The organism is Dehalococcoidia bacterium, from assembly GCA_003597995.1.
Taxonomy (GTDB): Bacteria; Chloroflexota; Dehalococcoidia; order Dehalococcoidales; family UBA1222; genus SURF-27.
Genome location: QZJY01000016.1, coordinates 1 through 54,754, shown reverse-complemented (window position 1 = coordinate 54,754; position 54,754 = coordinate 1). Strand labels below are relative to the sequence as shown.

The following is a 54,754-nucleotide window of genomic DNA, read 5'->3' as shown; positions in this document are numbered from 1 at the left end:
CGCGCTACAGCCCCCGTCCCATGGACATAGACATCCTCTTTTACGGGAAACAGGTCATCAACACCCCCACCCTCACCATTCCCCACACCCGCATCCCCGAGCGAGCCTTTGTGCTGGTGCCGCTTAATGAGATAGCGCCGGAACTGGTTCACCCGGTAAGCGGCAAGCCGGTAAAGCAGATGCTGGCGGAGCTCAAGCGCGGCGTGCAGGGGGTTTTCAAATTCGTGCAGCCGGGCGAAAGCGGAACGGCGGAAGCCGTCAAAGAAGAGGTGAAAGACAATGTACCAGATAACGGTTGAGCAGCACTTCGACGCGGCGCACGCGCTAAGAGGGTATCAGGGCAAGTGCGAGAACCTGCACGGCCACCGTTTCCGCGTGGTGGCTCGGCTGCGCACCTCCAAACTGAATGAGATAGGCCTGGCGTTCGACTTCCGCGAACTGAAGGCGAAATTGAACGAGGTGCTGGAGCGCTTCGACCATACCCACCTGAACGAGGTGGCGCCCTTCAACACCATCAACCCGTCATCGGAGAATATCGCGGCGACAATCTACGCCGAGCTTCAGAAAAAGCTGCCGGGCGTCAAGCTTTACTCCATCGCGGTTTGGGAATCGCCGGATGCCTCGGCGGAGTACAGGCCGTCCATACAGTTGCTGCGGAGCGAAGGCGGCGACCCCGGCCTGTCAGCTTGAGAATCTCGACACGCTTAAAGAATCAAGACAAAAATGGATAAGTTCATCATCAGGGCAATGGCCTTGCCCATGGTAATTTTCCTCTCCGCTGCCGTTTCCGGTATCCAGATCCACCGCCACGATAGAACAGCCTACATGCCTGTCGAAATACGTTATGAGATTGTTCTCTCGGATAATGTCTGGCCGGATCGGTACTACGCGGTAACTTATGATTGCCGGAGCCGCGTAGCCTGTATTTTAACGGCTACTGGACATTCGAGCCCGGCAAGCACCCATTAGCGGGGCCGGTATGGGCATACCACACCAATGAACTCGTTCTGAAAGAAGTGAGTTATACAGTGAACCAGATAACGAGGTGATTCTCGCACCAATTACAATCCTATCGACGGATGAAATATCCGAGATTGCCCACTTTCGCGGAGTTTACACTGAGCGGACAAAGTGCTCAGTGCAGGCTCAAGAGTATCGGGGCTCGCAAAGACACGCCCCACACTCCCACCCCATTTGACCCTCCCCCGCACCTTTGCTATAATTAACCTTTGTCAAGCGGAGGTGTTACTATTTACGCCATAATTGAAACCGGGGGTAAACAATATAAGGTCAGCCCGGGCGAGAGCCTGAAGGTTGAGTCTCTGGAAGTCGCCGAGGGCGGCACCATCGAGCTCGACCGCGTGCTGGCTATCAGCGACGGCGACAAGCTCGTTTGGGGCAAACCCCTCATCGAGGGCGCCAAAGTTTCGTGCACATCCAAAGGCGACGGACGCGGCGTCAAGGTCTTCGGCATGAAGTACAAGGCCAAGACGCGCTACAGCCGAAAAATCGGCCACAGACAATCCTTTACCGAGCTCACTATCGATAGCATCAGCGGGCCAGGCATAATGGCCGAAAAACCCAGGAAGGCTGCCAAAGCCGAAAAGACAGAGGAGACCGCGGTAGCCGCAGGGACTGAGAAGCCAGCGGCAAAGCCCCGCCGGCGCGCGGTGAAAGCCGAGGAGCCCGCCGTAGCTGCCGAGAAACCGGCCGCCAAGCCCCGCCGCACCACCAAGAAAGAGGAAAAGTAAATGGCTCATAAGAAAGGCGCGGGCTCATCCCGCAACGGCCGCGACAGCAAGCCCAAGATGCTGGGCATCAAGCGCTTCGGCGGCGAGAACGTCACTTCCGGCACCATACTGGTGCGCCAGATGGGCACGCACGTCAAGGCCGGCAATAACGTCGGCATCGGGCGCGACCACACCATCTTCGCCACCATCGACGGCGCGGTCAAGTTCGAGCCCGCCGGCAAGAACCGCAGAAAGGTCAGCGTTTACGCTGAGAGCTAGCATATGAAAGAAAAGATTCATCCCAAATATTTCGCTGACGCGCAGGTCACCTGCTCCTGTGGGGCCACCTTCACCACCGGTTCAACGCGCAAGACGCTCAAGGTCGAGCTTTGCAGCGCCTGCCACCCCTTCTACACCGGCAGCAAGCGCATGGTTGACACCGCCGGCCGCGTAGAGCGCTTCAAGCAACGCTACGCCAAAGAAGCCAAGTAGGGCGGGTTCTGGATTAGACGGTAAAAGGAGCGGGCTTGTGTCCGCTCCTTTTTGTTTGGAGAGAAACGCTATGGCGGAGAAATTCAGATACGGCGGCCAGGCGGTGATGGAAGGGGTCATGATGCGCGGGGCCAAGACCATCGCCACGGTGGTCAGACGTCCCAACGGCACGCTGGCTAAAGACGTCCACCCTTTACACTCCATCTACACCGGGCGCTGGCGCCGGGTACCCTTTACGCGCGGCGTCATCGCCTTGCTGGAGGCGATGATACTGGGCACGCAGTCGCTCATCTTCTCCACCAATGTCGCGCTCGAAGATACAGACGAACCCAAACCCGGCGAGGTTAAAAAGGAAAGCACCAAGCTCGGCGGGGCCACCCTCTGGCTGGTGATGCTGGCTTCGCTGGCATTCTCCATCGGGCTGTTTTCCATCCTGCCGCTGTTCCTGTCCAAGTGGCTCATGCCGGGCATGCAGGGCAGCCTTCCCTTCAACCTGTTGGAGGGGGTCATCCGCCTGGCCATTTTCCTGGCTTACCTGTGGGGCGTGGGTTTTATGCCGGACATCCGGCGCGTTTTCTCATATCACGGCGCGGAGCACAAGACCATCCACGCTTACGAGGCGGGCGTCGAACTGACACCCGAAAACGTGCAGAAATATACCACCGCCCATGCCCGCTGCGGCACGGCCTTCCTGCTGGCGGTGATGCTCATCGCCATTCTGGTATTCAGCCTGGTGGGCAAGCAGACATGGTGGTGGCTGATAGCCTCGCGCATCCTGCTTTTACCCGTCATCGCCGCCATCGCCTACGAGGTAACGCAGTACGGCGCGCGTCACATGGATAACATCTTTATAAAATGGCTGGTGGCGCCCGGCTTGTGGCTGCAGAGCCTCACCACGAAACAACCGGACGACAAAATGGTGGAGGTAGCCATCGCCGCCCTCAAAGAAGTGCTGATAGCTGACGGGGTTATCCCCGCCGAGCCTGTGCCGTCGCCTGCTCCGGAAGACCCTCTGACCTAGTCAGTCTGTCATTCTGAGAGAGCATAGCGAGCGAAGAATCTCAGGGAGGGGAAGCCCCCCCGCCTCGTGGTTCTCACGTCGTCCGCCTCGGCGGACTCCTCAGAACGACAGGATTACTCTACTCCGCCAGATCCTCTATCATAAGGCGGCGATAAAAGCAGCTACGCTCGCCGGTGTGGCAGGTGGGGCCTCTGGGTTTGGCCTTTACGAGTATGGCGTCGATATCGCAGTCGTACCGCACCTCGACCACCTCAAGGTAGTTGCCGCTCGTTGCGCCCTTGTGCCATAGCTCCTGGCGGCTGCGGCTCCAGAACCAGGCATGCCCACTCTCCAGCGTCAGCTTAAGTGCCTCGGCGTTCATGTATCCCAGCATCAGGACGTCATTGAATTCGGCGTCCTGTATAATAGCGGGCACCAGCCCCTTTTCATCCCATTTTATGTTAAGCATCCAGACCCTCCTCTCTCCCCTTGGGGGAGAGATAAGAGTGAGGGGTAGAGTTTTAGCCTGAATCTCACCCTCACACATTCGCTTCGCTCAGTGCAGGCTTTTAATCCTCTCCCCTCAAGGGAGAGGAAACAAATTACATCTTTACTCCTCTGCGAGAGGTGGAGCCATCTCCCTTCGGAAAAGGGAGATGAGAGAGGGATTCTTCACTTCCTAACAGACTCTGTCTGACAATGCCATGAGATTGCTTCGCCCGCCTGCGGCGGACTCGCAACGACGCTCAGGATTCTACCGCGGCCAGCGCCTGCGTCAGGTTGATGGCCCCGGTGTAGAGCGCCCGCCCGATGATGGCCCCCTCCGCCCCCAGCTTCTTGAGCAGCTTGAGGTGCAGAATGGAAGAGATGCCCCCGGAGGCAATGACCGGGAACTTGGTGGTGTCTATCAGCTCGAACAGGCCGGAGAAGTTGGGCTCGGTGAGCGTGCCGTCGCGCCCGATGTCGGTATAGACAAAACGCCTTACGCCCAGGTCCACCATGGAGCGGGCGAAGCTCGCCACGGATAGTTCCGTCGCCTGCTGCCAGCCGTGGGTAGCCACGAAACCGCCCCTCGCGTCTATGGAGACGACGATGGCCTGGCAGAATTTGCGGCAGGCCTCCTGTATCATCTCGGGGTGCTTCACCGCCGAGGTACCCAGCACCATGCGGTCGGCGCCTATCTTGAGCAGCTTTTCCATGGTGGCGACGGTGCGGATGCCTCCGCCCACCTCTATGGGGACGAAGACGGTCGAGGCGATGCGGGAGATAATGTCCAGATTGCCCGGCTCGCCGGTGGCGGCCCCGTCCAGGTCAACGATGTGCAGGCGCGTGGCGCCCAGCGACTGCCACTGAAGCGCCATGTCCAGCGGGTCGTCGGAGAAGACCGTCTCCATGTTGAAATCGCCCTGGTAAAGGCGCACGCACTTGCCGCCGCGCAGGTCTATGGCCGGAATGACTTCTATCGGAATTCACCTCAAACGAGAATGGAGAACATTATAACATCACAAGGGCGGGGGTGTCATGGAGGCCGGGTTGTCATGCTGGAAGCCATAAAGGATGGCTGAAGCATCTGGAGGGGTGAGGGGACAACCTTTCTTCTCTCTTCTGTCGTGGTGGCAACCGGCCGGTTGCCGCTACAATACCCACCGATTCGTTTTCGTTTTTTGGGGGTCTTCTTCAAGGGGACGAACAAGGTTGTTCAGGCGCGGCGCAGGCACGGAGTCGTTTTGCCAAAAGGGCTTCGTTTGGTCCGTTATGGACATATTCGAATTGGGCGCCTGTGCCTGAATCGTATTCGTCGGGAGGGCGGGTTGTTAAAGGCGGCGCAAAAGATACCAGAAGATAGAGAAACAGGATAGCACATGGGGAGAGGGGGAGGTCAAGGGGTGTTTGTCATGTTTGCCGAGGTAGGGGCACAGCATGCTGTGCCCAGTACAAGATGGTTGGCGTAGGGGCGACCGGCCGGTCGCCCTTTTTAAATCACCTCGCCCCTTGCAGGAGAGATAACAGTGAGGTAAGAGTTCGTGAATACCCCCTCACCTTCAATCCTCTCCCACGGAGGGGAGAGGAAACACCGCGCTAGTCCGGAGGACAAACAAATTTACTTTTTGAACTGTATACAACTCATGGCGACTTATTCTGACGATTGCTCCATCTTCGCAAAAAGCGCCAGAACCCTGGCATTCTGACTCTCTCCCAGGTGCATGTCCGCCAGTTGCGGGAACATCCTGTCTTCCTTGAAAATATGCCCCCTTAAAAACTCGATGAAATGCATGCCGCTTTCCTCGATGGTCCTTCTGGTCGGCGCGTTATCCCCGTCCCCGAGGTAGCGGGCCACCGCCTCCTGTAAAACCTCGTTGGTATCCCTGAGAACACCATGCTCTTCAATCATCACCGCCAGCGGCCCGGCGCCGTGCGGCATAAAACTATCGAACTCCGGGAAAAGCGCCTGCTCTTCTTTATCGAAGTGCACCCAGAAAGCCTTCTCGAAAAAGGCCATGAGCTCTTTTAATCCGGCGGCATTTTCCTCTTTGCGCTCGAGGTTCTTAAAAATAGCTTCCAGGGCGTCGAGTTTCACCAGCACCTGCCGGTGTTCGTCTATTAACGGCTGGACTGCGCTCACCTTACTATTCATCGGACACCTTCCCGCCTATACCCGCTTGATGGTAACGACCCAATCCTTAGGGCCGCTCTGCTCGTACTTCCACTCGAACTGCCCCTTATACTCGGCGTCGAACTGGTAATGCAGAGGTTTGGGGTCATGGTCGTTGGTAATTTGCAGAATTTCGCCCGCTTTCAGGTTATCCCATGTTTTCATTATCAACCCGTGCCTCTCAAACGGCGTTACCTGTCTTATGTCCAGTTCAACCATTTTCTCACTCCTTTTTATCTTTCTATGAAGTCAGGATAACAATTCGGAATGAGGGGTAAAGCGACTTTTATCACAAAGCTTCGCAGCTGGCCAGAGCAGCACAGGTTGAGTGAAACGGAGAACAGCACACCCGACAAGGAGAAAGTCGAGGGGTGTTTGTCACGGTTTGGTGAAGAACGAGAAGTAGGGTTCAAGCTGCGCCATGGAATCCGCATCGACGGTGTTCTTGGCGCAACCGAGGGAGAGAATATGAAATGTTTTATCGTTCATAACGGCTATATATTCTACCCTATATAACGAGGTAGGGGCTTGCCTCATTAACCAAATTAATATACGATGTCTTATATACTTTCAATGTGGCGGTGGTTATTTGACTGTCATCGTTGATGAAACTTTTCCTTTTTTGGATTTTTTTGCTGGCAGCGGCCTTGTTACTGAAGGCGTCAAACCATACTTTTACACGGTTTGGGCGAATGATATATCCGAGCAGAAAGGCAATATCTACAATAGCAATCAGAATAAGTCAGTCTTTCATTTAGGCCCGCTTCAAACTCATTTAGACTCGCAGGTTCCATTCGCAATTGTTTCATGGGCAAGTTTTCCTTGTCAAGACCTGTCAGTGGCTGGCAAGCAGGAGGGAATAAATGCCAGCCGGAGCGGGCTATTCTGGGTTTGGCTCGACGCAATGGACCGCATGCCTGTTCGACCGCCGATTGTAGTTGCTGAAAATGTGTCTGGTTTAACATCAGCTGAAAAGGGTAAAAATTACGTTGCCCTGCATCAGGCTCTAGTCTCAAGAGGCTATCGCGTTGGCCCAATTTTACTAGACGCGTTGAACTGGCTACCGCAATCGAGGAAGCGGATTTTTGTTATTGGCGTCCAAAAGGATATCGAAATAGATTGCTTAACAGATGTTTCACCCAATTGGCTTCACCCGAACACTGTCACTCGGGCACTTGATGGGCTCAAAGACGTTATTTGGTGGAAAATGCCAAAGCCACCTCGTCGAACATCTAGGTTATCTGATTTTATCGATTATGACATTCCTATATATTCCAGCGAAAAAGCGGATGATATTATCTCCTTAATTCCCGGAACCCATAAAGACAAAATACGCACGGGGATTTTGTCCGGAGTGGATATTTTCCCCGGATATAGACGTATCCGCAATAATAAACAGGTTTTAGAGATTAGAGCGGATGACATTTCGGGTTGCTTGAGGACAGCCAATGGTGGAAGCAGTCGCCAATTCATCATCATTGCAAGGAATAACAGACTTGACGTTAGGCTGCTTTCAGTGAGAGAAGCGGCTAGATTAATGGGGGTCCCTGATTCATATAAAATCCCTGGTACTTTTAATGATGGCTATAATGCTATGGGCGATGCCGTAGCGTTGCCGGTCACACGCTTTATTGCCAAAGAGTTACTTCTTCCATTAGCGAGGAGAGCATATGCCTACTATTCAGGAATCACTTCAAAAGTTTAAACAAAATACAACAATAACGAGCAAAGGGTCTCTTTCAGTAGTTTTGGTGATAACTCGTGTTGCAATGGGGAAAACTTTCCCTTTGACAGCTAGCGAGTTTAAAACCGCAAAACATGGGCAGGTGAAAGGTTTAAGCGGCCCAGCTATTCAGAATATTCTAAATGATTACGGCATAACCCAATCATTTTCATCCGAAGGTGGAAGAACCAACAGGGGCAGTTTGGGTTTAATGGAGACCTATGTTAAGTGGCTCAACCAACTAAATAAAAATAAACCGATGAGCGCCAAAGACCTTAAGGATATTGAGAAATGGTGGGTTACACAAGTAAAGGCCTATCTTGCTGCAAAACCTTTTAAATTACACCTCGACTCATCTAAGTCAATAGCAAATATAGTAAATGATGTCTTGGAACAAGCTGAAAAGAGGCAACGAGAATCGGCTGGGTTCATGATTCAAGGTGCTATGATGCAACACTTGGTGGGGGCGAAATTAACATTAGCTTTGCCCAAATTACCGCCAGAAACATTTGGATTTTCTGTCGCTGATGAGGCTTCAAAAAGGCCAGGTGACTTTCTTATCGGTAATGTAGCGATTCATGTTACGATGACCCCAACAGAGAAACTGATTGCAAAATGTAAAACCAATCTTAATTCTAATCTCAAACCACTAGTAGTCACAACATCAGCTGGCGTTAGTATAGGTCAATACCTAAGCAAATCGGCGGGAATAGAGAACAGGGTTGAATTTTTTGAAATTCAACAATTTATAGCAATGAACATTTATGAATTAAGCCAATTTATCCCCAATATGCGTGAGGTTAAGTTAATGGAGCTATTTGATACATATAACCAGATAGTGAAAAAATGCGAAAAAGACTACACAAAACTGCAAATAAAACTGAAATAACAAAAGATGCCAGCAAAGAACAACGAAGCTGGATAATGTCTCGTATCAAGTCAATTGACACAGCTCCTGAATTACTGCTGCGTAGGGCGTTATGGGCTGAGGGATTGCGTTATAGAAAATACGTTTTTAATTTACCTGGAAAGCCGGATATTGTTTTCAAGAAATCGAAAGTGGCAGTGTTCGTTGACGGGCGTTTCTGGCATGGTCAAAAGCTATCAGAAGAGCGACTTCAACAAATGTCCCAGTACTGGCAAGAAAAAATAAATAGAAACGTTGCTAGAGACTTAAACAATACCCAATCATTGATTTCACTAGGCTATTCGGTTCTGCGGTTTACAGACATATTTGTGTTGAAGCAAACCTCTGAGGCGGTTAGCTTGATCAAACAAGCACTCAGTAAGGCTACAGCCACTAAATAACCAAATAAACGTATCTTTAATAATTTTCCGCAACCTTTCACGCTCAACCGAGGTTGCTGACAAAAGACCCTCATTTTGCGTTCGCTGTTTCGTTTCTCGTTTTCGTTTTTTCGTTTCGTTTGGACAAATCGCCCTCTTACGCTCAAAAACCCCCAGGTCGAATACGTATCCTTGCCCCATCATCGCTCTTCGGGCTATAATTCACCCATTGAGAGGGTAATATGAAGCTAAGCCGTGAAGAGGTACTGCACATCGCCGCGCTGGCCAAGCTGGGCATGACCGAAGAGGACATCACCCACTTCGGCGGGCAGCTTTCCAACATCCTGGAGAACTTCGAGGTGCTGAAACAGGTGGACACGGCCAACATCCCCCCCACCGCGCAGCCCAACGCCCTCTGCAACGTGATGAAGGCCGACGAGGTGGCGACTTCCATGTCCCCCTCCGACGTGCTGGCCAATGCCCCGCGCAAAGAGGGCGAATTTTTCCGCATCCGCCCGGTGCTGGAGTAGGGAGAAGCAACATGAGCCGAAATCCTCATGATGGCGCGCGGCGCCAGGTTATAGGTTCACCCTCACTTAATCTCTCCCCTCAAGGGAGAGAGGTTTAACGCATGACTATCCCCGCATACCTGACCATCCACGAAGCGCATAAGCTGTTAAAGACGAAGCAGATTTCATCCGTCGAGCTGACCAAAGCCACGCTCGAACGCATAGAGAAACTCGACCCTAAAGTTAAGGCTTTCATGACCGTCACCGGCGACCTCGCGCTCAGGCAGGCGGGGGAAGCGGATAAAAGGATAGCCGGCGGAGACTGCAACCCCCTTACCGGCGTGCCCGCTGTGATGAAAGACGTGCTGTGCACCAAAGGCGTGCGCACCACCTGCTCGTCCAAAATGCTGGAAAACTTCGTGCCCCCTTATAACGCCACCGTCATCGAGAAGCTCTACGCGCAGGGCATGGTGCTGCTGGGCAAGGCCAACATGGACGAGTTCGCCATGGGCTCGTCAACCGAGAACTCGGCCTATTTCACCACGCGCAACCCCTGGGATTTGGAGCGGGTGCCGGGCGGGTCTTCCGGCGGTTCGGCAGCGGCGGTGGCGGCGGGAGAGGGTTTATACGCCCTCGGCTCGGACACCGGCGGCAGCATCCGGCAGCCGGCGGGCTTTTGCAGCATCACCGGCCTCAAGCCCACCTACGGGCGGGTCAGCCGCTACGGACTGATAGCCTTCGCCTCGTCCCTCGACCAGATAGGCCCCATGACGCAGGACGTTGAAGATGCGGCAATCGTGATGAACGCTATCTCCGGCCACGACGAGCATGACTCGACCTCCGTCCCCTGCGAGGTGCCGGACTATACCAAGAGCCTGAACAGAGATATAAAAGGCATGAAACTGGGCATCCCCAGAGAGTATTTCGTAGAGGGCATACAGCCGGAAGTGGCCCAGGCCATAGAAGCGGCCATCGCCAAGCTGGAGGAGCTGGGGGCGAAAATAGACCGTAACGTCAGCCTGCCGAGCACGCCCTACGCGCTGGCGGTATATTACATTATCGCGCCGAGCGAGGCTTCGGCCAACCTGTCGCGCTACGACGGCGTGAAGTACGGCTTTTCCTACCAGGGCACCGACAGCATGTGGGAGGCCATGGAAAAGACGCGCCAGTTCGGTTTCGGGCAGGAGGTCAAGCGGCGCATCATGCTGGGGACATACGCGCTGAGTGCCGGCTACTACGACGCCTATTACCTCAAGGCGCAGAAGGTGCGCACGCTCATCCGCATGGAGTTCGACCGGGCTTTCGAGAAGTACGACGCGCTGATAACGCCCACCTCGCCCACCGTGCCCTTCAAGGCGGGCGAAAAGGCGGACGACCCGCTGGCGATGTACCTCTCCGACGTGTGCACGCTGCCCATCAACATCGCGGGGGTGCCGGCCATTTCAATCCCGGGCGGGTTCGCCAATGGATTGCCCATCGGGTTGCAAATCATCGCCAAGCCCTTCGCCGAGGAGACCATCTTCCGCATCGCCCACGCCTACGAGCAGGCGACTGGGTGGCAGAAGATGAAGCCGAAGTTGTAGAGGTACTCAATCTTGGGAAAAATCCCCCTTAGTCCCCCTTTTTTAAAGGGGGAAGGTTCTTAATCTCTCCCCTTAGAAAGGGGAGATGAAAGAGGGGTTTGATGATTGGAGAGCTAGGGAAATCCCTCTCTTCACCCCTTTTTTAAAGGGGGAGGGTTCTTAATCTCTCTCCCCTTAGAAAGAGCTTGCCCTGAGTCCGCCTCAGGCGGACGAATGGGGGAGATGAAAGAGGGGTTTGATTCGCCAATGACTCGCGACATACCCTATAATAAAAACTTAGTTCCTTACTCCAGAAACCTTCGGTTGAACACGACCGATGCTGAGAGACATCTTTGGGCAAAGTTGCGCCTTAGGCAGATCAAGGGGTATCGATTCAATAGGCAAAAAATAATAGGAAACTACATTGTGGACTTCTTTTGCCCGAAAGCCAAACTCGTCATAGAAGTAGATGGGAGTCAGCACTCAGTTGGTAAGGCAGCACAAGTTGACAAGGTCAGAGATGAATTCTTAAATAAGCTTGGTTTAAGAGTTCTACGCATCACAGACACGGACGTGTTAAAGAACATCGAAGGTGTGACTGAGAAAATATCTGAAAGCATAATGGACAGGAGTAAAAATCCCCCTTAATCCCCCTTTTTTAAAGGGGGAGAGTGCTGTCTCCTTCTTCCCTTAGAAAAGGAGACAAAAGAGGGACCAAATGAGGTGTATCAAACTTTTGCTGAATTGTAAATCTCTACCCTTGGGAAAGAGCTTGCCCTGAGAGAAGCCGAAGGGGGAGATAAGAGAGGGATTCTCCCTGCTCCACCAGATGCTTCGGCCAGCCTCTCTGGCCTCCAGCATGGAAAGGTGAGTAATATGCCAGAACCGACAGAATGGTACCGCACAATCGAGGCCGGCGTGGAGTCCCTCAAGGCGCGCATCGGAGCACCCGAGGCCAGGGATTATCACCTCGACCGCTTTCTCAAGATGGCCCGCCGCGTGGACGAGTTCGCGCCCACCTGTCCCCAATGCCGCCTGTTTCAGCCTGAGATAGACAAGATGCTGCGCGACCTGGCCGCGGGCGCCCCACAGATACTCAAGGAGCAAAAGAGGGCATTCCTCGGCGGCATGGAAGCCATTCTGAGCCACTTGCAAAAGACGCACGGCCTCATCAGCGAGGGGCAGAACGTCGGCCTGTGGCTGGCTATCGGCACGGCGATTGGAGTTGCTCTTGGGGCAGGCCTGAGTAATCCCGCTATCGGTATACCTATTGGAGTGGCGGTGGGAGGGGGCATCGGCGCCGGTCTGGATGCCAAAGCCAAAAGAGAAGGCAAGGTCATCTAGGACTGTAACCTGCTGCATCTATCTATTAAGTTGTGATAGTCTAGACTTAATCTGACATTTCCGGCTAGTGTATTATTCCAGCCATTTTGCCAGAAGGTGCCAGCTACGATATTTTAAGCATTTCCTGGAGGAGTAGCCGGCTCCACCAGCTTTTCTCCGGCGCTAAAAGCCTCTCTGATGGCTTCCGGATTGTCTGAAATCTGGGCCCGGCCTTCGATGCCGGAAAAAGCCACCATGCCGGCATATTTGATGTCCAGGCTGACAAAAAAGGCTTTTACTGTAGCCAGAGCCGGCTCGAAAAGATGCTCGCCGGTGCGCCCCCCTACGGATACGAAAAGCCCCCTGCGCTCCCTCGTATCCCCCAGAGGCGGGATTTTCAGAATATATTTTCTGACCCACTGCGCCTGCGCCCGGTCTATCAGCGCCTTTAATTGTGAGGGCAGTCCCATGAATTGCAGCGGCGCCGCCAGCACCACGCGGTCGGCCTGCTCTATTTCTTTATAGACCTTTTGCGTATCGTCCTGAAAGGGGCATTCCCCCGTGTGCATGCAGGAGTCACAGTGGTTACACGCCATGATGCTGAGGTTGGCAACGTGTATCAGTTTTGTCTCCGCGCCCTTGCTTTCGGCCCCTTTGAGCACCTCGCCAAGCAAGATGTCTGTGTTGCTGCCGAAACGCGGGCTGCCAGCTATTCCTAAGACTTTCAATAGAGACCCTCCGCTACGAGTTTCAATATGGCCCTTTCCCTGGCCTGCATTTTCTTCTGACGTTCAGGTTCATCATGGTCATAACCCAGCAGGTGCAGCGCGCCATGGATGAGCAGGATGGCAACCTCTTTTCTGGCTGAATGCCCGTGCTCGGCGGCCTGCAACTCGGCTTGTGGATAGGAGATGATGACCTCACCCAGATGGGCGGCGTCCCCTGCGGGGAAAACGAAATCGGGGGAATCAACCTCGCTTTTTTCCCTCATGGCGAAGGACAGCACATCGGTGGGTTCGTCCTCGCCAATGTACTCCTTGTGAAGCTGGCGAATTTGTTCCTGGCCGGTGACGAGTATGCCCATCTCGGCATCGGATTGATGTTCGGCGGTCAGCGCTTTCGTGGCGACCTGGCGCAGAAAGCCCTCGTCGATGGCGCCCTCGAATCCTTCGTCGAAAAGCACGTTTACTTCCATCGTTCTATGATAACACAGGCGGCGGTCGGCAGTCAGCAGTCAGCTTTCAGCCATCAGCTACTCACTGATTGCTATGCGAAGAATTCGCGCCGGATTGTGAAATTTCTCTCCGTGGAAAGAGCTTTCCCTGGTTAGCCTTTAGCCCTGAGTGCAACGAAGGGAAAGCCGAATGGGAGAGAATAAGAGAGATTCTTATCGGGTTTAACTAGTGTTTAGACCATTTTCCCTGACTAGAGGTGATAGCTTACGGCCCTTATGCTGACTGCTGAAAGCTTATAGCTCGATAGCTGACAGCCGAAAGCCGTTATGATATAGTAATGGATGCTAAATGGAGGGATCGCATAGTGGCCTAGTGCGGGCGCCTGCTAAGCGCTTGCCCTGAGTAATCAGGGTCGAGAGTTCGAATCTCTCTCCCTCCGCCATCGGCACCTTTTCCCCCGCCTGATTCAATCGAAATGCCCGCATATTATATCTGGACCATAGGCTGTCAGATGAACCGCGCCGAATCGGAGCGGCTGGAATCGCGGTTTGCCTCGCATGGATACTCACCCGCTGCAACAGCCGAAGAAGCCGATGTTATCGTGGTCAACTCCTGCGTGGTGCGCCAGCACGCTGAGAATAAGGTACTCAACAAACTCTACAGGCTCAGACACCTTAAAAAATCGCATCCCGGCCTTCAGGTCGCACTCACCGGCTGCTTCGTGGGCGATGATGCTGACGAGCTCAAAAAGCGCTTCCCTTACGTGGATTATTTCTTCAAACCCGGCGAAATCCCGGACTGGCTGCAAAAAAAGGATTGTTCGACTGCCCTGTCCCGGAGCACTGCCGTGACCGCCTTCGTGCCTATCATTCAGGGCTGCAACAATTTCTGCACCTACTGCATCGTGCCCTACCGCCGGGGGCGCGAGGTGAGCCGCCCTGTTTCCGAAATCGCCTGCGAGGTGAGCGAGTTAGTACGGCGCGGCACTAAAGAGGTGACGCTGGTGGGGCAAAACGTGGATTCCTACGGCCACGACCTGGCGGGCAAGCCTGACCTCGCTGTGTTGCTGGAAGAGTTAAACCGCGTAGACGGCCTGCTGCGTATGCGTTTTCTCACCAACCACCCCAAGGACATGAGCCCGCGCCTTATAGACACCATGGCGCGGTTGGATAAGATATGCCATAAGGTAAATCTGCCTGTCCAAGCCGGAGACGACGCCGTACTGGAGGCCATGCATAGGGGTTACACCGCCGGAGAGTACCGGGAGCTTGTCGGGAGGCTGCGGAAGGCTATGCCGGACATCGCCATCACCACCGACGTCATCGTAGGCTTCCCCGGCGAGAGCGAGGCGCAGTTCCAGAACACGTTCAACCTACTGGCAGAACTAAAACTCGACGCCGTCCACGTGGCCGCCTATTCCCCGAGGCCCGGCACGCTGGCCGCCCGACAGTACGTTGACGACGTGCCAGCGGAGATAAAAAAAGTGAGGCTGGATGCTATCGAACAGCTCCAGGAAAAAATCGCGGCGGAGATAAACGCCCGCATACTCGGACAGACGGTAGAGGTTCTTGTGGAAGCCATGGACAAAGCCCGCTGGCGTGGTCGCACCTGTAGCGACAAGATAGTTTTCTTCACCGGAGGTGATGACCTTATCGGCAAGCAAGTTATGATAACCGTGGAGAAAACCAGCCCGTGGTCGTTGCAGGGTACACTCAAGTAGATATACTCTGGCAGCGATGCTTGTGAAGTGCTAAACTGTTATTCCTCAGGCCGAGATAAACGTCGCTCAATTTTGATTGAAATATCTCAGATAAACTGAGCTTTCAGGAGGCGCAATGGGTACTACTGACAGCACCTGGATTACGTTCGGATTCCTGGCTCTCATGTTCGTGGGTTTCTATTTCCTGCTTATCCGCCCGCAGCGCAAACGCCAGCAGGAACAGGCCCAGCTGGCGGCTAAAACACAGCCAGGCGACCGCGTCATCACCTGGTCCGGCATATACGGAGAGGTCGTCAGCGCCGATGCGGACACCATCGTCATCAAAGTGGAATCAGGCGCTACCATACGCATGGCCCGGGCGGCGGTAGCTCAAAAACAACCCGAACCACCCAAATAACCCCAAGCACTTGAGAGGAACTTCACGTTAAGATAAATTCTAAATCCTAAATAAATTCAATTTTAACAATATCAAAACCATTTTGAAATTTGGATTTGGTGCTTAAGGCTTATTTAGAATTTGGAATTTGGTGCTTGGTATTGGACAGGAGACCCCCTATTAAAAACTACGATTATGTCATAGTCGGCAGCGGCATTGCCGGCCTCTACTGCGCCCTCCTCGCCAGGGAGCACGGCAGCGTCCTGTTGGTCACCAAGGGCAGCATCGACGACTGCAACACGCGCCACGCCCAGGGGGGTATCGCCGCCGCCATCGGCGTGCTGGATTCCCCGGAGCTGCACTTCAAGGACACCATATCAGCCGGCGCCGGCCTGTGCAATGAGGAGGCGGTGCGCATCCTTACCGGGGAAGCCCCCGACCGCATCGCCGACCTGGTCAAATTCGGCGTGCCCTTCGATACTTTCAACGGGGAAATAGCTCTTACCCGTGAAGCGGCCCACAGCAGGCCGCGCATCCTGCATGCCGGAGGCGACGCCACCGGCGCCCAGATAGAGACCACCCTCAGCCGCCAGATAAGACTGGCGCAGATCCCCGTGCTGGAGCACTGCCTGGCCACGCATATCCTCAAGGAAAACGGAATTGTCTGCGGCCTCGAGACCTTCGACACCCGCACCTGCGGGTCCCAGCAGTTCGGCTGCCGCCACCTTATACTGGCCACCGGAGGGGCGGGGCAGCTCTTCAAGTTCACCACCAACCCGGAAGTGGCCACCGGCGACGGCATCGCGCTGGCTTACAGGGCCGGGGCGGACATCGTGGACATGGAGTTTTTCCAGTTTCACCCCACCGCCTTGCACCTGCCGGGCGTGGAACCTTTCCTCATCTCCGAAGCCGTGCGCGGCGAGGGAGGCATATTGCGCAACGCCGCAGGAGAGGCTTTCATGAAAACCTACACGCCGCAGGCCGAGCTCGCACCGCGCGACGTGGTGGCGCGCAGCATCGTGAGCGAAATGGGCAAGACAGGGGCCGACCACGTCTATATCGACGTCACTCACCAGCCGGCCAGCATCACCGCGGCGCGCTTTCCGCAGATATATCACTACTGCCTGGAACACGGGTTGGATATGGCGCGCGACATGATACCGGTGGCGCCTGCTGCCCATTATATGATCGGCGGCATCCGCGTCAACACTTGGGGCGAGTCCAGCCTGCCCGGCCTTTTCGCCGCGGGAGAGGTGGCCTGCACCGGCGTCCACGGGGCCAACCGCCTGGCTTCCAACTCGCTGCTGGAGGTGCTGGTGTTCGGCAAGCGTATCATCGAGCGCAGCCTCGAGGGAGGCTCGCAAGAGAGAGCGGATGACTGGAACGGAGACATGCGCGCTGTCATGAAGCAAGAAGCCACCGCATCCGGCGTTCCTTCACCCGGACGCGCCGCCCTGCAACAGCTGTTATGGGAAAACGCCGGCATCGTGCGGAACGGCAAGGGACTCGTCAGAGCGGCAGGTGTTCTGGCACACTGGCAGAGATGTCTGCCACAGCCGGGCGACCGGCCTTCATGGGAACTTCTCAACCTTATTATTACCGGACGTCTGATGACAGAAGCCGCCCTCATGCGCCTGGAAAGCCGTGGCGCGCACTTCAGGTTGGACTATCCCAAGCCGGATGCCGCCTGGCACAAGCATATTGTTATTTCGAGCGAGTGATATGGACGATACAACAAAATCCCTGATGGCTCAAAAGGAAGTCAGGCAGATAATCGCCCTGGCGCTGGCAGAAGACCGTGTCGCGGACGACGTTACCAGCAAGCTGGTCATTCCCGAAGACCTCGATGCCACAGCTACGCTGCTAGCCAAAGCCGAGGGAATTCTGGCCGGTGTCGAGGTATTCAAGGCAGTCTTTGAGCGCGTGGATAAAAAACTCAGAGTCGAGATTCTCAAGCACGACAGCAGCAGACTTGTCCACGGCGACATAGCGGCTGTAGTGCGCGGGCGCGCCCGCAGTATTCTCGCCGCCGAACGCACCGCCATGAATTTCGTGTGCCACCTCAGCGGCATAGCCACCACCGCGTCGCGCTACGTCGAGAGGGTCGCTGGATTGCCGGTAAGCATAGTGGACACGCGCAAGACCTCCGCCGGCCAGCGCCTGCTGGAAAAGCACGCCGTATCGTGTGGGGGCGGCCGGAACCACCGCCTGAACCTGGCCGACGGCATACTCATCAAGGACAACCACATCGCCGCGCTCCGCCGCTCGGGGTTGAGCCTGGGTCAGATAGTCAACCGGGCTAAAGAGCGCAACAGGTCCGGCCTGAAAATCGAGGTCGAGGTCAACAATATGGCCGAGGCCATCGAGGCTGCCGCAGCGGGTGCCGACATGCTTCTGCTGGACAACATGAGCGTGGCCGACATGAAAAACACTGTGGAGCGGCTTAAAGGCAGAGTGCGTTTCGAGGCATCCGGCGGTATCACGCTGGAGAACGTGCGCGAGGTGGCCGAAACCGGCGTGGATATCATCTCCATCGGGGCGCTGACGCACTCGGTGAAGGCACTCGACTTCAGCTTGGAGATGGAATAGCTCTCTCAGCTTGAGTTAACTCAAAGCACATCCCCATCTCCTTCCCTGTATGTTGTATAATATGGCGTTCGTTCGAGGAGATTGAGCATGGAGCAAACAACGGGCGCGCACGCGCTGGAATACGCCGGTTTCTGGCGCCGCTTCGCCGCCTTTTTCATAGACGCACTCATTCTCAGCCTTGTGGTGCGCGTCCTTTTCCCATTCCAGAGTTTCTGGAATCTCCAGAATGCCTGGTTCTTTATATTCCTCGCGGCAATTTCGAACCTGGCCTCCACGGCTATCACGGTGGCTTACACCGTCGGTTTTTGGGTATGGCGCGGCCAGACTCTGGGCAAGATGGTAATGAACATAAAGGTTTTGCGCGGCGACGGCAGCAATATTACCATAGGGTACGCGCTACTACGCTACCTGGGATACATCGTCTGCGGCCTGATGCTGGGGATCGGCTTCCTGTGGATTGCATTAGATGCGCGCAAGCAGGGCATCCACGACAAGATTGCCGACACGGTGGTGGTCAAGCTGCCGGAACCCACCCGCACCCAGACGGCCCTGGCCAGCCCCAGACCGAGCGCAAGCTAAAACAGCACTTCAAGGAGCGATACAAATGACCGCACCTGTCCGCGTCCGCTACGCCCCCAGCCCCACCGGTCTGCCCCATGTGGGCAATATACGCACCGCCTTTTTCAACTGGCTCTTCGCGCGCCATATGGGCGGTTCGTTCATTGTGCGCATCGAAGATACGGATGTGGCACGCACCGTGCCGGGAGCGCTGGAGGGCATCCTGGAGGGGCTCAGGTGGTTAGGCATAGACTGGGACGAGGGTCCGGAAGTCAGCGGCAAGTTCGGCCCGTATTTCCAATCGCAGCGGCTGGAGACTTACCAGAGACTGGCCGAGGGGCTGGTGGAGCACGGCTACGCTTACTACTGCCATTGTTCTTCCGAACGGCTGGAGAAGATGCGCGCCGAGCAGACGGCCAGAAAGCAGCCGCCCGGCTATGACCGCTGCTGTCGCGACATGGGGCTGGAGGCCGCCCAGGGCGCCGTCATACGTTTCAAAACGCCGCTTGAGGCCAGAACTACTTTCCACGACCTCATCCGCAGCGAAGTCACTTTCGAAAACGCCACGCTGGATGACTTCGTGCTGCTCAAGAGCGACGGCTATCCGACCTACCACCTGGCCAACGTCATCGACGACCACATGATGGAAATAAGCCATGTCCTGCGCGCCGAGGAATGGCTCTCCAGCACGCCGCGCCATCTCATGCTGTACAACGCCTTCGGCTTCACCCCTCCCCTCTTCGCCCATTTACCCATCATCCTGGGAAGCGATAGAAGCAAGCTCTCCAAAAGGCACGGCGCAGTTTCCATCCTGGAATACAAGGAGCAGGGCTATCTGCCGGAGGCTATGGCCAATTTCCTGGCGTTGCTGGGCTGGGCGCTGGACGACAAGACGGAGCTTTTCTCAAAAGACGAGCTGATTAAGAATTTCTCCATCGAGCGCATCAGCCAGACGTCCGCCATCTTCAACAAGGAGAAGCTGGACTGGATGGACGGCGTTTATATGCGCAAACTGAGCGCGGAAGAGTTCGCCTGCCGCGCGCTGCCCTTCCTGGAGAGAGAACTACCGCCGGAGGTAAAGAGACCGCTGGACTTTGATTATGTCAAACGGGTGCTGCCACTCGTGCAGGAGCGCGCCAAAACCCTCGGTGAAGTGGCCGCAAAAGAGCTTACCTGGTTCTTTTTCGTGGATGAAATAGATTATCCGGCGGAGCTGCTCATAGATAAAAAGCTGGATAAGAAAGCGACGCTGGGGATGCTCGAAGTGGCGCGGGTCAAGCTCGATGAGCTGGCAGCTTTCGACGCCGGCACGCTCGAAAGCATACTGCGCCCCCTGGCCGACGAGATAGGTGTGAAAGCCGGGCAGCTTTTCGGGGCGCTGCGCACCGCCGTCACCGGACTCACCGCCACGCCCCCCCTCTTTCAGACGATGGAGGTGCTGGGGCAGAAAGTATGCCTCAAACGGATTGAGAAGGCTATAGACAAACTAAAAATTCTAAATTCTAATATCTAAATACTAAATAAATTCAAAATAACAATATCAAAATCACGATTTGAATTTAGGGTTTTGTCCTTTGTATTTGTTTAGGATTTGGTGCTTAGTGCTTAGTGCTTAGTGCTTAGAATTTGGTGCTATGGATAACGAATGAAAGCTCAATCTAACAACCATCCTTTGAAAAAATACCCGGCAATCGGCGCTTGCGGGCTGGACTGCGGGCTGTGTCCCAGCCACCACCGGGATACCAAATCCGGCTGCCCCGGCTGCTGCGGCGAGGGTTTCTGGGATGCCCACCCTGGCTGCCCCTTCATCACCTGCTGCGTCAAGCAGAGGGGACTGGACACCTGCGGCCAGTGCAACGAGTTCGAGTTCTGCCCCCGCGTGATGAAACACCTGGAGCAGGCCAAGCACGCCGATTCTACGATTTCTTACATCCCGATAGCCGCCAATTTCGAGTTTGTGCGCAAGAACAGCATCGAGAAGTGGTCTGCGCGCGAAAATGAAAAAATCGCCTTCCTCAAAACACTCCTTGCGGATTATAACGACGGACGCAGCAAGACCTTCTACTGCCTGAGCGTGCAGCTTCTGCCGCTGGATAAGCTCAAACCCGCGTTGACGCAGGCGGAGAAAAAGATAACGGCGGGGATGACACCCAAAGACAAGGCCAAAGTGGTCAGGGAGGCGTTCAACGGAGTGGCGGCGAAATCGGGCGTCGAGTTGAAGCTGAGGAGTGGGAAGAGATGAATATGAATGCAGAACATGAAGAAATTCGACAGGGATTTAAGCATTTCGCCGAAGCACGCAAAGTGTTTTCTAAATATAAGGGTAAATGGTTTATAGGAAACGATAATCATGTGGGGGATATCGGTGAATATTGGACTATGCGCTACTTCTTGAGTGCCAAGCCAGAATTGGCGCCAAGCAGAGTGTCACCATACGATATTGTGCTTGGCGATGGACAAAAATTATCAGTCAAGACTATGTCCAGATGGAATGAAAGTGGAAGAGGTAGCCCGGTAAAAGGTATCATTAATAAAGACTGGGATTGCCTTGTAGCTATAAAATTAGATGAACAATTTGAGGTTGATCAATTTTGTTTAGTACCTCTTGATAAAATTAGCAAACGAATTAAGGATGGCTCACCGTTCATGTGGTGGGGCTGGTTAGATGAATTCCGAAAAGATTTTAATTCACGCTGATAAGCTCAACAATATTATTCCTTCCTACATTTCTCTTTTTAGCGCCGGCGAACTCTCCAAACGCGCCGCCCGCCTGACCGCCCGCCTGGCTTCCTGCGACATCTGCCCGCGCAAATGCGGCGTCAACAGGCTCGAGGGAGAGCGGGATTTCTGCCATTCGGGAGCTCTCCCCATCGTAGCCTCTTACTGCGCCCACCGGGGAGAAGAACCGGCCATATCGGGCACGCGCGGCTCGGGAACCATCTTTTTCGGCAACTGCAACCTGCGCTGCGTTTTCTGCCAGAACCATCAGATAAGCCAGGACTGGCAAAAGCAAAAAGCTAACGAGGTGAGCATCGAGACGCTGGCGGGCTACATGCTGGAGCTTCAGGCGCAGGGCTGCCATAATATCAACCTGGTGTCGCCCTCGCACTTCGTGCCGCAGATAGTGTCAGCGCTGGCTATCGCTGTTCCAAAGGGGCTGAAGATACCTCTGGTATATAACACCAACGCCTACGACAGCCTCGAAACGCTGAAGGAACTGGACGGCATCGTGGACATTTACCTGCCGGACATCAAGTACTCGGACGATAAAAAAGCCGTCAGGTACTCCAGCGCGCCGGACTATACCGCTATCTCGCGCCAGGCTATCAAAGAAATGTTCAGGCAGACAGGGGAGCTGATGCTGGACGGGAAGGAGATAGCCCAGCGCGGAGTAATAGTGCGGCACCTTATACTGCCGGAAAATATCGCGGGCAGCAGAGAATCGCTAAAGTGGCTGGCGCAGGAAGTGTCGCCGGAGGTCACCATCAGCATGATGAGCCAGTATCATCCCACCCATCACGCCTCACGCTTCCCAGAGATAAATCGCCACATCTCGCAGGCGGAATATGACGAAGTGATGCGGGCGCTGGAGGAGGCGGGGCTGGAAAACGGCTGGGTGCAGGGCATGGACGCCCCGCAGAATTATTTGCCGAATTTCGAGAAGGAAGGGCACCCGTTCGAAAAATAATTTACCCTCCCCCTCGATGGAGAGGGAAGGTAAAAGATATTCTCACTGCTTCGTCCGGTCTCGGACCGGCAATATCCGGCTTTTAGTGAGCCTTGCGCTTGCGGCGGGTGAAGCCGAAATTGATGCGCCTGCCGTTGACGGCGGTGCCTTTTTTACCGGCATTCTCCACAAAAGAGGCGGCATCGGTATTGGGCTTTTCGATTTTCTTGGCTGCGGCTTTAGGCACGTTTACTCTCCATCTAGTTCAACTGAAAGCTAATTATAGCATGGACGGCGTTTCAAAGCCAGTTTAACTGAATAGTCCCCAGATTCCGGCCGGTTAAGTATATCCGTCGACCTGGCCACTTGACATCAACCTGGTTTTATTTTAATGACAATCAAGTCCCTCTACGGTTATCTTATCATGCCAGATTTGTTTTAACTTTTTAACATTTTCCAGCCCTGTTTTATGATTTTGTAATGGTTTTATCAGTATACTTCTTTGAGTCCTTATTTTCCCGATGCGCAAATTGAGGAGGGACACATAAGATGGAAAACAAAAATCTTACAACAAATCAAGGCGTACCGGTTACCGACAATCAAAACTCTTTAACCGCCGGACAACGCGGGCCGGTGCTGCTGCAGGATGTCCAGTTCATCGAGAAGATGGCTCACTTCGACCGTGAACGTATCCCCGAGAGGGTTGTCCATGCCAAAGGGGCAGGGGCACACGGCTACTTCCAGGTATACAAGGGCATGGGTCCTTACACTAAGGCGAAATTTCTTCAGGATCCCGTGAAAAAGACACCGGTGTTCGTGCGCTTCTCCACCGTCACCGGAGGCCGGGGCTCGGCGGATACCGTCCGGGACCCCCGCGGCTTTGCCGTGAAATTCTATACCGAGGACGGCAACTACGATCTGGTCGGGAATAACCTCCCGGTATTTTTCATTCGGGACGCCATCAAGTTTCCGGATATGGTTCACGCCTTCAAGGGGGAACCGGATACCAACATGCCGTCCGCTTCTTCCGCCCATAACAGTTTCTGGGACTTCATATCTCTGACCCCGGAATCAACCCATATGATAACCTGGCTTTTTTCCGACCGCGGTACGCCGAAAAGTTACCGCATGCAAGAAGGCTTTGGCGTCAATACCTATGTATGGGTGAATGCCGCCGGGAAAGCAGTGTACGTGAAATACCACTGGAAACCCAGTCTGGGCGTGCAAAACCTGGACCGCCACGAAGCCACCCGCATGGCTGGTACCGACCCCGATTACCTTGTGCGCGACCTTCACGACGCCATCGCCAGGGGGGAAGAGGTCGAGTACGAGCTTAATGTACAGCTGATGGATATAGCCGACGAGTTAAAACAGGATTTTGACCCTCTGGACCCTACCAAGACCTGGCCTGAAAACAAATTCCCGCTGATGCCGGTCGGCAAAATGGTGTTAAACCGTAATCCGGATAATTTTTTCGTCGAAGTGGAACAGGCGGCTTTCTGCCCCGCCAGCATCGTTCCCGGAATTGACTTTTCCGCGGACAAACTTTTGCAAGGCCGGACATTCTCGTATGCCGATACTCAGCGCCATCGGCTCGGAGCGAACTACCTCCAGCTTGGCGTGAACCGCCCTGTAGTGCCGGTTAACAATAATCAGAGGGACGGCGCGATGCAGACCGGCCAGTTCAGCGGCCCCGTCGCCTACGAACCCAATAGCCTGGCCGGCGGCATGCCCCGGGAGTCCCGTGAAGAGGGTACACCGCGCGTATATCAAGTCGAAGGAGCAGCAGTTCGCCAGAAGATAAGTTTAACCAATGATTTCGCACAGGCGGGAGAAAGATACCGCTCTCTGAACAAAATGGACCAGGAGCACATGGTAGACAATCTCATCGCTGACTTGATGAACATTAATAAACCAATACAGAAACGCATGATTGACAACCTGACCAAGGCCGACAAGGCGTTAGGCCAGGCTGTAGCAAAGGGACTTAAACTATAACGGACAACTGCACCCTATATTAAGACCATAAATCTGTTTTGCAAAAAAGAATAAGATGGTGGGCGCTGGTGCGCCCACCATCTTATATAATCCTTTCCCGGAAAGAAATCCGCAGCACCTGAACTGTCTATACTCAAGTACTGCTTTTCCCCCGTCTAGCGGCCATTGACATCAAAAACAGCGGGGAGTAATTTATGCTAGAGTAAAAGTTTAAACAGGAGGTTCGAATGGCAGACGTAAAACCCTATCCGATAACCGTCACAGGTGAACTCTCGGATCCTCCAGGACAATGGCAATGGCTCTTCAAATGGCTGCTGGCCATCCCGCATTATATTATCCTGGCCTTCCTGAGCATCGCCGCTTTCTTCGCCACCGTTTACGCCTTTTTCGCCATCCTTTTTACGGGTAAATATCCGCGCGGCGTATTCGATTTCAACGTGGGTGTCATGCGCTGGAGCTGGCGTGTGGGTTTTTACAGCTATCAGGCCCTCGGAACCGATAAATATCCGCCTTTCAGCCTGGATAAGGGGGGCTATCCGGCCGACCTGGACGTGGAATATCCTGAAAAATTATCGCAAGGGCTGGTGCTGGTCAAGTGGTGGCTGCTGGCCATCCCGCATTATATTATCGTTGCCATCTTCCAGGGCGGGAGGAACACGGTGGGGTTGACCTTCATCCTGTCAATTGTCTGCGGATTCATCGTGCTGTTCACCGGTAAATATCCCGAAGACCTGTTCAAGTTCATCGTCGGCATGAACCGCTGGGTCTATCGCGTTTATGCCTATGCCGCGCTGATGCGTGACGAATACCCGCCGTTCCGCTTCGAGCCCTAGGTCTGGCAACCGGGACAGAAATAGGTGCCGCGCTGGCGCACCACAATACGCTCAACCGGCCCGCCGCAGACGGGACATTCCTCTCCCCTGCGGTGGGCCACTTTAAATCCTTCATGGGCCGTGCCTTGTTCGCCGTCCGGGCGGAAGTAGTTGGCGATGCTGGCCCCTTTGTTGTCAATGGCCTTCTTTAATACGTGCCTGATGGCACGATGCAGGCGCTTTATGTCTTCACCCGATAAACTGTCCGCCGTCCGCAAAGGGTGAATGCGCGCTTCATAAAGAGCTTCGTCAGCGTACATGTTGCCGATGCCAGCGACGACCTCCTGGTCCACCAGCACCGCCTTGACTGGAATCTTGTGTCCCGCCAGCCGTGCCGCGAGAGATTCAGAAGTAAATGCGGTGGACAGCGGCTCAGGCCCCAGTTTATTCAGGACTTCCACGTTCTCGTCCTTGACCAGTTGGAACTTGCCGAACTTGCGCGGGTCTATAAAAAACATGTTCGAGCCGTCGTCGAGGTGGATTACGGCGCGGGTGTGGCTATCGGGCGGCGTTCTCTCGCGGCTCACCAGGAAAGAACCTGTCATGCGCAGGTGCACCAGAATCGAGTCGCCGCTGTCCAGCCGCATGATGAGGTATTTGCCGCGCCTGTCGAGAGAGGCGATAGTCCTGCCCTTGACCCTCGGCTCGAACTCGGCCATAGAGGGGGAGAGCAGCGTTTTGGCCCACAGGAACTCCACCGATTTAATGCGGCGGCCGGTGACGAGGGGGGCGAGCTCGTTCTTGATGGTCTCGACTTCGGGCAGTTCGGGCATGAAAAGCGCTACTCCATCTGGCCCCAGGTACAGCCGATTTTGACGTCCACCTTCACCGGCACGGCGAGTTGTATGGCGCAGCCCATCAGGCGCGGCACAATTTCCTGCATTACGGCGACCTCGCCCTCGGGCACCTCGAATATCAGCTCGTCGTGCACCTGCAGAATGAGCTTGCTGGCGAGCTTTCTAAAATCCATTTCCTCTTCCAGATTGAGCATGGCCACTTTGATGATGTCCGCCGAGGTGCCCTGCACCGGCATGTTGATAGCCATGCGCTCCGCCGCTTCGCGTATCATGCGGTTGGCGGAGTTTATCTCCGGTATGTAGCGCCGCCGCCCCAGCACGGTCTCCACGTAACCCTGGCGGCGGGCGTCCATCTTGGTGTCGTCGAGATAGCGGCGCACGCCGGGATATTTATCAAAGTAGGCGGCTATGAAGCGCTCGGCCTCCTCACGGGAAAACTCGGTTGCCTGCTCCAGCCCGTAGCCGCTCATGCCGTATATAACGCCGAAATTGACCGTCTTGGCCAGGCGGCGCATGTCGGCGGTAACCGCTTTCGAATCCACGCCGAAGAGCTGGGCTGCGGTGGCAGTGTGAATGTCTTCGCCGCGCTCAAATGTGGAGAGTAGCAGGGCGTCCTGTGAGAGGTGCGCCAGGGCGCGCAGGTCTATCTGAGAATAGTCGCCGGAGAGGAGGACGTGGCCGGGCGGGGCAATGAAGGCCCGCCGTATCTCGCGCCCCAGCTCGCCGCGTACAGGTATGTTCTGCAAATTGGGGTCGCTAGACGAGAGGCGGCCGGTGGCCGTGCGCATCTGGTTGAAGCTGGTATGCACGCGTCCGCTACGTGGATTGACCAGCCCCGGTAAAGCGTCTATGTAGGTCGATTTGAGCTTGTTAAGCTGGCGGTACTCGAGTATGAAATCTACCACCGGGTGCGCCCCGCGCAGGGCTTCCAGCACAGCGGCTTCGGTGGACCAGGAGCCTTTCTTTTTCTGCTCGGTGGGCAAATGCAATTCCTCGAAGAGTACCGGCCCGAGCTGCTTGGGCGAGTTGATGTTGAACTGGTGCCCGACGCATTTGTATATCTCGCTCTCCAGCGCGGTAAGCCTGTCCCCCAGGCGAGACGACATATCCTCGAGGAGCTTGCTGTCCAGCATGACGCCGTTTCTCTGCATGCGCACCAGGACGGGCACGAGCGGCATCTCCAGGTCCTCGAAAAGCGAGAAAAGACCCTGTTTCTCAAGTTCTGCTGTGAGCGTTACAGAGAGGCGACTTATGGCATCGGCGCAGGCGCAGGCGTAATCAGATACAGCCTGAACGGAGAGGTGAGATACAGGAATTTGTTTTGCTCCCGAACCTGTGGGTAGAACCGGTAACTCGACACCCAGCCTTCCCAGAGCCAGGCTCTTGAGTTCGAGGGACTGTTCGCCCAGGAGATGTGCCGCTAACATGGTGTCGAATGAGACTCTGCGCGAGTCTATCCCGTACTCATAAAGCAGGCTGGTGGCAAAATTGGCGTTGTGCGCCGATTTTTCGATTTTGAGGTTCTCGAAAACTGGTGAAAGCGCGCGCTTGACCTCGTCCGGCGCAAGCTGAGGCCCTGCCTCCAGTCCGGCGTGCGTCAGTGGAATATAATAAGCCTCGCCGAATGAGGGAGAAATAGCGATACCCACGAGTTGCGCATTCATCGGGTTGCCCGCTCTCGCCACCACATCAAAGGCGAAGTTTTTCGTTTCGTTCAATCGACCCGCCAGCGCTTCGAGTTCCCCGCGAGTGATGACAGTCCGGTACTCCTTCTTCTCTTCGGCGCGGGGCGTCGGGGCGGCCGGCGCTTCCCCCATCAGCGTTCCCTGCACTCCAGAGGTAGCGGACTGAGCTAAAGGCAGGCGGTCTATCAGCTTGAAGAATTCCAGGTCGCGGAAAAGTGCCACTACTTTCTCGCGGTCGAAGTTTTTGACGCGACAGCCCTCCAGGTCAAGCGTCACGGGCGCTTTTACGTCTATAGTCGCCAGCGCCTTGCTCTGGCGCGCGACAGCCTCATTCTGCCTCAGCAGGTCCTGTATGCGCGGCGGCGTCACCTCGTCGATGTGATTGTAAATATCTTCCACACCGCCGAACTGCTGAATGAGCTTGGCGGCCGTCTTTTCGCCGATGCCCTTGACACCGGGGATGTTGTCAGATGGGTCGCCCTTCAGGGCCTTGAGGTCGGCTATCATCTCCGGCGGCACGAGGTACTTTTCCTTGACCTTCTCCGCATCCATTAAGACCGCCTCGCCCATCGTCTTCGGATAGAGCACCCTGACATGCGGCCCCACGAGCTGCATGGCATCGGCGTCTCCGGTGAGGATGACGGTCTCTATTCCCTGCTGCGCCGCCTGGTGCGAGAGGGCCCCCAGCATGTCGTCGGCCTCGAATCCGTCCATTTCATAGACGGGAATGTTGAAATCCTTTACCAGTTCGCGCGTGCGGCTAAGCTGTCCCACCAACTCGTCAGGGGTGGAGGGGCGGTTGGCCTTGTAGTCCTCGAACATGTCGTGGCGGAAGGTCGGCCCTTTTTTATCGAAGGCGACGGCGTAGTGCGTCGGCTTCTGGTCGGCCAGCACCTTGAGCAGCATGGAGGAAAAGCCGTAAACGGCGTTCACCAGCTCGCCGGTGCGGCGGACGGTGAGGGGCGGAAGCGCGTGGAAGGCGCGGTGCACCAGGTTGTTGCCGTCGATGAGCAAGAGGCGGGGTTTTTGAGATTCAGGCATGAGATAATTATAGCAGAGAGAGGATTGCGTAGGTGCCACGGAATGCCCGCGAGAGAACGGGCTCATGATTCATTAACCCTCTTCATAGAAAGTAACGAGTTTATTCGTGTAAACAACCGCCTGCGAAGTTGGTATCAGGCGGTAAACAGGCGGAGGCCGATTGCCCCCTCTTCAAATTGCAATAATAGTTATTTATTTCAATGAAACGCATGCCAAGTTTCAGCCAATCGACGTTACCCGTTATTTTCTTTACTGTATCCTATAGGAATCTCCGCCAAGCACGATAATCCCATAATTACCTTTATTCTTAAAAGGGACCATATAATAACTCCCACTGACTACATCCTTTAAGGAGATTTCAAAGCAGTTATCCAGCGATGGTTGGGTGTTCCACTGTCCGCAAAGAACATACTCATAGGTATGGGTGCCCAAAAGGGGAAAGTCTTCTATATTTCCAGTTTTAGCTTGACAATACATGGTGAGTACTTTGCCCTTGATTGTTAGAGTTCTAGTTCCCAGATAGGCGTCAGACACATAAGAGCCTGGGGGTATCTGGGCAGAGCTTATTCCTGCTACTTTGCTTAGTTCTTGTAGGTATGGGTCGTTTTGTTGTGTGGGAATGGGTGTTGACGACATGGTCGTCGGTGTAACGGTAGCGGTGACTGTGAGGGTATATGGTGTTTGTCCAGATTGATTTTCAGTTTTAGAGCATGCGGTAAGGACAGTAACTTGGAGTGTCACAAGGACTACATTGAGAAGTAACTTGATTAGAATTTTCACATCTGGCTCCTAATTTATTGACACTTGTGTACTCAACAAATCCTAATGCTCTCTGACCGTTCCGAACTCATGAGTTCTTTGTGGCAATATATACAGATGTACACGATTTTCTTTGCAAGAGTATTCGACCTCTGGTAACCTTGCGATACAAGCACAAGCAATCCTATACGCAGGGGTAATGCTGGGTTCAAATTCGCCACATTTTACCAGGTTCTCCCAAATTATTTTAAATGTTCTTCGGGGAACTGCCGTGGCAGCCCCTCTTCCCCGGGGCGGATCTGCATACCGAATCATTTCTTTATCATTGAACTTGAAAATATGGTTTTTAGAATTTTGACAAAGGGTTTCGACATCCGTGCCTTCCAATTGTTTTAATTCTGTCCAGACTCCATCAATAGTTTTCTCTGAATGCATAATTGTTATACCTCCATTGCTTATTATAGTCCCTGAGTCAAGTAAACCAACGGCTTTCGCAACTCTCCTAGAAGCGTAAGGCGGGGTTGTGATTTAACGTATTATACAAAGTTCTTGAGGCATTATTATGGAATATTTACCCCAACAGGATATTTACAAGCTGGTGCAGAAGCGCAAGGCGTAGCTCTCATAGGCTTATCGCCCATCCCCCACCCCCTTTTGTATGCTATACTTAGGCACTTACACTGACGGGGTGACTTATGCAGACGAAGGATTTTCTTTCCATATCCGACCTCTCCAGCACCGACCTGAAGCTGCTTCTGGCCGATGCCGTTGAGCTGAAATCCATGGGCTGGACGACCGCGCTCAGCAATAAGACGCTGGCGCTGCTCTTTGAAAAGCCATCGCTGCGCACCCGTGTCAGCTTCGAAATGGCCATGCGCCAGCTCGGCGGCCAGGTGATATACCTTTCGCCTGCCGAAGTGGGTCTGGGCAAGCGCGAATCGGTGCCGGACGTGGCGCGCGTGCTGGCAACATACGTGGACGTCTTGGCCGCCCGCGTTTTCAGCCATGAAACGCTTGAGGTTCTCGGCAGATACGCCGACATCCCCATCATCAACGCCCTTTCCGACCGGGAGCACCCCTGCCAGGCGCTGGCCGACCTGCTCACCATTTTTGAAAACAAGGGAGACCTCAAGGGGCTGACTCTGACTTTCATCGGCGACGGCAACAACGTGGCCGCCAGTTTAGCCCTGGCCTGCGCTCTGGCGGGCATGAACTTTAACATCGCCACGCCCGAAGGTTACGAGCTCAACAGCAACATCATGGAGCGGGCTCAAATATCGGCGGAAAACAGCGGCTCCGAAATCGAAACCGGGCATGACCCGCGCCTCGCGGTGAGGGGTGCCGACGTGGTCTATACCGACACATGGACCAGCATGGGGCAGGAAGCGGAAAACACTGCGCGCATCAAGGCCTTTACGGGCTTCCAGGTGGACAGCGCGCTGATGTCGCTGGCCGACCCTGAAGCCATCTTCATGCACTGCCTGCCGGCGCATCGAGGGCAGGAAGTCTCGGACGAGGTTATCGAGAGCCGCGCCTCGGTGGTATTCGACCAGGCCGTGAACCGCCTGCACGCGCAAAAAGCAGTGCTGGCGCAGCTTCTTGGCGGAACTGGCATCCTGCAGAGCTGCCGCTAGATTGTGTCGCTCTCAAGCTTAAACTGTCATTCACACAGCAACAAGATAATATTGTCATTCCCGCGAAAGCGGGAATCCAGATAAACACTGAGACTGCTGGATTGTCGGGTCAAGCCCGACAATGACAAGGAAATTTTGGGGACTTGTTATTAAAATCAAAATGAGAATTAAAAATCATGGATGCAAATAATCAAAACGCTCCCAAGAGTGAAACTCGTCTTCCCCACACGCGGCCGCTGGTGGCCATCGTCGGGCGGCAGAACGTGGGCAAGTCCACGCTGCTCAACCGCCTGGCCGGCCGGCGCATCGCTATCGTGGAGGACCTGCCCGGGACCACGCGCGACCGCCTCACAGCCGACGTGAGCTGGCTGGATAAAGAGTTCACCGTCATCGACACGGGCGGAGTGGAGGCCAAGGGGAGTTCCTCTTTCACCTCGGAAATCAACCGCCAGGTGGACATCGCCATCGTAGAAGCCGACCAGATACTCTTCCTAGTGGACGCCAAGGACGGCCTGATGCCCAGCGACCAGGACCTGGCAACCCTGCTGCGCCCGGTCAAGGAGCGCGTGATGCTGGTGGTTAATAAGGCCGATAACGATAAGCTGGACATGGCCGCGCCCGAGTTTTCGCGCCTGGGTCTGGGCGAGCCTATAGCCATCAGCGCCTATCACGGCAGGGGCATCAACGACCTGCTGGACGCCCTGCTGGCGCGCCTGCCGGCCTCTCCCGCCGCTACCGCCGTCAAACCCGCTGAGGGACTCAAAATTGCCATCGTGGGGCGGCCCAACGTGGGCAAGTCCATGATACTCAACCGCCTGCTGGGTGAGGAGCGCGTCATCGTGAGCGCCATCCCGGGAACAACGCGCGACGCCATCGATACCGCTATTGACTTTGGCGGTCAAAGCGTTATACTTATAGATACGGCTGGCATCAAAAGGCGGGGTCGTCAGGGCGGCGGGGTGGACAAATACAGCGTCATCCGCTCGCTTGAAGCCATTGACCGCGCAGATATAGCTCTCCTGGTACTCGATGCCGGCGAACTGGTTACGGCACAGGACTTACACGTCGCCGGATATATTCAGCAGGCCTTTAAGGGCGTTATTATTGTAGTGAACAAATGGGACCTGGCTAAGACTTTGGACAAGAATGAAGTCACCCGCTGCCTGCGGGCCAATCTGAAGTTCATGCGGTATGCCTCCATCCTCTACACATCAGCCATGGACGGTACAGGTATATCCGACATTATGCCTCAGGCAATAGAGGTCTACAACCAAAGGCTCAAGCGCATCGGCACAGCCGAACTCAACAGCACGGTACAGCAGGTGCTGGCAGCGCATACCCCCCCTCATAAAGGCATGCATCTTCTAAAATTTTTCTACGCCACTCAGGCGGAAGTCAACCCCCCGACCTTCGTTTTCTTCGTTAATGACGCCGCGCTGATGCACTTCTCGTATCAGCGCTATCTGGAAAACCAACTCCGTCGTAATTTCGGTTTCGAAGGTACACCGCTGCGCCTCATTTTTAAGACCAGAGGTGAGAAGAAATGATAGTCGCCAGGTTCATTCTGGTAGCCCTCATCGGCTATCTTCTGGGTTCGATTCCCTTCGGGCTTATCGTAAGCAAGATGCAGGCCAAGGTCGATATCCGCAACTACGGCAGCGGCCGCACCGGCGGCACTAACGTGCTGCGCACGCTGGGGCGCAAGGCCTTCGTCATGGTGGCCGCAGGCGACGTGCTCAAGGCTGCCGTGGCCGTGCTGCTCGCCGGTGCTATCGTAGGCGACGGCAATCTGAGTATGGGTAATCTCAACCTGGGAAGACTGGCTGCCCAGTCATTGGCCGGTTTATGCGCTATCATGGGTCACATCTTCCCGGTGTTCGCCAAATTCAAGGGCGGGCGCGGCGTGGCCACTTTCATCGGCGGTCTGGCCGTCATCAGCCCGGTAGCCGCCCTCTTCGGCGGAGAAATACTCATCATAAGCGCCGGACTCTCCGGGTTCGCCTCACTCGGCAGCATCACCGGCGTGGTCAGCGCCTACGCTATCATGATACCTCTCACCGTGATTTACGGAGTACCCATCGAATACCTCTATTACGTCCTCATCGGCGCGCTCATTATATTGATCGCCCACCGCGACAACATCAAGCGCCTGCTCTCCGGCAAGGAACGCAAGCTGAACCAGAAGGCCGCCTCGCGTTCCGGCATGGCGGCCTGAGGCGTTCCGGCTCTTTTATTGAGAGATTAACAAGAGCATGGCCAAAATCTGCGTTATCGGCACTACCAGCTGGGGCATGACTCTGGCCATACTGCTAGCCCGCCGGGGAACCGACGTCAAGCTGTGGGCGCGCACCGAGGAAGAGGCCGAAAAGCTGCGCAGCAAGGGCCCCGACCGTCATGTAATGGGCAACACCGCGTTCCCCCCCTCTCTCAGCGTCACCTCTTCGGTTAAAGAGGCGATGTCCCTCGCAAGCGTTGTCATCATGGCTGTGCCGTCCCAGACCATGCGCCAGAACATGCGCATCATCAAACCATATCTGAAGACCTATAAGCTCATCGTCAGCGCCGCCAAAGGCCTCGAAATCGGTTCCAACAAGCGCATGTCCCAAGTCATCGCCGACGAAATAGACCCCGTTTATCACAAGAATATCTGCGTTATATCGGGGCCTAACCTGTTCCGCGAGGTCCTGGATGACCTGCCCGCCGCTGCCGTGGTGGCCGCCAAAAACGAGGCCGTCGCCCAGAAGGCGCAGAAACTCTTCAGCGGGCCGAACTTCTCGGTCTATACCAACCACGACATGATAGGCGTGGAGCTGGGCGGGGCGCTCAAGAACGTCATCGCCCTGGGGGCGGGCATGGTGGACGGGCTGGGCTACGGCGACAACGCCAAAGCCGCTTTCATCACGCGAGGACTGACTGAGATGGCCGCCTTCAGCGTGGCACTGGGAGCCAGCCCCATGACGCTTTCCGGGCTGGCCGGGCTGGGGGACCTTATCGCCACCTGCGCTTCGAACCTCAGCCGTAACCACCAGGTAGGCATGGAACTTACCAGGGGAAGACCGCTGGACGAAATACAGGCATCGATGACGGGCGTGGCCGAGGGTGTCGCTACCACCGCCGCCGTATGGGACCAGGCCAAATTGCTCAATCTGGAAATGCCTATCACTGAGAAAATCTACCGCATTCTTTACCAGGGCGCTGCTGTATGCGATGTCATACCGGAGATACTGGGCACCAGTTGCCGCCACGAACTGGCGGGACGGCGCTGGAAACTCTTCTCCGGCAGGGGCAGGCACAGGCACTAGGCATATATACCTGCCATTGCGAGGGGACCCGATTCAATCGGACGACACGGCAATCTCCGCCAAGTAGTCACCCTTCTTCATGATTCTATTGGCGAGAATGCCATGCCCCTCCAGATGCTTCAGCCGCCCATCGCGGCTTCCAGCATAGAATATCGCACGGTCTGTCCATTCTGGAGGCCATATTGGATGGCCGAAGAATCTGGCGGGGCGGGGAAATGTGCACAGCCAGATTTTACATGGGATAAAAAACACGGTATTAATCGGCGTCCGACTCTACTAATCGGCTTGCCGATGTCCGATATTCTCACGTCGGCCTGTACTTTCGATGAGTTCAAAAGCAACTCCTTGTCACCCATAAAAAGAGGCCGCGCTTTTCCAGCACGGCCTCTTTGATTCTATCGATAGGTGAGAGTCTATTCCGATTCTTTCTTCTTCTTTTTGCCCTCGAAGCTATCGGCCAACTCCTCGAAGAGGCGCTTCTGTTCTTTGGTCAGCTTTTCGGGCGTCGCCACGACGAGCCGCACCAGCTGATCGCCCTTGCCTGAGCGGCGGAAATGCGGGATGCCCTTGCCCTTGAGTATGAACACCTCTCCCGCCTGGCTGCCCGCCGGAACTTTGAGAGGCATGTCGCCGTAGAGCGTGGGAATGGTGACGTCCGCGCCCAGAGCCGCCTGCGCGAAGTTTACTTTGAGGTCGTAAACGATATTGCTGTCCTCGCGGCGGAAAAACTCGTGCGGTTTCACCTGTAAGCCCACGATGAGGTTGCCTGCCATGCCGCCGCGCTCGCCGGCGTTGCCCTGGCCGCTCATCTGAAGGTTCATGCCGTTATCCACACCAGCCGGAATGGTGAGATTGATGCTGCGCTCGAAGCGCTCGTGCCCGCTGCCGTGGCAATGGGTGCAGGCTTCAGTGACTATCTTGCCGCTGCCGCCGCACCTGGGACAGGCGGCGATATTGGTAAAGCGTCCGAAAAGGCTCTGCTGCACGCGCTGCACCCTGCCGCTCCCCTTGCACTCGGGGCACTGTACAGGCTGCGTGCCGGGTTTGGCGCCGCTGCCATGGCACACCGAGCAGTTTTCGGTGCGGGTGATGCGCAGTTCTTTATCCACGCCGAGGGCGGCTTCTTCGAAGGTGAGTTCCAGCAGGTACTGTATGTCGCCGCCGCGCACCGGGGCGGTGCGGCTGGTGGTGGCCGCATCGCTGAAAAAATTGTAAAAATCCTCGAAAATGCTGCCCACGCCGCCGCCCATGCCGCCGAAACCGAAGTCCTCGAAGCCGCGTGAAGCCCCGTCCACTCCGGCGTGCCCGAAGCGGTCGTAGGCGCGGCGCTTTTCGGGGTCGCACAGCACCTGGTAGGCCTCGCTGGCTTCCTTGAACTTGTCTGATGCGCCGTCCCTAGCATTTTTATCCGGATGATACTGGAAGGCCAGTTTGCGGAAAGCCTTCTTGATATCATCTTCGCTGGCGTCCCTGCTCACGCCCAGCACTTCATAATAATCGCGTTTTATAGCCATGTCAGCCCCTATTTCGCCCTTCTGGATTCCTTGGAAAAATAGTCGAAAAATACGTATGCGAAGGCCGCCGTCCTGGCCCATCCGGGCACCGCCTGGTGGCGCATTATGTTAACCATGTACTGCCTGGTGGACTTCGGCCTGCGGTGCATCTCCATGCGAACAGAGGTTTCCTCAGCCTGAGCGAGCCGGCGGTCGTAGAGCTTGCGCCGGGCGGGGTCGCTCAGTACCTCATAAGCCTCGATGATGCCCTTCAGCTTCTTGTTGGCCCAGGCCTCTTTTCCCGGATTGTGGTCGGGATGATAGCGCATGGCCTTTTTGCGGAAGGCCGCTTTTATCTGCGGGGTGCTCGCATCACGGCGCACCGTAAGAACCCTGTAATGGTCGCGAGTTGTTGCCAAACCGATACTCTTTCCTCAGGTAGGCATTGTTATTAATGCCGAAGGCTCGACCTCATCCCTTATGTCCATAGGAAAAGTTACTGTCTTGCCAGATCCTTCGCCCGCCTGTGGCGGACTCAGGATGAGAATAATTCGGACTTAGGAGCGAAGGGCTGGAAAAATGTCTCCAGCCCTTCGTTTTTTCACCAGCTATATTATAGCCTCACCGTGGTCTAAACGCTAGACCTCACGGAATTCGCCTTCAACGGTGCCCTCGTCGGGTTTGCCACCGGGAGGCGGTTCGGTGTCACCCTGCTCTCCGCCCTGAGGAGGAGGCTGTTGGCCCTGGCCACCTTGCTGTCCATAGACGTGACTTCCGGCCTTCTGCATAGCCTTCGAGAGTTCCTCTGTGGCGCTCTTCATGCGCGAGGTATCGTTTGCCGTGATGGCCTGCTTGAGCTCACTCACCTTATCTGTTATCTCGGTAGCGATATCGGCAGGTATCTTGTCTTTGTTATCCGCCAGCATCTTCTCGGCCTGATAAGCCATGCTGTCGGCCATATTGCGCGCCTCGGCTTCTTCCTTGCGCTTGGTGTCTTCGGCGGCATGAGCCTCGGCCTCTTTCTGCATCTTGTCGATATCTTCCTTGGAAAGGCCTGTAGAGACGGTGATGGTTATCTTCTGTTCCTTGCCGGTGCCCTTGTCGCGCGCCTTGACGTTGAGGATGCCGTTGGCATCGACGTCGAAGGTCACCTCTATCTGGGGGATGCCGCGCGGGGCGGGCAGGATGCCGTCCAGCACGAACTTGCCCAGCTGGCGGTTGTCGGCGGACATGGGGCGTTCGCCCTGCAGCACGTTGATCTCCACGCTGGGCTGATTGTCGGAGGCCGTGCTGAACACCTGTGTCTTGGAGGTGGGGATGGTGGTGTTGCGCGTGATGAGCGGCGTGGCCACCCCGCCCATGGTCTCGATGCCCAGAGTGAGCGGCGTCACGTCGAGGAGAAGAACATCCTTGACCTCGCCCTTGAGAACGCCGGCCTGGATGGCGGCGCCCACGGCCACCACCTCGTCCGGGTTGACGCCCTTGTTGGGCTCCTTGCCGAAGAGTTCTTTGACCTTCTGCTGCACCAGCGGCATGCGCGTCTGGCCGCCGACGAGGATGACCTCGTCAATCTGGGAGGCATTTTTGCCGGAATCGGCGAGCGCCTGGCGGCAGGGCCCCATGGTCTTTTCCACCAGGTCCATCACCAGTTGCTCCAGCTTGGAACGCGACAGGTTGATGTTGAGATGTTTTGGCCCGCTGGCGTCGGCAGTGATGAAGGGCAGGTTGACATCGGTGGACTGCACGGTAGATAGTTCTATCTTGGCTTTCTCGGCAGCTTCCTTGAGACGCTGCATGGCCATCTTGTCCTTGCGCAGGTCGATGCCCTGGTCGCGCTTGAACTCGTCCGCCAGCCAGTCCATGATTTTCTGGTCGAAGTCGTCGCCGCCCAGGTGCGTGTCGCCGGCGGTGGACTTCACCTGGAAGGTGCCCTCTCCCAACTCAAGAATGGAGATATCGAAGGTGCCGCCGCCCAGGTCGTACACGGCGATGGTCTCGTCTTTCTTTTTATCCAGGCCGTAGGCCAGCGCTGCCGCCGTGGGCTCGTTGATGATGCGCAGGACTTTCAGCCCGGCGATTTGCCCGGCGTCCTTGGTGGCCTGGCGCTGCGAGTCGTTGAAATAGGCCGGCACGGTGATAACGGCCTCCGTCACCTTTTCGCCCAGATAGGCCTCGGCATCGGCCTTGAGCTTCTGCAGTATCATGGCCGAAATTTCGGGCGGGCTGTATTCCTTGCCTCCCATGACCATCCTGACTTCGTTATTGGGGCCGCGCGTCACTTTATACGGCTTGCGCTTGGCGTCTTCTTCAACTGTAAGTTCGCGCCCGGACGGTTCGCCGAACTTGCGTCCCATGAAGCGCTTGGTAAGATAGATGGTATTCTCTGGATTGACGATGGCCTGACGGCGGGCTACCTGCCCCACCAGCCTCTCGCCGGTCTTGCTGACCGCCACCACCGAAGGGGTGATATTGCCGCCCTCGGCTGAGGGGATAACCACCGGCTCGCCGCCCTGCATGACGGCTATTTCACTGAAAGTGGTGCCCAGGTCGATTCCAACTGCTTTTGACATGTTCTAAATACTCCTCTCTTTGTACTAAAAGTAATTGATTTCCGAAATTCTAAGCACTAAGCACCAAATCCTAAATAAATCCAAATGACCGAATGCCTCATTTTGAATTTTTAACTTTGACATTATTTAGTATTTAGATATTAGAATTTAGAATTTTTCGTATTATTCTTCCATCGAAGACTCGTTTTCCGAATCCCCTTCGCCGTTGCCGACCATCACGCGGGCCGGTCTGAGAACCCGGTCGGCCAGCTTGTATCCCTTTTCCAGTTCCATCACTACCAGACCTTCAGGACCGGGGGCCGAGCCGGAGGCCTCGTGCAGGTTAGGGTCGAAGAACTCGCCCTGCGCTTTGATGGCAGTGAGCCCTACTGACTCTAGAACGCTTTCCAGCTTGCGCGCGATGCCGTTGATGCCTCCCACCCACGGTTCTTTAGCCATGGATGGCGGCACAGCGCCGACAGCACGCTCGAAATCGTCCAGCACGGGCAGTATTTTGAGGATTAGCCCGGCATTAGCGTATTTGGCGGCGTCGATTTTGTCCTGTTCCAGTCGCTTCTTAAAATTGACGAAGTCCGCCTGCCCGCGCTGCCAGCCTTCCAAGTATTCCTGAGCCTTGGCTTTGGCGTCTATGATCTCCTGTTTGAGCGCGGCGATATTTACCACGGGCTCTAGCTCCTCTGGCCTTTCTCTTATTTCACCACGCTCCGGCATGTCTTCGAATCTGGGATCAAGCATCTTTCCATCCTGTAAAGATTAGTTGTGCGTTTCGCGGCCATGCCCCCTGGGCATAACGCCGTATAGTTCGGTCACCAGCAGACTGATAAGGGAGGAAACATAGCTTATAACGGCTATGGTGCGCTCGTATTCCATGCGAGTGGGCCCCACCACGGCGATGCTGCCGAGCGGCTCATCCGGCAGTCCGTAGCGGCTGATGACCAGGCTGCAGTCCTGCACGGCTTCGTCCTTGTTCTCGCGCCCGATGATGACGCGTATCCCGTGTTCGGCCGGGTTTTCAGGTATCATCAACTCGGCCAGCTTCTTCTGTTCCGCCAGGTTGATAAGATTGACCAGGCGCGGCCCCTGGCTGAACTCCGGCTGGTTGATGAGGAAATGCCAGCCTTCGAGGAAGAGCCCCTGCCCGCTCTGCGCGTCCTCGGCCTGCATCATGTGAAGCACGTGTTCCGCCACGCGTCTTTCCGCCGGCGTAAGGTTTTCCATTTTGGAGGCTATTTGCGCCGCAGACTGCGTGGCAAAGAGCTTGCTGAGGCGTCCCGCCATATGCGTCAACGTTTCCTGGGTAGAGGGCTCTTCGAAATTCACCAGTTGCTGGCGCACCTTGGCCCCATGCAGCACCAGCACCACCAGGGCCATTTGCGGCTGGATGGATACCAGCTCCATGTGCTTGAATTTGGCGGCCGCCGGGCGCGGCGTGGTCACCACGGCCACGTTTTTAACCTGCTGTGCCAGCAATGTAACCGCCAGGTTGAGCCACTCCTCGAGTTTGTCCTCTACCTGGTGGAAGAGGTGGTTGATAAGAAACTGTTCCTCCAGTGGCAGTTCAATGCCCTTGAGCGAGCCGACGTAGTGCCGGTAACCCTTGTCCGAGGGCACGGAACCCGCGGCGTGATGCGGGCGCGAGATATAGCCTTCTTCCTCCAGGCGGACCACATCGTTGCGCACGGTGGCCGAGCTCACGTCCAGCCCGCACTCGTCCAGCACGCTGGATGAGGATACGGGCATAGCCCGCGAGATATACTGGCGGATGATGGAGCTAAGGATTAATTCTTCACGAGGTCGCAGCATATAATTAGCAATCTATTGTTGAGACTGCTAACAATTTAGCATGTCTAACACTGTTTTGTCAAGGGGTATAGGTCCAATTATTGACGCTTGAGGCAGGTGCGCCTCCTCCCTCTCTAGTACTGATTGACACCCACCCGCATCACGTGTAGTATGGACTCAATCAAAACGCCGAGTACTGTAAATATGAAAGTGCTAAAAGCCCTGGCCAGCACGCTGCTAAGTCTGCTGCTTTTCCTTTGCCTCACGGTGATGGGGGTGGCCATCACTATAAACGCCACGGCGCTCAACTCCGGCTTCGTTACCGCTCAGATCGATAAACTCGACGTGGTAGCTCTGTTCAACGAAGAAGTCCTCCCTGAACTGCAAAAAGATGAACAACTGGCCGCCCATCCTGAACTAATTTCCAGCCTGAAGAGTGCGGTGACCCACAACGCCCCCGCCCTCAAAAGCGCCGTTACCAAAGCCGTTTCCGACATATACGAATATCTGTTGCATGGCGGGACGCTGAACCTGCGCAGTACGCTTAAAAACAGCATCCTCGACCCGCGCCTGGCCATATCTATTCTGAACGACATCGACTTCAGCACTGTTGTCCGCGACTGGTTGTTACAAAGCCTGCCGCCGGAAGGAGTGGTCGTCGCGGGTTTTAACATCAACCTCACGCCGTACATAGACAGCATCATACCCGTCATCGAACCGTATTTCAAAGAGCAGCTTAGCCTGCTGATTCCCAAACTTTACGATTTTATCCTGGGTGCCAGTTCCGCCCTTGACCTCAGCATTCCAATAAGTCCAGTGCTGGATGATATCGCCTCGACCCTGAAATCGGCCTTCCTGGCTTCCCCACCTCCTTCGCTTGCCGGTTTGCCCCGGGCACTGCTTTCTCCCGCTTTTGACATATTCTGGGCGCAAACCGTGTCCCAGATGCCTGCCAATATCGACCTCAACTCGTCCGAAATAGGTTTGGGACAGCCAGCAGAAATAGGACAAGCGCTGGATAGCGCCCAGAGCAGCCTCGCTGAAGCCAGACGCTGGGTCGTATATTACCAGGAGGGCTTCTGGGCGCTGGTCGGACTGAGCGTCTTACTCATTCTTTTCATCATCCTGGTAAACCGCAATGTAAAAACTACCTGCCGCATACTGGGAGGGACATTCATGACCTATGGAGTTACCGAGGCAGCCGGCGTGATAATCTCACGCGGGCTGATACATAACCAGATGGCATCAGCGCTCACGGGGGTTCCACCTTCAATGCAACCCTGGCTGGTGCAGCTCATCGACAGCCTTATGAACCCTCTCCTCATCTTTGCCATATCCTGCGCTGTGCTGGGAGTGATTCTGTTTGTCGTTTCGTTCCTTTATCGCAGGACGCAGGGAAAATCCGTCCCTGCTTGACGTTTACCGCTGACCACCCCCGCGATTACGCACGAGCTTAATCATCGCGAAACGCCTGTCCTCCCCGTCCGATTTTCGCCCAAAGCCACTATTATGCTATGCTATAAAGAATTAATCCACCGGAGTTGAAATGAAGCTGGGACCATTGGAAATAATCGTTATTCTTATTATAGTCGGCGTTATCCTATTGGTTTTCCGAGGTATGCCCGGCCGCAAAGCTGTCGCGCCTCCGCCTCCAGCTCCACCACCACCTATCAGGGTCAGGCGTCCCACCGCCACCGAGATTGAGGAGGAGTGCATCAAGGCAAGCCGACGGAACCGTCTGCGCTGGTTGGGTGGAGCATTCGTTGTGATCGGGATCATCTTGTTGGCTGGCACGTTCAAGGCGTTCAATTTTATTTTCATGATGTCTACCGGAGCCGGCCTCATCATCCTCCTCGGCATCGTCGTCCTCTTTTTGTCCGCCCGCCGTTAACCCTGCAACGCTTGACAGTCTGTAAGGCGGATTGTTAAACTGCCATTCTGATACCATCGCGGAGAGTAAATTTATCGTATGAAAAAGGTCGGCATAGCCTATCACCCCCTCAATGCCCGTTCGCCTGAACTGACGCGCAAGCTGGCTTCAATTCTGGAGTCGCAAGGGTTGGAACACTGGCAGAGCTCGGCCTGGGATGAGGCAGAGCTGCGCCCGCATTTCCCGGGTACCGACCTCATCCTTACCGTCGGCGGTGACGGCACCATCCTGCGCGTGGCCCAGATACTCGACGGCGCTCCCATCCCCATCACCGGCGTCAACCTGGGACAGCTGGGATTCCTTACCGAGATTCCGCCGGAAGACGGCGGTGAAAGGCTGCTGGCGCTCCTGGCCGGAAAGGGCTGGCTCGACAAACGCGCCATGCTCGATGTTGTGTTGCACCAAACCGTGAACGGCAAAAAGGAAACTCGCAGCTTTCACGTCTTGAACGATGTGGTAATGGCTAGAGGCGCCATCGCCCGCATTATAGAGGTTACCGCCAGCGTGGATGGCGCCAAAGTAGACACATATAAGGCCGACGGCGCGCTGGTGGCAACTGCCACCGGCAGTACGGGTTACGCTCTGGCCGCCGGAGGCCCCATCCTCAACCCGCAATCGACACACCTGCTGCTGGTACCTATCCTGCCGCATCTTTCCATGCACTACCCGCTGGTGCTGCATCCCACGAACATCATCAATCTCAAGTTGTCGACCACCAATCCGGCCACTCTCAGCATCGACGGGCATATCAGCATCGAGCTTCACGACGGGGCGAGCATAACGGTGAAAGCCAGCGCCAAGCGTACCCGTTTTTTGAGAGTTGACCCGCCAGCGCATTTCTATGCCTCGCTGGGTCGCAAACTAAGGGGAGAATTTTATGCCCTACAAGATTGAAAAAGCTCGCATAGACGATGCCGTCGATATACAAAAGATGGTCAATTCCTTCGCCGAGCGTGGCGAGATGCTGCCAAGGCCGCTCTCGGAAATATACGAGAACATCCGCGATTTCTTCGTGGTGCGCGAGTCGGGCGGGGTTGTGGCCTGCGCCGCTCTTCACATCGCCTGGAGCGACCTGGCCGAGGTGAAGTCACTCGCCGTCAGCGAAGAGCACCGCCGTAAAGGTCTGGGTGAAAAGCTGGTAAAAGCCTGCCTGGACGAAGCTAAAGCGCTCGGCATTCTCAATATATTCTGCCTGACCTATGTCAAGCCATTCTTTGAGAAATGCGGCTTTGTGGAAGAGGACAAGGCCACTTTACCCCACAAAATATGGGGCGAGTGCTACCGCTGCCCCAAGTTCCCCAACTGCGACGAAGCCGCCCTCATATACCGGGTCAAGCAGCCGTGAAGGACTACCGCACGATCTCCAGCCGCTACGTCTATAAGGGGCACAATATCCGCCTGCGCGTGGATGGCGTCGTGCTGCCCTCGGGTAAAGAGACCGTGCGCGAGGTGATAGAGCACAACGGCGCGGTGGCCATAGTAGCCATAGACGAAGCGAAGAACGTGCTTTTAGTGCGTCAGTTCAGACACGCGGCAAACAAGGAGTTGCTTGAAATTCCCGCCGGAGGCATCGACCTCGGCGAGACCCCTGAGGAAACCGCCCACCGCGAGATGCAGGAAGAGACCGGTTATGCCCCCGGCAAGCTGGAGGCCCTGGGAGGGTTTTATTCGGCCCCAGGATACGCCAGCGAATATTTGCACCTTTTCCTGGCGACGGAGCTCGCGCCCGCGCGCCTAATAGCGGATGATACTGAAGAGATAAAAGTGGTCAAGATGCCGCTTGTCGAGGCTGTCGAGCTTATCCATAAAGGCGGCATCCAGGACGCCAAGAGCATCGCCGGGCTGCTGTACTATCTGAAATTCAAAACCAGATGAGCGTTGAGCCTGATTGTTGAAGTAAATCCGGCTGATTGACCAGACTCAAGCCTAGTTGCATCTCACGCAAAGCGAGACTATACTAAACGAAATTACAAAGAGGGAGGAAAAATGAAAAAAATACTGGTGGCTGTTATCGTGGCTGTTGCCATTGTGGCAGGCATCGGGTTATTTGCCGCGCCTGTCCTCGCCGGAGGACTCTTCCGTTCAGGAACCACACAGCTTGATGCCACCCCTCCCTGCTGCACAACAACAGCTCCCGTAGCGGCCGGTTGCTGTTCTGGAGGAGCAGCCGCCCAAACTACCGCCACCCCGGTTTCCGAGGATTGCTGCAACAAGTAAGCACCAGATTTATCAAGTGAGGTTCTCAATCGCAGGGCGGGATAAAACCCGCTCTTTCTGTTTACCTCATGCCAAGGTGCTAAAAAAGCGGGAGCATGTCAGAGCCGTGCTTTTTCCCAATCGATGGTGGAGCGACAGAGCCCCGGAAGTCAATCCAAGCTTAACAGGCTCAAACATCCGGAATAAGACTCCACCAACCCTTCACTATACCTACCTTCCGTCTTTCATGATATTATCCCAAATAATATTTTACGCTGTATCTGACAACCTATTGACTTTATTCTGTCCATTGATTTACTATATTGCAGGCGTTAATGCGCATATAGGTGAATAACAAAATTTTCCAAATAGGGGATATAGTAGAATGAAACACAAGAAATTAGCGATTTTTGAAGGGACTATGTGCTGCGATTCGGGCGTCTGCGGGGTTGAACCGGACAAGATTCTGGTAGAATTCGCCGACACGCTCAAGAAACTGAAAAAAGACTACCCGGAAATGCAAATTCAGCGCGCCAATATGTCGCACAACCTGGACGTATACCGCCAGAACCTGGACATCTTGCAGATGATAAAGGCCAAAGGCGTTGGCATCTTACCCATTATCAGCATCGACGGTAATATCATCTCCCAGCAAAAATACATGAAGTACGAAGAACTGAAGCAGGCGCTCGAGGCTTGAGGCCGGGTTAAACCGGATAAAGAGAGGTCTACATGAAACAACTGACACGCGCAGCCCAGGCTCTATCCGACGAGACCCGGCTCCGTATACTGAACTTACTCATGGTCCAGGAATGCTGCGTCTGCGAGGTGATACAGGCTCTCGAAATTTCGCAGACCCGCGCTTCGCGCAACTTAAAGATTCTAGATGACGCCGGGTTTCTCAATATGCGCACCGACGGCCTGTATACTCTTTATTCGCTCCGCGATACAGGTGCCAACGGATTTTATGCCAATCTGCTCGATGCGGTAAAAAAGGAGATGCAAGCCAACGAGACAGCTAAAAAAGACGTAATGCGCTTGAAGCAATCCAAGCGCGTCGGACCCGGCTGCGTGTCTTGCTAGACCGCCATTTTCTTGAAACAGAGTGCCAGCCGTCAGTCTGCGGAATACAGTATAAATAAACATGGACGGAAGGAGCAGCAAAATGAGCGAGAACAGCACTCCCGACACGGGCGGAGTCCCCTCAGAGCAAAAACCGGTCGTTCCCTGGGCCAGGTGGAAAACGGTAATGTTGATCGTCGTTGGCCTGGTGGCGATCGGACTGACCGTGAATTCCTCTATAAGGTATGAAGCTGCGCACCAAACTTCATCAATAATTCCGCATCCGCCGCCCACTTATACAGGGGAAACGCCCCTCAACATCGCCTCAATATCAGAGGCATATGGCTCAAACAACGACTTTGTGATGGTCATTACTCCCTGCCCCGATGCTGCTTTGAATACCTCCATTACAAACCTCACGGTACAAGCAGCCAATAAAATACGTTCTACTGACCGCATTTATGTGGGCGTATTCATCTTGCCGGCCAACAATTCCCTGACCTATCCTACCCTGACTATGAAGCTGTTTACCCAGGCTGCGAGTGCATTTCCGGTAACTCTGCGATCAAATATCACGGCGGACACTATTTACAACCAGTATCTCGACCGCAAATTCTTGCGCTGAAGGACGGAAAAGAATATGGATGCATGGATTCAGGATATCCTTAAGGGTCAGACGTTCGGTTTCACGGTGCTGGTCGCCTCCTTCCTTTTCGGGCTGTCTTCGGCCGCAACCACGGCAGGCTGCGGCGGGCTTCCCGCCATGCTGGTAATCCTCGGTTATACGGGATCCAGTAAGGGCGGGAATCGCGGTCAGTTGCTTACCGCCGCCGCGGCATTTGCGCTCTCTTCGATAGTCATTTTGGGTGCGCTCGGAGCCGTTATGGCATTCGCCGGCGGAGACATTATGGCATCCACTGGCAGGCTCGGTTTTTATGTTAAAAAAGTTCTCGGTTTCGCCTGCTTAATTCTCGGACTTTCGGCGCTCGACTGGCTGCCGATGCGCTTTCCCACCTTTAAGCTAGCTACAGAAAAACTTCCCAGCGGTACGTTGGGTGCGCTGCTTCTTGGAGCCACCGTGGGTCTGGCAACCGCGGGATGCGCCGCCGCCTGCTCTCCGTTACAGCTTCCTATAGTTCTGGGGTTGGCCGCTCTACGCGGTAAAGTGCTGGAAGGAACTATCATATTAATCGTATTCGCTATCGGCTTTGTAGCCCCGCTGGTGGCGGTCATGCTCGGCCTGGGCATGGGACGAGCCACCAAGTTTATGGAAAAAATGGATAAACCGCTTCGTTATATATCCGGTATTTTACTTATACTCGTCGGTTTCTGGCTGCTATCGCAGATTAAAACGGGGACATTGACCGGCTGGTAATCAAATGAGGCTTCTTTGAAGGGGTGGGAGTCGGATGAACTCGTTGGAGATATGCCTTTACTCGATTAAGGAGGGTGGATAGATGCAGGAAGGGAAGGAAAAAGGAATCGAGAAAACAGGGCCAACTTTCATGTTACAAAGTTTTCCAGACGGCAGTTTTTAAAACGGGTAAGCCTCGCGATGGGTGGGGCGGCTATAGCATCTATTTCGCTCCCGTCAGCTTGCAAATCTCCCAGCGGTACCACCACGTACACAACCACTAATGTTAATACCTCCACGACTACTACCCCGACTTCAACCACTCCAGCTTCAACCACCACCACGCCGACATCGGCTACACCCACCCCAAGCTCAACCATACCGACTACGAGTACTCCCGCCACGACCGGTTTTTCTTACGTTCATCCCACTGCAATACCCCCGCTTATCAAAGTACCAATACCGAATGTGAAATCGCCACCGACCGTATGTATTCCCAGGATCACTTATGGGCCAAGTCTGTATCAGCCAACATAGTGGTGGTCGGAATTTCTGCCATACTAGAAAAGATACTGGGTGAACCATTCAAGATATCGGACGCTGTAGTCGGTAGCGTTCTGGCCCAGGGGGATAGTTTCGTGACTATCGAAGGGTTTAAAATCAGCGCCGACCTCCGAGCCCTGTCAGTGGGACAATTGTTCAAGTTAATCAATTTTTAAAAGGATGGATGCTCCAGGGTCAGGTAATCCAGCCCTTAGTTATTGATGTTTATAACACCGGCTGGGTGATAGCCATTCAACTCGGTAAACCCGATGAACTCAAGACTCTGCTGACCGCGCTACAATACCGGGATCTCGTCGCCGCCAAGAAATAAAACTTTTAAGGTATTTACGAGCATATCCGAACGGAGGGCGGGAATTAACACCCGCCTTCTTTCATTTTGCCCTAATCGAGGGATTTTCCAGGGTGTCGTCCTGAGGAAGTTCCGCCGTGGCGGAACGACGTGAGGACCCCGAGGTAGGGAGGCACATTCTCCGTCCTTTGCTGGCCTTAGGCAAGCCGAAAGGGATTTTCCCATTTGTCCCTTCCCCAGGGTTTCGTGCTAGAATAAACCCACGCCATGAGAGAAATCGACGTAAAGGAAGTCACACAGGCCGTCGCCAGGTTGTGTCAGAAGACCAACTTCGAGCTGGGCGCAGACGTGCTTGAAGCACTTAGAAAAGCCCGCGAGCGCGAGAGTTCCCCCATCGGGAAAGAGGCCCTCGACAGGCTGCTGGAGAACGCTCAACTGGCTAAGGCTGAAAACCTGCCCCTGTGCCAGGACTGCGGCGCGGCGGTAGTGTTCCTGGACATCGGCCAGGACGTGCACCTTACCGGCGGCGACCTCTATACTGCCGTCGCCGAAGGCATCAGGCAGGGCTATAAAGAGGGTTACCTGCGCAAATCCATGGTGACCCATCCGTTTACAGGACGTCTGAATACGGGAGACAACACCCCGCCGGTTATACACACAGAGGTCGCGCCCGGCGATAAAATAAAAATCGGCTTCATGCCCAAGGGAGGCGGCGCCGAGAACATGAGCCGTCTCGTCATGCTCAGGCCAGGCGCCGGAGAGCAGGGAATTGCAGATGCCGTCGTCAGCGCCGTCAAAGAGGCCGGCGGCAACCCCTGCCCGCCCCTAATCATCGGGCTGGGTATCGGCGCCACCGCCGAGAAAGCCATGCTGATGGCCAAGCGCGCGCTGCTGCGTCCCGCCGGCTGGCCCAGCTCCGACCCTGAAACGGCTGAATTGGAGTGGAAGGTGCTTGAAGCGGTCAACAAGCTGGGCATCGGGCCGCTGGGGATGGGAGGCATTGTGACTGCTCTCGCGGTGCATGCCGAATCCCGCCCCTGCCACTTCGCCAGTTTGCCGCTCGCCATCAATCTCCAGTGCCACAGCGCCCGCCACGCGGAGGTGGTGCTGTAGTGGCTATCTGGAGCATCGAGACCCCTATCGGAGACAATATGCGCAAGAAGCTGTGCGCCGGAGACTCCATCTCGCTATCGGGCGTCATCTACACAGCGCGCGATGCCGCCCATAAAAGGCTGGTAGAGGCACTGAAAAGCGGCCAGCCTTTGCCCTTCGACATCAAGGGGCAGACCATCTACTACATGGGGCCCACGCCCGCCCGCCCGGGGCAGGTCATCGGCTCCTGCGGCCCCACCACCAGCGGGCGCATGGACGCCTTCACACCGGCTCTGCTGGCTGCCGGACTGGGGGCCATGATAGGCAAGGGCGAGCGCTCGGCGGAGGTGAAAGAGGCCATCAAGAAGCAGCGCGCCGTCTATTTCGTCACTTACGGGGGAGCCGGGGCTCTGCTGGCAAAGACCGTGAGGAAAGCGGAGGTGGTGGCCTATCCCGAGCTGGGAGCCGAGGCCGTGATGAGGCTGGAGGTGGAGGACTTCCCGGTCATCGTGGCCAGCGACATGCACGGCGGCGACCTCTTCGAGCAGCAGATAGCTAAATACCGCCGCAAGTAGGAGTAGAACATGCAAGACTGTATCTTCTGCAAGATAGTCGCGGGGCAAATCCCCAGCACGAAGGTTTTCGAGGACGAGCGCGTCTTCGCCTTTCGCGACATCCACCCCCAGGCTCCCACACACATACTCATCATTCCCAAGAAGCACTATGCCAACCTGGCCGCGCTTGACGAGAAAGACCAGCCGCTGATGGGCTCCCTGCTGCACGTGGCTAATAAACTGGCTAAAGAGGAAGGCATCGCGCAGAAGGGTTATAGAGTGGCCGTCAACTGCGGGCCACAGGGGGGCCAGGTGGTGCAGCACCTCCACGTGCACCTGCTGGGCGGGCGGGAGATGGCGGGGGAGCTGGGGTAACTTCCCAATTGTCCATGCTGGAGGCCAGAGAGGCTGGCCGAAGCATCTGGAAGGGAGGTCTCCTCGCCCCTTGCGGGAGACGATTAAGAGCCTGCCCTGAGCAAAGCCGAATGGGTGAGGGGTATTCCATAACTCTCACCCTCACTTACGTCTCTCCCGTCGAGGGAGAGAAAAAATAGTTGCGGAATGGGATTCTATCCCAGCCTGTCCAGCGCAGATTTCAGGTCCGGCGGCAAAGGCGAGGTGAACTCCACACTCTTGCCCGTGGACGGCAGCTTGAAGCTCAGGCGCTGCGCATGCAGGAACTGGCGTACCACCAAATCCGACTTCGACCCGTAGGTGGCATCCCCTACGATGGGGTGCCCCACCGAGGCGAAATGCACCCGTATTTGATGCGTTCGGCCTGTCTCCGGCCTGGCTTCCACCAGCGTATAGCCGTCGTAAACCTTGAGCGCGGTGTAGGCCGTGCGCGCCGGGCGGCCTGAGTCTGTTATGGCCATCTTCTGGCGGTGGGCGCGGTCGCGCCCGATGGGGGCGTCAATAATACCTTTTTGAGGGGTGACTTTCCCTTTTACCAGAGCGACGTAGGCCTTCTTGACCTCACGCGACTTGAACTGAGCCGAGAGGTTTGCCAGAGCGCCGCGAGTCTTGGCTATCAGGATAAGCCCTGAGGTGTCCTTGTCCAGGCGGTGCACTATGCCGGGGCGAGCGGGGTTGTCGCTCTCGGGGAGGTCAGGCAGATGGGACAGCACGGCGTTGACCAGTGTGTGAGCGGGATTGCCGGGGGCGGGGTGAGTCGTCATGCCGGCAGGCTTGTCCACCACCAGCAGGTCGTCATCCTCGTAAATGATGCTGAGAGGTATGTCCTCAGCCAGCAGTTCACTGGGTTCGGGGGGCGGAATAGTGATGCAGACTTCATCCCCTTTTTTCAGCTTGAGGCCGGGCCTGGCGGGTTTTCGGTTGAGCGTGACGTGGCCATCTTCGATGAGCTTCTGGATGAAGCTGCGGGATAGCTCCGGCAATTGCTGAACTATGAAGAGGTCGAGGCGGACGTCCGCGCTACCGGCTTTCAGCAGAAGCGCTTTTTCCATCGCTACGCTCCTCATTGGAGGCGCGGATGAGGTTGAAGGCCAGCAGTATGCCGCCCACTACCAGGGACGAGTCGGCTATATTAAAATCGGGCCAGGGGCCCACCTTGATAAAATCTGTGACATGCCCGATAAAAGCGCGGTCGATGAGGTTGCCCACCGTCCCGCCCAGTATCAAACCGAGCGCCAGCATGGTGGTCTTCCACCTGAGGAAGGTGAAGCGTTTGCTGAGCCAGAGCGCGATATAGAGGACAACTACCACGCCGATGGACGAGATGATGCTAAGGATAATTCGCGAGTCCTGGAATATGCCGAAGGCCGCCCCGGTGTTGCTGCCGTGGGTTATGCGGAAAAAACCCGTTTCGGGCCAGGAGCCGTAGAGGGGGATGGCGTTCTTTACCCATAGCTTGGTGAGCTGGTCAAGCGTCACCACCACGGCGGCGGTCACATAGAAAAGGGGAGACAGGCGTGGTGTCTTATCTGGCATTTTTCTGGGCGTCATTCATGCACAGTTTGGCCGTCGGCACGGCTTCCAGGCGGGCCAGCTCGATTGAGCGGCCGCACTTCTCGCATATCCCGAAGGTTCCAAGGTCGAATTTCTTGAGAGCGGTCTCGATGTCCGCCAGCTCTTCGCGGACTCGCTGCTCCTGGGCCACCATATTCTCCAGGTCGGCGGTCTCGGTGGCTTCTTCCTCGCGTTTGCCGAAAGGGCTGCCCTCGCGCCTTTCCTCTGAAGAACGATTGGCGCGTATGTGCTCCATCTGCTCGGTCAAGCGCTTGCGTTCTCTCTCCAGACGAAGCCGGATCAGCTTGTAATTAACATCGGTCATCGCCTTCTCCTGCGGTTATACTAACCTGCTTTTGAGTACCCCGATACTGCGTTGAATTAAATTGCGAAAAGTCCGGTGATAAATATAAAAGGCGCTCAGCCAGGACTAGCTGGCAAAGAATAACCCGCATCGAGCCGCCCACAGGCGTGGAAGGCTCAATCGCGCCGCCGGGGAGATATACATGTCTGCCACTACCAACCAGTGTAGCCTATTTTTTCACATTATTCAATAGCGTTACTAGAAATCCGAAATCTTAATATCTAAATGCTAAACAAAAACGGATTGAAAAAACCCTTGCCTATCCCCTTTATCCCCTTCCCACAGGAAGGGGAAATGATTTCTTAAGAGGGGCCTGCGCCCCTCTTAGACGCCCCGTTTTAGGAACACTAAAATCATCCATACAATGCCGCCGGCGAAATTCCACTCGCTTGCGATAAACAAACTGCAGTTTGCCACTATGCGGGCATGAGATTATAATTATGGCACTTTGGACACAGTGAAACCCGACCTCAGCGTGCAGCTCGCGCCCCGCAACCGGCGCGGATTGCTCCTTGCCAACCCGGTGATGACGGCTTCCGGTACCTTCGGCTACGGCGAAGAGATGAGTGGACTGTGCGACATCCAGCGCCTGGGGGCCATCGTCTGCAAGGGGACGACGCTCGCGCCGCGCGAGGGCAACAAGCAGCCCCGCATTGCCGAGACGCCGGAGGGCATGCTCAACGCCATCGGTCTGCAAAACATGGGAGTGGACGCGCTTATCCGCGACAAGGCACCGCTGTGGGCTAAATGGAGAGTCCCGGTCATCGTCAACATCGCCGGGGAGCGTATCGAGGAATATGCGGAACTGGCAAAGAGGCTCGACGGCGTGCCCGGCGTGAGCGGCATAGAGGTCAACATAAGCTGCCCCAACGTGGCTGCCGGCTGCATGGAGTTCGGCTCGAACCCCGAATCCGCCGCCGCCGTGACGAGAGCAGTGAGGCAGGCCACTACACTGCCTGTCATTGTAAAACTCACCCCCAACGCCGCCGATATAGTAGGCATAGCGCAGGCTGTGGCCGGGGCCGGGGCTGACGTGGTCTCACTTATCAACACCCTCAAGGGCATGGCCATAGACATCAAAAAGCGCAAGCCCATTCTGGCTAATACCACGGGAGGGCTATCCGGCCCTGCTATCAAGCCGGTAGCGCTCTATATGGTCTATCTGGTAGCCGGGGCGGTGGACGTGCCGGTCATCGGGGGCGGGGGCATCATGACAGCCGAGGACGCTTTAGAATTCCTCATGGCCGGGGCCAGCGCGGTGGAGGTGGGTACGGCCACGTTCATAAATCCCACAGCGGCCACGGACATCATCGACGGGCTGGAAAGCTACATGCGCGAGAACGGCATCAAAAAGCTCGCCGAGTTGATAGGTGCTGCCCGCCTCTAGAATCGGCGCTCACCACTTTTGTTCACCAAAAACGGAGATGACTGGCGCTGTTAATGAGAGCGCTTAAAATCATCACTCAGGGAACAAAATGCCATGACAAATGCAATATTCATAGGGCTTGACTTATCTATTAAAAGCCCCTCAGCCCGTGCCATATTAAACTCAAAGCTAGTATGTGTTTTTGATGAATGGGAGTACTGTGTTACAGGAGCTTCTATTATTCCGCCGAATATTTTAGACGCTGATTATGTATTAGCCATAGATGGACCACAGGGACTCGCTGGCAACCCAAATGATAAAATGAGAGAATGTGAGCGCAGGTTGGGAGCGGCAGGTAAGTCTCCATATGTTTTTCCCCAATCGAATAGACCATTTGCAGGTTTTGTTAGCGCTTCAATCAGATTATTCTATTCTCTTTACAAGTCAGGGGATTTCCACTTATATGGGATTGCTGAAACAAACATCTCTGACACCAATCTAATTGAAGTTTATCCAGGTGCTACCTGGCGCAAGTTGGCTAAAGAGCCTATACCTAAGAAACGTAGCTTACCTGGAAGACAAAAACGCTATCAAATATTGCTAAACTGTGGAGTTCATTTCGGGGCTAGCTTTAGCTACGTTAATCTGCCGACACATGACCAACTTGATGCGGCATTGGCCGCATACATTGCCTACCTTTTCAGACATAATAAGACAGAAAGCAAGGGGCGAGAACCATCAGACGATGCAGATAAAGACGTTCTGAGGGAAGGTTTCATAATTCATTTACCTTAACTTCAATTTATATCAAGCCCTTTTTAGCATTTTCCATTCGCTCCGTATGTCTCATTGCAGTATCCCAGATCATCAAGAGTGTCATATCTCCATCTTCAACCCGTCGTATGCAAACACGACTTCGGGATGCTCGGCCTTGAAATTTTCTTCATCCCGCAGTGTTTCGCGTCCTAAATGGGTGAAAATGATATGCTTTATGCCAAACTTTTGGCACCAGTGAATCTGCGTGATGATGCGCGTGTGGCCGAAAAGCACGTCCCCCCGCCGGCGCACCAGGTTGGCTTTGACCGCCGAGCCGTCGCCGACGTAGTAGTCCACGCCCGCCAGCACGGCATCCTTTTCCACAATGTCCACAAGGTCTGAGTTATAAACCAGCGTTTTGCCCTCGAAGGTCAGCTTCCAGCCAACTGCCGGGCAGTGTATGGAGTGGATAACGCGATAGGCCATACACTCGAAGGCTCCAAGCTTGAATTTCTCCATCGGAGCGATAACACGGCTGTTTTGCGGCTTGAACTTGCCATAGTCCAGAGTCTCCTGCGTGAGGTAAACAGGAATGCTCGACTGAACATCCTGTTTGAGCCAGGAATAGTGGTCGGGGTGGGCATGGGTGATAAGGACGGCGTCGGGGGCGATTTCATCCAGCGAGTAGCGATGCAGAAGACCGTAATCGATGAGCAGTCTCGTCCTACCCGATTCGACAAGCAGCGAGGGGTGAAAACGGTGGCGAGCGGTTTCCTCTTCTATCTCACCCTTGGTGCCCAGGAAAGTGAGTTTTCCCATACTTGAGTTTGAGATTAGCACGCGGGGAGGATGATGGCAAGCCCGTGTAAGAGTCCAGTACATATTGGATTTTTGGGGGTTAGTGACAAAGTTATCCAAATAGTAGCGCAAAGGCGGAAGTTTTCCAATAGCCCGGTGAGGCT

Annotated in this window: 65 protein-coding genes and 1 tRNA gene (1 of these 66 cut by a window edge); 48 read left to right on the top strand and 18 right to left on the bottom strand. The window is 55.2% G+C overall.

Annotated features, from left to right (window positions below; all coding sequences use genetic code 11):
• The 6 genes from folK to C4542_02580 form a co-directional block, all read left to right on the top strand.
• Window positions 1-299 carry the 3' portion of a 2-amino-4-hydroxy-6-hydroxymethyldihydropteridine diphosphokinase gene (folK, locus tag C4542_02605; GenBank protein RJO62733.1) on the top strand. It extends 265 nt beyond the left edge of the window, so only the last 299 of its 564 coding nucleotides appear in the window; its start codon lies off the left edge, out of view; the stop codon is at window positions 297-299.
• Window positions 280-690 (top strand): 6-carboxytetrahydropterin synthase QueD, encoded by a 411-nt coding sequence (gene queD, locus C4542_02600; protein RJO62732.1) that lies wholly within the window; start codon window positions 280-282, stop codon window positions 688-690. The genes folK and queD overlap by 20 nt, the downstream gene beginning before the upstream one ends.
• Window positions 691-1,250: 560 nt before the next feature.
• A complete protein-coding gene (gene rplU / locus C4542_02595) occupies window positions 1,251-1,751 on the top strand; it encodes a 50S ribosomal protein L21 (protein ID RJO62755.1) in 501 nt (166 codons plus the stop codon).
• Window positions 1,752-2,009: a 50S ribosomal protein L27 gene (locus C4542_02590; protein RJO62731.1), complete on the top strand. Its 258-nt coding sequence runs from the start codon at window positions 1,752-1,754 to the stop codon at window positions 2,007-2,009.
• Window positions 2,010-2,012: 3 nt separating this feature from the next.
• Window positions 2,013-2,222 carry a 50S ribosomal protein L31 gene (locus tag C4542_02585; protein ID RJO62730.1) on the top strand — a complete coding sequence of 70 codons (210 nt, stop codon included), beginning with the start codon at window positions 2,013-2,015 and terminating at the stop codon, window positions 2,220-2,222.
• A gap of 70 nt (window positions 2,223-2,292) precedes the next feature.
• Window positions 2,293-3,243: a DUF1385 domain-containing protein gene (locus tag C4542_02580; GenBank protein ID RJO62729.1), complete on the top strand. Its 951-nt coding sequence runs from the start codon at window positions 2,293-2,295 to the stop codon at window positions 3,241-3,243.
• Window positions 3,244-3,361: 118 nt separating this feature from the next.
• Here the strand turns inward: C4542_02580 and hisI are convergent, their stop codons facing one another.
• The 4 genes from hisI to C4542_02560 all read right to left on the bottom strand — a co-directional run bounded on the left by hisI (window position 3,362) and on the right by C4542_02560 (window position 6,094).
• On the bottom strand, window positions 3,362-3,691 hold the full coding sequence (gene hisI, locus C4542_02575) for a phosphoribosyl-AMP cyclohydrolase (protein RJO62728.1): 330 nt from the start codon (window positions 3,689-3,691) through the stop codon (window positions 3,362-3,364).
• Window positions 3,692-3,968: 277 nt separating this feature from the next.
• Window positions 3,969-4,685: a 1-(5-phosphoribosyl)-5-[(5-phosphoribosylamino)methylideneamino]imidazole-4-carboxamide isomerase gene (hisA, locus tag C4542_02570; protein RJO62727.1), complete on the bottom strand. Its 717-nt coding sequence runs from the start codon at window positions 4,683-4,685 to the stop codon at window positions 3,969-3,971.
• A 671-nt stretch (window positions 4,686-5,356) separates the two neighbouring features.
• Window positions 5,357-5,857 (bottom strand): hypothetical protein, encoded by a 501-nt coding sequence (locus tag C4542_02565; GenBank protein RJO62726.1) that lies wholly within the window; start codon window positions 5,855-5,857, stop codon window positions 5,357-5,359.
• 15 nt (window positions 5,858-5,872) lie between these two features.
• Window positions 5,873-6,094, bottom strand: coding sequence for a DUF2249 domain-containing protein (locus C4542_02560; GenBank protein ID RJO62725.1), 222 nt, complete (start codon window positions 6,092-6,094; stop codon window positions 5,873-5,875).
• Between the two features lie 48 nt (window positions 6,095-6,142).
• Here C4542_02560 and C4542_02555 point away from each other — a divergent pair, with 48 nt between their 5' ends.
• The 8 genes from C4542_02555 (at window position 6,143) to C4542_02520 (ending at window position 12,300) form a co-directional block, all read left to right on the top strand.
• The gene (locus C4542_02555) at window positions 6,143-6,391 is read left to right on the top strand and encodes a hypothetical protein (protein ID RJO62724.1); all 249 of its coding nucleotides are present in this window, start codon (window positions 6,143-6,145) and stop codon (window positions 6,389-6,391) included.
• A gap of 82 nt (window positions 6,392-6,473) precedes the next feature.
• Window positions 6,474-7,580, top strand: coding sequence for a DNA cytosine methyltransferase (locus C4542_02550; GenBank protein RJO62754.1), 1,107 nt, complete (start codon window positions 6,474-6,476; stop codon window positions 7,578-7,580).
• Window positions 7,546-8,487 (top strand): DUF4928 domain-containing protein, encoded by a 942-nt coding sequence (locus C4542_02545; GenBank protein RJO62723.1) that lies wholly within the window; start codon window positions 7,546-7,548, stop codon window positions 8,485-8,487. Before C4542_02550 ends, C4542_02545 begins: the two co-directional genes overlap by 35 nt.
• Window positions 8,445-8,906: a very short patch repair endonuclease gene (locus C4542_02540; GenBank protein RJO62722.1), complete on the top strand. Its 462-nt coding sequence runs from the start codon at window positions 8,445-8,447 to the stop codon at window positions 8,904-8,906. Before C4542_02545 ends, C4542_02540 begins: the two co-directional genes overlap by 43 nt.
• A gap of 221 nt (window positions 8,907-9,127) precedes the next feature.
• Window positions 9,128-9,415 carry an Asp-tRNA(Asn)/Glu-tRNA(Gln) amidotransferase subunit GatC gene (gatC, locus tag C4542_02535; GenBank protein ID RJO62721.1) on the top strand — a complete coding sequence of 96 codons (288 nt, stop codon included), beginning with the start codon at window positions 9,128-9,130 and terminating at the stop codon, window positions 9,413-9,415.
• 101 nt (window positions 9,416-9,516) lie between these two features.
• Window positions 9,517-10,977 carry an Asp-tRNA(Asn)/Glu-tRNA(Gln) amidotransferase subunit GatA gene (gatA, locus tag C4542_02530; GenBank protein ID RJO62720.1) on the top strand — a complete coding sequence of 487 codons (1,461 nt, stop codon included), beginning with the start codon at window positions 9,517-9,519 and terminating at the stop codon, window positions 10,975-10,977.
• A 246-nt stretch (window positions 10,978-11,223) separates the two neighbouring features.
• Entirely contained in the window at window positions 11,224-11,604 is a 381-nt protein-coding gene (locus tag C4542_02525; protein ID RJO62753.1) for a DUF559 domain-containing protein, read from the top strand.
• A 480-nt stretch (window positions 11,605-12,084) separates the two neighbouring features.
• Window positions 12,085-12,300, top strand: coding sequence for a hypothetical protein (locus C4542_02520; GenBank protein ID RJO62752.1), 216 nt, complete (start codon window positions 12,085-12,087; stop codon window positions 12,298-12,300).
• A gap of 113 nt (window positions 12,301-12,413) precedes the next feature.
• Here C4542_02520 and C4542_02515 read toward each other — a convergent pair whose 3' ends face one another.
• Together C4542_02515 and ybeY are read right to left on the bottom strand one after the other, a co-directional pair.
• A complete protein-coding gene (locus tag C4542_02515) occupies window positions 12,414-13,007 on the bottom strand; it encodes a flavodoxin family protein (protein RJO62719.1) in 594 nt (197 codons plus the stop codon).
• On the bottom strand, window positions 13,004-13,474 hold the full coding sequence (gene ybeY, locus C4542_02510; GenBank protein RJO62718.1) for an rRNA maturation RNase YbeY: 471 nt from the start codon (window positions 13,472-13,474) through the stop codon (window positions 13,004-13,006). The genes C4542_02515 and ybeY overlap by 4 nt, the downstream gene beginning before the upstream one ends.
• Before the next feature lie 330 nt (window positions 13,475-13,804).
• On the opposite strand from ybeY, the gene C4542_02505 reads away from it, so the two are divergent.
• The 12 genes from C4542_02505 (at window position 13,805) to C4542_02450 (ending at window position 25,195) form a co-directional block, all read left to right on the top strand.
• Window positions 13,805-13,896: transfer RNA gene (locus C4542_02505), tRNA-Ser, on the top strand.
• A 33-nt stretch (window positions 13,897-13,929) separates the two neighbouring features.
• Window positions 13,930-15,174: a tRNA (N6-isopentenyl adenosine(37)-C2)-methylthiotransferase MiaB gene (gene miaB, locus C4542_02500; protein RJO62717.1), complete on the top strand. Its 1,245-nt coding sequence runs from the start codon at window positions 13,930-13,932 to the stop codon at window positions 15,172-15,174.
• A 115-nt stretch (window positions 15,175-15,289) separates the two neighbouring features.
• The gene (yajC, locus tag C4542_02495; protein RJO62716.1) at window positions 15,290-15,571 is read left to right on the top strand and encodes a preprotein translocase subunit YajC; all 282 of its coding nucleotides are present in this window, start codon (window positions 15,290-15,292) and stop codon (window positions 15,569-15,571) included.
• 158 nt (window positions 15,572-15,729) lie between these two features.
• The gene (gene nadB / locus C4542_02490; protein RJO62751.1) at window positions 15,730-17,271 is read left to right on the top strand and encodes an L-aspartate oxidase; all 1,542 of its coding nucleotides are present in this window, start codon (window positions 15,730-15,732) and stop codon (window positions 17,269-17,271) included.
• 25 nt (window positions 17,272-17,296) lie between these two features.
• Entirely contained in the window at window positions 17,297-18,139 is an 843-nt protein-coding gene (gene nadC, locus C4542_02485) for a carboxylating nicotinate-nucleotide diphosphorylase (GenBank protein RJO62750.1), read from the top strand.
• Window positions 18,140-18,226: 87 nt separating this feature from the next.
• Complete coding sequence (locus C4542_02480) at window positions 18,227-18,718, top strand: RDD family protein (protein ID RJO62715.1); 492 nt, start codon at window positions 18,227-18,229, stop codon at window positions 18,716-18,718.
• Between the two features lie 25 nt (window positions 18,719-18,743).
• A complete protein-coding gene (locus tag C4542_02475) occupies window positions 18,744-20,210 on the top strand; it encodes a glutamate--tRNA ligase (protein ID RJO62714.1) in 1,467 nt (488 codons plus the stop codon).
• A 132-nt stretch (window positions 20,211-20,342) separates the two neighbouring features.
• Complete coding sequence (locus tag C4542_02470; protein ID RJO62713.1) at window positions 20,343-20,939, top strand: DUF3795 domain-containing protein; 597 nt, start codon at window positions 20,343-20,345, stop codon at window positions 20,937-20,939.
• Window positions 20,936-21,394 (top strand): hypothetical protein, encoded by a 459-nt coding sequence (locus C4542_02465; protein RJO62712.1) that lies wholly within the window; start codon window positions 20,936-20,938, stop codon window positions 21,392-21,394. The genes C4542_02470 and C4542_02465 overlap by 4 nt, the downstream gene beginning before the upstream one ends.
• A complete protein-coding gene (locus tag C4542_02460) occupies window positions 21,363-22,385 on the top strand; it encodes a radical SAM protein (protein RJO62711.1) in 1,023 nt (340 codons plus the stop codon). Before C4542_02465 ends, C4542_02460 begins: the two co-directional genes overlap by 32 nt.
• Before the next feature lie 528 nt (window positions 22,386-22,913).
• Window positions 22,914-24,362 carry a catalase gene (locus C4542_02455; GenBank protein RJO62710.1) on the top strand — a complete coding sequence of 483 codons (1,449 nt, stop codon included), beginning with the start codon at window positions 22,914-22,916 and terminating at the stop codon, window positions 24,360-24,362.
• Between the two features lie 227 nt (window positions 24,363-24,589).
• On the top strand, window positions 24,590-25,195 hold the full coding sequence (locus tag C4542_02450; protein ID RJO62709.1) for a DUF4389 domain-containing protein: 606 nt from the start codon (window positions 24,590-24,592) through the stop codon (window positions 25,193-25,195).
• Here C4542_02450 and C4542_02445 read toward each other — a convergent pair.
• The 3 genes from C4542_02445 to C4542_02435 form a co-directional block, all read right to left on the bottom strand.
• Window positions 25,192-26,007 (bottom strand): bifunctional DNA-formamidopyrimidine glycosylase/DNA-(apurinic or apyrimidinic site) lyase, encoded by an 816-nt coding sequence (locus C4542_02445; GenBank protein RJO62708.1) that lies wholly within the window; start codon window positions 26,005-26,007, stop codon window positions 25,192-25,194. The two genes, C4542_02450 and C4542_02445, sit on opposite strands and share 4 nt — an antisense overlap.
• An 8-nt stretch (window positions 26,008-26,015) precedes the next feature.
• On the bottom strand, window positions 26,016-28,757 hold the full coding sequence (polA, locus tag C4542_02440) for a DNA polymerase I (protein ID RJO62749.1): 2,742 nt from the start codon (window positions 28,755-28,757) through the stop codon (window positions 26,016-26,018).
• Window positions 28,758-29,006: 249 nt separating this feature from the next.
• Window positions 29,007-29,537, bottom strand: coding sequence for a hypothetical protein (locus C4542_02435; protein ID RJO62707.1), 531 nt, complete (start codon window positions 29,535-29,537; stop codon window positions 29,007-29,009).
• A 674-nt stretch (window positions 29,538-30,211) separates the two neighbouring features.
• On the opposite strand from C4542_02435, the gene argF reads away from it, so the two are divergent.
• The 4 genes from argF to C4542_02415 all read left to right on the top strand — a co-directional run bounded on the left by argF (window position 30,212) and on the right by C4542_02415 (window position 34,452).
• Window positions 30,212-31,150 carry an ornithine carbamoyltransferase gene (gene argF, locus C4542_02430; GenBank protein RJO62706.1) on the top strand — a complete coding sequence of 313 codons (939 nt, stop codon included), beginning with the start codon at window positions 30,212-30,214 and terminating at the stop codon, window positions 31,148-31,150.
• 176 nt (window positions 31,151-31,326) lie between these two features.
• Window positions 31,327-32,697: a ribosome biogenesis GTPase Der gene (locus C4542_02425; GenBank protein RJO62705.1), complete on the top strand. Its 1,371-nt coding sequence runs from the start codon at window positions 31,327-31,329 to the stop codon at window positions 32,695-32,697.
• A complete protein-coding gene (locus C4542_02420; protein RJO62704.1) occupies window positions 32,694-33,365 on the top strand; it encodes a glycerol-3-phosphate acyltransferase in 672 nt (223 codons plus the stop codon). Before C4542_02425 ends, C4542_02420 begins: the two co-directional genes overlap by 4 nt.
• A gap of 37 nt (window positions 33,366-33,402) precedes the next feature.
• A complete protein-coding gene (locus tag C4542_02415; protein RJO62703.1) occupies window positions 33,403-34,452 on the top strand; it encodes an NAD(P)-dependent glycerol-3-phosphate dehydrogenase in 1,050 nt (349 codons plus the stop codon).
• A gap of 413 nt (window positions 34,453-34,865) precedes the next feature.
• Here C4542_02415 and dnaJ read toward each other — a convergent pair whose 3' ends face one another.
• From dnaJ to hrcA, 5 genes are all read right to left on the bottom strand, one after another.
• Window positions 34,866-35,966: a molecular chaperone DnaJ gene (gene dnaJ / locus C4542_02410; protein ID RJO62702.1), complete on the bottom strand. Its 1,101-nt coding sequence runs from the start codon at window positions 35,964-35,966 to the stop codon at window positions 34,866-34,868.
• Between the two features lie 8 nt (window positions 35,967-35,974).
• Window positions 35,975-36,364, bottom strand: a complete 390-nt coding sequence (locus tag C4542_02405) for a hypothetical protein (protein RJO62701.1) — start codon at window positions 36,362-36,364, stop codon at window positions 35,975-35,977.
• A gap of 219 nt (window positions 36,365-36,583) precedes the next feature.
• Window positions 36,584-38,515 (bottom strand): molecular chaperone DnaK, encoded by a 1,932-nt coding sequence (dnaK, locus tag C4542_02400; GenBank protein ID RJO62700.1) that lies wholly within the window; start codon window positions 38,513-38,515, stop codon window positions 36,584-36,586.
• A 162-nt stretch (window positions 38,516-38,677) separates the two neighbouring features.
• Window positions 38,678-39,250: a nucleotide exchange factor GrpE gene (locus C4542_02395; protein RJO62699.1), complete on the bottom strand. Its 573-nt coding sequence runs from the start codon at window positions 39,248-39,250 to the stop codon at window positions 38,678-38,680.
• An 18-nt stretch (window positions 39,251-39,268) separates the two neighbouring features.
• Window positions 39,269-40,318 (bottom strand): heat-inducible transcription repressor HrcA, encoded by a 1,050-nt coding sequence (hrcA, locus tag C4542_02390; GenBank protein RJO62698.1) that lies wholly within the window; start codon window positions 40,316-40,318, stop codon window positions 39,269-39,271.
• A gap of 183 nt (window positions 40,319-40,501) precedes the next feature.
• On the opposite strand from hrcA, the gene C4542_02385 reads away from it, so the two are divergent.
• From C4542_02385 to C4542_02310, 16 genes are all read left to right on the top strand, one after another.
• A complete protein-coding gene (locus C4542_02385; GenBank protein ID RJO62697.1) occupies window positions 40,502-41,713 on the top strand; it encodes a hypothetical protein in 1,212 nt (403 codons plus the stop codon).
• Window positions 41,714-41,843: 130 nt separating this feature from the next.
• Window positions 41,844-42,188, top strand: a complete 345-nt coding sequence (locus tag C4542_02380; GenBank protein RJO62696.1) for a hypothetical protein — start codon at window positions 41,844-41,846, stop codon at window positions 42,186-42,188.
• Window positions 42,189-42,266: 78 nt separating this feature from the next.
• Complete coding sequence (locus C4542_02375) at window positions 42,267-43,121, top strand: NAD(+)/NADH kinase (protein RJO62695.1); 855 nt, start codon at window positions 42,267-42,269, stop codon at window positions 43,119-43,121.
• The gene (locus tag C4542_02370) at window positions 43,105-43,572 is read left to right on the top strand and encodes an N-acetyltransferase (protein ID RJO62694.1); all 468 of its coding nucleotides are present in this window, start codon (window positions 43,105-43,107) and stop codon (window positions 43,570-43,572) included. Before C4542_02375 ends, C4542_02370 begins: the two co-directional genes overlap by 17 nt.
• Window positions 43,494-44,102, top strand: coding sequence for an NUDIX hydrolase (locus tag C4542_02365; protein ID RJO62693.1), 609 nt, complete (start codon window positions 43,494-43,496; stop codon window positions 44,100-44,102). The genes C4542_02370 and C4542_02365 overlap by 79 nt, the downstream gene beginning before the upstream one ends.
• Window positions 44,103-44,213: 111 nt before the next feature.
• On the top strand, window positions 44,214-44,444 hold the full coding sequence (locus C4542_02360; protein RJO62692.1) for a hypothetical protein: 231 nt from the start codon (window positions 44,214-44,216) through the stop codon (window positions 44,442-44,444).
• Between the two features lie 364 nt (window positions 44,445-44,808).
• Window positions 44,809-45,123, top strand: a complete 315-nt coding sequence (gene arsD, locus C4542_02355) for an arsenical resistance operon transcriptional repressor ArsD (protein ID RJO62691.1) — start codon at window positions 44,809-44,811, stop codon at window positions 45,121-45,123.
• A 32-nt stretch (window positions 45,124-45,155) separates the two neighbouring features.
• Entirely contained in the window at window positions 45,156-45,506 is a 351-nt protein-coding gene (locus tag C4542_02350; protein RJO62690.1) for an ArsR family transcriptional regulator, read from the top strand.
• An 82-nt stretch (window positions 45,507-45,588) separates the two neighbouring features.
• Entirely contained in the window at window positions 45,589-46,110 is a 522-nt protein-coding gene (locus C4542_02345) for a hypothetical protein (protein ID RJO62689.1), read from the top strand.
• A gap of 15 nt (window positions 46,111-46,125) precedes the next feature.
• Window positions 46,126-46,860 (top strand): hypothetical protein, encoded by a 735-nt coding sequence (locus C4542_02340; GenBank protein RJO62688.1) that lies wholly within the window; start codon window positions 46,126-46,128, stop codon window positions 46,858-46,860.
• Between the two features lie 180 nt (window positions 46,861-47,040).
• Complete coding sequence (locus C4542_02335; GenBank protein RJO62687.1) at window positions 47,041-47,376, top strand: hypothetical protein; 336 nt, start codon at window positions 47,041-47,043, stop codon at window positions 47,374-47,376.
• Window positions 47,328-47,558: a hypothetical protein gene (locus tag C4542_02330; protein RJO62686.1), complete on the top strand. Its 231-nt coding sequence runs from the start codon at window positions 47,328-47,330 to the stop codon at window positions 47,556-47,558. The genes C4542_02335 and C4542_02330 overlap by 49 nt, the downstream gene beginning before the upstream one ends.
• Complete coding sequence (locus C4542_02325) at window positions 47,534-47,713, top strand: hypothetical protein (GenBank protein ID RJO62685.1); 180 nt, start codon at window positions 47,534-47,536, stop codon at window positions 47,711-47,713. The genes C4542_02330 and C4542_02325 overlap by 25 nt, the downstream gene beginning before the upstream one ends.
• A gap of 246 nt (window positions 47,714-47,959) precedes the next feature.
• Window positions 47,960-48,805, top strand: coding sequence for a fumarate hydratase (locus C4542_02320; protein ID RJO62684.1), 846 nt, complete (start codon window positions 47,960-47,962; stop codon window positions 48,803-48,805).
• Entirely contained in the window at window positions 48,805-49,359 is a 555-nt protein-coding gene (locus C4542_02315; GenBank protein ID RJO62683.1) for a Fe-S-containing hydro-lyase, read from the top strand. Before C4542_02320 ends, C4542_02315 begins: the two co-directional genes overlap by 1 nt.
• Before the next feature lie 9 nt (window positions 49,360-49,368).
• Window positions 49,369-49,713, top strand: coding sequence for a histidine triad nucleotide-binding protein (locus tag C4542_02310; GenBank protein RJO62682.1), 345 nt, complete (start codon window positions 49,369-49,371; stop codon window positions 49,711-49,713).
• Window positions 49,714-49,907: 194 nt separating this feature from the next.
• On the opposite strand, the gene C4542_02305 is transcribed toward C4542_02310, so the two are convergent.
• Genes C4542_02305 through C4542_02295 form a run of 3 tightly spaced genes read right to left on the bottom strand, consistent with a single transcriptional unit; the run spans window position 49,908 to window position 51,631 of the window.
• Window positions 49,908-50,804: an RluA family pseudouridine synthase gene (locus C4542_02305; GenBank protein ID RJO62681.1), complete on the bottom strand. Its 897-nt coding sequence runs from the start codon at window positions 50,802-50,804 to the stop codon at window positions 49,908-49,910.
• Window positions 50,773-51,303, bottom strand: coding sequence for a signal peptidase II (gene lspA, locus C4542_02300; protein ID RJO62680.1), 531 nt, complete (start codon window positions 51,301-51,303; stop codon window positions 50,773-50,775). The genes C4542_02305 and lspA overlap by 32 nt, the downstream gene beginning before the upstream one ends.
• Window positions 51,278-51,631: a molecular chaperone DnaK gene (locus C4542_02295; GenBank protein RJO62679.1), complete on the bottom strand. Its 354-nt coding sequence runs from the start codon at window positions 51,629-51,631 to the stop codon at window positions 51,278-51,280. The genes lspA and C4542_02295 overlap by 26 nt, the downstream gene beginning before the upstream one ends.
• A 496-nt stretch (window positions 51,632-52,127) precedes the next feature.
• Here C4542_02295 and C4542_02290 point away from each other — a divergent pair, with 496 nt between their 5' ends.
• Both C4542_02290 and C4542_02285 read left to right on the top strand, forming a co-directional pair.
• Window positions 52,128-53,057 carry a dihydroorotate dehydrogenase gene (locus tag C4542_02290; GenBank protein ID RJO62748.1) on the top strand — a complete coding sequence of 310 codons (930 nt, stop codon included), beginning with the start codon at window positions 52,128-52,130 and terminating at the stop codon, window positions 53,055-53,057.
• Window positions 53,058-53,150: 93 nt separating this feature from the next.
• The gene (locus C4542_02285) at window positions 53,151-53,831 is read left to right on the top strand and encodes a DUF429 domain-containing protein (protein ID RJO62678.1); all 681 of its coding nucleotides are present in this window, start codon (window positions 53,151-53,153) and stop codon (window positions 53,829-53,831) included.
• A gap of 81 nt (window positions 53,832-53,912) precedes the next feature.
• Here the strand turns inward: C4542_02285 and C4542_02280 are convergent.
• A partial coding sequence (locus tag C4542_02280; protein ID RJO62677.1) for a hypothetical protein occupies window positions 53,913-54,754 on the bottom strand: 842 nt, incomplete at its 5' end.

What these genes read in the sequence shown, in the direction of transcription:
- dnaJ (RJO62702.1), bottom strand. Translation starts at nt 35,966, where the DNA reads ATGGCTATAAAACGCGATTATTATGAAGTGCTGGGCGTGAGCAGGGAC.
- miaB (RJO62717.1), top strand. Translation starts at nt 13,930, where the DNA reads ATGCCCGCATATTATATCTGGACCATAGGCTGTCAGATGAACCGCGCC.
- C4542_02475 (RJO62714.1), top strand. Translation starts at nt 18,744, where the DNA reads ATGACCGCACCTGTCCGCGTCCGCTACGCCCCCAGCCCCACCGGTCTG.
- C4542_02345 (RJO62689.1), top strand. Translation starts at nt 45,589, where the DNA reads ATGAGCGAGAACAGCACTCCCGACACGGGCGGAGTCCCCTCAGAGCAA.
- C4542_02320 (RJO62684.1), top strand. Translation starts at nt 47,960, where the DNA reads ATGAGAGAAATCGACGTAAAGGAAGTCACACAGGCCGTCGCCAGGTTG.
- C4542_02585 (RJO62730.1), top strand. Translation starts at nt 2,013, where the DNA reads ATGAAAGAAAAGATTCATCCCAAATATTTCGCTGACGCGCAGGTCACC.
- C4542_02455 (RJO62710.1), top strand. Translation starts at nt 22,914, where the DNA reads ATGGAAAACAAAAATCTTACAACAAATCAAGGCGTACCGGTTACCGAC.
- C4542_02305 (RJO62681.1), bottom strand. Translation starts at nt 50,804, where the DNA reads ATGGAAAAAGCGCTTCTGCTGAAAGCCGGTAGCGCGGACGTCCGCCTC.
- C4542_02310 (RJO62682.1), top strand. Translation starts at nt 49,369, where the DNA reads ATGCAAGACTGTATCTTCTGCAAGATAGTCGCGGGGCAAATCCCCAGC.
- C4542_02375 (RJO62695.1), top strand. Translation starts at nt 42,267, where the DNA reads ATGAAAAAGGTCGGCATAGCCTATCACCCCCTCAATGCCCGTTCGCCT.
- queD (RJO62732.1), top strand. Translation starts at nt 280, where the DNA reads ATGTACCAGATAACGGTTGAGCAGCACTTCGACGCGGCGCACGCGCTA.
- arsD (RJO62691.1), top strand. Translation starts at nt 44,809, where the DNA reads ATGAAACACAAGAAATTAGCGATTTTTGAAGGGACTATGTGCTGCGAT.
- yajC (RJO62716.1), top strand. Translation starts at nt 15,290, where the DNA reads ATGGGTACTACTGACAGCACCTGGATTACGTTCGGATTCCTGGCTCTC.
- C4542_02360 (RJO62692.1), top strand. Translation starts at nt 44,214, where the DNA reads ATGAAAAAAATACTGGTGGCTGTTATCGTGGCTGTTGCCATTGTGGCA.
- C4542_02340 (RJO62688.1), top strand. Translation starts at nt 46,126, where the DNA reads ATGGATGCATGGATTCAGGATATCCTTAAGGGTCAGACGTTCGGTTTC.
- C4542_02450 (RJO62709.1), top strand. Translation starts at nt 24,590, where the DNA reads ATGGCAGACGTAAAACCCTATCCGATAACCGTCACAGGTGAACTCTCG.
- hisI (RJO62728.1), bottom strand. Translation starts at nt 3,691, where the DNA reads ATGCTTAACATAAAATGGGATGAAAAGGGGCTGGTGCCCGCTATTATA.
- lspA (RJO62680.1), bottom strand. Translation starts at nt 51,303, where the DNA reads ATGACGCCCAGAAAAATGCCAGATAAGACACCACGCCTGTCTCCCCTT.
- C4542_02385 (RJO62697.1), top strand. Translation starts at nt 40,502, where the DNA reads ATGAAAGTGCTAAAAGCCCTGGCCAGCACGCTGCTAAGTCTGCTGCTT.
- C4542_02425 (RJO62705.1), top strand. Translation starts at nt 31,327, where the DNA reads ATGGATGCAAATAATCAAAACGCTCCCAAGAGTGAAACTCGTCTTCCC.
- C4542_02545 (RJO62723.1), top strand. Translation starts at nt 7,546, where the DNA reads ATGCCTACTATTCAGGAATCACTTCAAAAGTTTAAACAAAATACAACA.
- C4542_02580 (RJO62729.1), top strand. Translation starts at nt 2,293, where the DNA reads ATGGCGGAGAAATTCAGATACGGCGGCCAGGCGGTGATGGAAGGGGTC.
- C4542_02465 (RJO62712.1), top strand. Translation starts at nt 20,936, where the DNA reads ATGAATATGAATGCAGAACATGAAGAAATTCGACAGGGATTTAAGCAT.
- polA (RJO62749.1), bottom strand. Translation starts at nt 28,757, where the DNA reads ATGCCTGAATCTCAAAAACCCCGCCTCTTGCTCATCGACGGCAACAAC.
- C4542_02460 (RJO62711.1), top strand. Translation starts at nt 21,363, where the DNA reads ATGAATTCCGAAAAGATTTTAATTCACGCTGATAAGCTCAACAATATT.
- C4542_02330 (RJO62686.1), top strand. Translation starts at nt 47,328, where the DNA reads ATGTATTCCCAGGATCACTTATGGGCCAAGTCTGTATCAGCCAACATA.
- C4542_02445 (RJO62708.1), bottom strand. Translation starts at nt 26,007, where the DNA reads ATGCCCGAACTGCCCGAAGTCGAGACCATCAAGAACGAGCTCGCCCCC.
- gatA (RJO62720.1), top strand. Translation starts at nt 9,517, where the DNA reads ATGACTATCCCCGCATACCTGACCATCCACGAAGCGCATAAGCTGTTA.
- C4542_02560 (RJO62725.1), bottom strand. Translation starts at nt 6,094, where the DNA reads ATGGTTGAACTGGACATAAGACAGGTAACGCCGTTTGAGAGGCACGGG.
- C4542_02590 (RJO62731.1), top strand. Translation starts at nt 1,752, where the DNA reads ATGGCTCATAAGAAAGGCGCGGGCTCATCCCGCAACGGCCGCGACAGC.
- C4542_02295 (RJO62679.1), bottom strand. Translation starts at nt 51,631, where the DNA reads ATGACCGATGTTAATTACAAGCTGATCCGGCTTCGTCTGGAGAGAGAA.
- dnaK (RJO62700.1), bottom strand. Translation starts at nt 38,515, where the DNA reads ATGTCAAAAGCAGTTGGAATCGACCTGGGCACCACTTTCAGTGAAATA.
- C4542_02350 (RJO62690.1), top strand. Translation starts at nt 45,156, where the DNA reads ATGAAACAACTGACACGCGCAGCCCAGGCTCTATCCGACGAGACCCGG.
- C4542_02540 (RJO62722.1), top strand. Translation starts at nt 8,445, where the DNA reads ATGCGAAAAAGACTACACAAAACTGCAAATAAAACTGAAATAACAAAA.
- C4542_02395 (RJO62699.1), bottom strand. Translation starts at nt 39,250, where the DNA reads ATGCTTGATCCCAGATTCGAAGACATGCCGGAGCGTGGTGAAATAAGA.
- C4542_02380 (RJO62696.1), top strand. Translation starts at nt 41,844, where the DNA reads ATGAAGCTGGGACCATTGGAAATAATCGTTATTCTTATTATAGTCGGC.
- C4542_02470 (RJO62713.1), top strand. Translation starts at nt 20,343, where the DNA reads ATGAAAGCTCAATCTAACAACCATCCTTTGAAAAAATACCCGGCAATC.
- C4542_02565 (RJO62726.1), bottom strand. Translation starts at nt 5,857, where the DNA reads ATGAATAGTAAGGTGAGCGCAGTCCAGCCGTTAATAGACGAACACCGG.
- nadC (RJO62750.1), top strand. Translation starts at nt 17,297, where the DNA reads ATGGCTCAAAAGGAAGTCAGGCAGATAATCGCCCTGGCGCTGGCAGAA.
- gatC (RJO62721.1), top strand. Translation starts at nt 9,128, where the DNA reads ATGAAGCTAAGCCGTGAAGAGGTACTGCACATCGCCGCGCTGGCCAAG.
- hrcA (RJO62698.1), bottom strand. Translation starts at nt 40,318, where the DNA reads ATGCTGCGACCTCGTGAAGAATTAATCCTTAGCTCCATCATCCGCCAG.
- C4542_02415 (RJO62703.1), top strand. Translation starts at nt 33,403, where the DNA reads ATGGCCAAAATCTGCGTTATCGGCACTACCAGCTGGGGCATGACTCTG.
- C4542_02555 (RJO62724.1), top strand. Translation starts at nt 6,143, where the DNA reads ATGAGGGGTAAAGCGACTTTTATCACAAAGCTTCGCAGCTGGCCAGAG.
- C4542_02335 (RJO62687.1), top strand. Translation starts at nt 47,041, where the DNA reads ATGGGTGGGGCGGCTATAGCATCTATTTCGCTCCCGTCAGCTTGCAAA.
- ybeY (RJO62718.1), bottom strand. Translation starts at nt 13,474, where the DNA reads ATGGAAGTAAACGTGCTTTTCGACGAAGGATTCGAGGGCGCCATCGAC.
- C4542_02520 (RJO62752.1), top strand. Translation starts at nt 12,085, where the DNA reads ATGGAAGCCATTCTGAGCCACTTGCAAAAGACGCACGGCCTCATCAGC.
- C4542_02285 (RJO62678.1), top strand. Translation starts at nt 53,151, where the DNA reads ATGACAAATGCAATATTCATAGGGCTTGACTTATCTATTAAAAGCCCC.
- argF (RJO62706.1), top strand. Translation starts at nt 30,212, where the DNA reads ATGCAGACGAAGGATTTTCTTTCCATATCCGACCTCTCCAGCACCGAC.
- C4542_02480 (RJO62715.1), top strand. Translation starts at nt 18,227, where the DNA reads ATGGAGCAAACAACGGGCGCGCACGCGCTGGAATACGCCGGTTTCTGG.
- C4542_02420 (RJO62704.1), top strand. Translation starts at nt 32,694, where the DNA reads ATGATAGTCGCCAGGTTCATTCTGGTAGCCCTCATCGGCTATCTTCTG.
- C4542_02365 (RJO62693.1), top strand. Translation starts at nt 43,494, where the DNA reads ATGGGGCGAGTGCTACCGCTGCCCCAAGTTCCCCAACTGCGACGAAGC.
- C4542_02370 (RJO62694.1), top strand. Translation starts at nt 43,105, where the DNA reads ATGCCCTACAAGATTGAAAAAGCTCGCATAGACGATGCCGTCGATATA.
- C4542_02525 (RJO62753.1), top strand. Translation starts at nt 11,224, where the DNA reads ATGACTCGCGACATACCCTATAATAAAAACTTAGTTCCTTACTCCAGA.